Origin of the sequence: Chryseobacterium luquanense (assembly GCF_026460945.1) — a bacterium.
Classification (GTDB): domain Bacteria; phylum Bacteroidota; class Bacteroidia; order Flavobacteriales; family Weeksellaceae; genus Chryseobacterium; species Chryseobacterium luquanense.
Genome location: NZ_JAOVZV010000001.1, coordinates 288357 through 346027, shown reverse-complemented (window position 1 = coordinate 346027; position 57671 = coordinate 288357). Strand labels below are relative to the sequence as shown.

The 57671-nt window shown below is 32.9% G+C and carries 53 protein-coding genes (2 of these 53 cut by a window edge); 31 read left to right on the top strand and 22 right to left on the bottom strand.

The window, feature by feature from the left end; all coding sequences use genetic code 11:
* Positions 1-771, bottom strand: partial view of a methionine--tRNA ligase gene (metG, locus tag OEA66_RS01665; protein ID WP_267279717.1) — the start only. The gene continues 1266 nt to the left of window position 1, outside the view; the window shows 771 of its 2037 coding nt (coding positions 1-771); the start codon lies at positions 769-771; its stop codon lies beyond the left edge, outside the window.
* Between the two features lie 516 nt (positions 772-1287).
* Here metG and OEA66_RS01660 point away from each other — a divergent pair.
* The 15 genes from OEA66_RS01660 to OEA66_RS01590 all read left to right on the top strand — a co-directional run bounded on the left by OEA66_RS01660 (position 1288) and on the right by OEA66_RS01590 (position 18972).
* Entirely contained in the window at positions 1288-3441 is a 2154-nt protein-coding gene (locus tag OEA66_RS01660; RefSeq protein WP_267279716.1) for a glycoside hydrolase family 97 protein, read from the top strand.
* A gap of 11 nt (positions 3442-3452) precedes the next feature.
* A complete protein-coding gene (locus tag OEA66_RS01655; RefSeq protein ID WP_267279715.1) occupies positions 3453-3974 on the top strand; it encodes a nuclear transport factor 2 family protein in 522 nt (173 codons plus the stop codon).
* Between the two features lie 252 nt (positions 3975-4226).
* Positions 4227-4955 (top strand): pirin family protein, encoded by a 729-nt coding sequence (locus OEA66_RS01650; RefSeq protein WP_267279714.1) that lies wholly within the window; start codon positions 4227-4229, stop codon positions 4953-4955.
* 198 nt (positions 4956-5153) lie between these two features.
* A complete protein-coding gene (locus OEA66_RS01645; protein WP_267279713.1) occupies positions 5154-5705 on the top strand; it encodes an NADPH-dependent FMN reductase in 552 nt (183 codons plus the stop codon).
* Between the two features lie 266 nt (positions 5706-5971).
* Positions 5972-6964, top strand: coding sequence for a phosphoribosylformylglycinamidine cyclo-ligase (purM, locus tag OEA66_RS01640; protein ID WP_263001556.1), 993 nt, complete (start codon positions 5972-5974; stop codon positions 6962-6964).
* Positions 6965-7091: 127 nt separating this feature from the next.
* Entirely contained in the window at positions 7092-7655 is a 564-nt protein-coding gene (gene purN / locus OEA66_RS01635) for a phosphoribosylglycinamide formyltransferase (RefSeq protein WP_267279712.1), read from the top strand.
* A 366-nt stretch (positions 7656-8021) separates the two neighbouring features.
* Positions 8022-9536: a bifunctional phosphoribosylaminoimidazolecarboxamide formyltransferase/IMP cyclohydrolase gene (gene purH, locus OEA66_RS01630; protein WP_267279711.1), complete on the top strand. Its 1515-nt coding sequence runs from the start codon at positions 8022-8024 to the stop codon at positions 9534-9536.
* Positions 9537-9621: 85 nt separating this feature from the next.
* On the top strand, positions 9622-10860 hold the full coding sequence (purD, locus tag OEA66_RS01625) for a phosphoribosylamine--glycine ligase (RefSeq protein WP_267279710.1): 1239 nt from the start codon (positions 9622-9624) through the stop codon (positions 10858-10860).
* Positions 10861-11067: 207 nt separating this feature from the next.
* On the top strand, positions 11068-12597 hold the full coding sequence (gene guaA, locus OEA66_RS01620; RefSeq protein WP_267279709.1) for a glutamine-hydrolyzing GMP synthase: 1530 nt from the start codon (positions 11068-11070) through the stop codon (positions 12595-12597).
* A gap of 81 nt (positions 12598-12678) precedes the next feature.
* A complete protein-coding gene (locus tag OEA66_RS01615) occupies positions 12679-13506 on the top strand; it encodes a GLPGLI family protein (protein ID WP_267279708.1) in 828 nt (275 codons plus the stop codon).
* Positions 13507-13628: 122 nt separating this feature from the next.
* The gene (gene pheA, locus OEA66_RS01610) at positions 13629-14465 is read left to right on the top strand and encodes a prephenate dehydratase (RefSeq protein WP_267279707.1); all 837 of its coding nucleotides are present in this window, start codon (positions 13629-13631) and stop codon (positions 14463-14465) included.
* Positions 14466-14531: 66 nt separating this feature from the next.
* Entirely contained in the window at positions 14532-15233 is a 702-nt protein-coding gene (locus OEA66_RS01605) for a hypothetical protein (protein WP_267279706.1), read from the top strand.
* 82 nt (positions 15234-15315) lie between these two features.
* The gene (locus tag OEA66_RS01600) at positions 15316-16959 is read left to right on the top strand and encodes an ABC1 kinase family protein (protein ID WP_267279705.1); all 1644 of its coding nucleotides are present in this window, start codon (positions 15316-15318) and stop codon (positions 16957-16959) included.
* Between the two features lie 11 nt (positions 16960-16970).
* Entirely contained in the window at positions 16971-17486 is a 516-nt protein-coding gene (locus OEA66_RS01595; RefSeq protein ID WP_267279704.1) for a hypothetical protein, read from the top strand.
* A gap of 133 nt (positions 17487-17619) precedes the next feature.
* Positions 17620-18972 carry a DEAD/DEAH box helicase gene (locus tag OEA66_RS01590; protein WP_267279703.1) on the top strand — a complete coding sequence of 451 codons (1353 nt, stop codon included), beginning with the start codon at positions 17620-17622 and terminating at the stop codon, positions 18970-18972.
* Positions 18973-19021: 49 nt separating this feature from the next.
* Here OEA66_RS01590 and OEA66_RS01585 read toward each other — a convergent pair whose 3' ends face one another.
* The 9 genes from OEA66_RS01585 to OEA66_RS01545 all read right to left on the bottom strand — a co-directional run bounded on the left by OEA66_RS01585 (position 19022) and on the right by OEA66_RS01545 (position 25100).
* Positions 19022-19465, bottom strand: a complete 444-nt coding sequence (locus tag OEA66_RS01585; protein WP_267279702.1) for a lipocalin family protein — start codon at positions 19463-19465, stop codon at positions 19022-19024.
* Positions 19466-19533: 68 nt separating this feature from the next.
* A complete protein-coding gene (locus OEA66_RS01580) occupies positions 19534-20493 on the bottom strand; it encodes a tetratricopeptide repeat protein (RefSeq protein WP_267279701.1) in 960 nt (319 codons plus the stop codon).
* An 8-nt stretch (positions 20494-20501) separates the two neighbouring features.
* A complete protein-coding gene (locus tag OEA66_RS01575; RefSeq protein ID WP_267279700.1) occupies positions 20502-21158 on the bottom strand; it encodes a GDSL-type esterase/lipase family protein in 657 nt (218 codons plus the stop codon).
* A 61-nt stretch (positions 21159-21219) separates the two neighbouring features.
* A complete protein-coding gene (locus OEA66_RS01570; protein ID WP_267279699.1) occupies positions 21220-21678 on the bottom strand; it encodes a lipocalin family protein in 459 nt (152 codons plus the stop codon).
* A 180-nt stretch (positions 21679-21858) separates the two neighbouring features.
* Positions 21859-23022: an iron-containing alcohol dehydrogenase gene (locus OEA66_RS01565; protein ID WP_267279698.1), complete on the bottom strand. Its 1164-nt coding sequence runs from the start codon at positions 23020-23022 to the stop codon at positions 21859-21861.
* Between the two features lie 143 nt (positions 23023-23165).
* Complete coding sequence (locus OEA66_RS01560) at positions 23166-23423, bottom strand: hypothetical protein (RefSeq protein WP_267279697.1); 258 nt, start codon at positions 23421-23423, stop codon at positions 23166-23168.
* Between the two features lie 9 nt (positions 23424-23432).
* Positions 23433-23834, bottom strand: coding sequence for a hypothetical protein (locus tag OEA66_RS01555; protein ID WP_267279696.1), 402 nt, complete (start codon positions 23832-23834; stop codon positions 23433-23435).
* 143 nt (positions 23835-23977) lie between these two features.
* Complete coding sequence (locus tag OEA66_RS01550; RefSeq protein WP_267279695.1) at positions 23978-24382, bottom strand: hypothetical protein; 405 nt, start codon at positions 24380-24382, stop codon at positions 23978-23980.
* Between the two features lie 10 nt (positions 24383-24392).
* Positions 24393-25100, bottom strand: a complete 708-nt coding sequence (locus tag OEA66_RS01545; protein ID WP_267279694.1) for a leucine-rich repeat domain-containing protein — start codon at positions 25098-25100, stop codon at positions 24393-24395.
* A gap of 108 nt (positions 25101-25208) precedes the next feature.
* Between OEA66_RS01545 and OEA66_RS01540 the strand changes: the two genes are divergently transcribed.
* Complete coding sequence (locus OEA66_RS01540) at positions 25209-27743, top strand: phosphoenolpyruvate carboxylase (RefSeq protein WP_267279693.1); 2535 nt, start codon at positions 25209-25211, stop codon at positions 27741-27743.
* 103 nt (positions 27744-27846) lie between these two features.
* Positions 27847-28578 (top strand): hypothetical protein, encoded by a 732-nt coding sequence (locus OEA66_RS01535; RefSeq protein ID WP_267279692.1) that lies wholly within the window; start codon positions 27847-27849, stop codon positions 28576-28578.
* Between the two features lie 36 nt (positions 28579-28614).
* Here OEA66_RS01535 and OEA66_RS01530 read toward each other — a convergent pair whose 3' ends face one another.
* Positions 28615-29502, bottom strand: a complete 888-nt coding sequence (locus tag OEA66_RS01530; protein WP_267279691.1) for a mechanosensitive ion channel family protein — start codon at positions 29500-29502, stop codon at positions 28615-28617.
* Between the two features lie 91 nt (positions 29503-29593).
* Here OEA66_RS01530 and OEA66_RS01525 point away from each other — a divergent pair, with 91 nt between their 5' ends.
* Positions 29594-30229, top strand: a complete 636-nt coding sequence (locus OEA66_RS01525; RefSeq protein ID WP_267279690.1) for a peroxiredoxin — start codon at positions 29594-29596, stop codon at positions 30227-30229.
* Positions 30230-30327: 98 nt separating this feature from the next.
* Here OEA66_RS01525 and OEA66_RS01520 read toward each other — a convergent pair whose 3' ends face one another.
* From OEA66_RS01520 to OEA66_RS01510, 3 genes are all read right to left on the bottom strand, one after another.
* Positions 30328-30918, bottom strand: a complete 591-nt coding sequence (locus OEA66_RS01520; protein WP_267279689.1) for a hypothetical protein — start codon at positions 30916-30918, stop codon at positions 30328-30330.
* A gap of 156 nt (positions 30919-31074) precedes the next feature.
* A complete protein-coding gene (locus OEA66_RS01515; protein ID WP_267279688.1) occupies positions 31075-31590 on the bottom strand; it encodes a hypothetical protein in 516 nt (171 codons plus the stop codon).
* Positions 31591-31688: 98 nt separating this feature from the next.
* Entirely contained in the window at positions 31689-33947 is a 2259-nt protein-coding gene (locus OEA66_RS01510; protein ID WP_267279687.1) for a TonB-dependent siderophore receptor, read from the bottom strand.
* Positions 33948-34100: 153 nt separating this feature from the next.
* On the opposite strand from OEA66_RS01510, the gene OEA66_RS01505 reads away from it, so the two are divergent.
* Both OEA66_RS01505 and OEA66_RS01500 read left to right on the top strand, forming a co-directional pair.
* Complete coding sequence (locus OEA66_RS01505) at positions 34101-35159, top strand: Gfo/Idh/MocA family oxidoreductase (protein WP_267279686.1); 1059 nt, start codon at positions 34101-34103, stop codon at positions 35157-35159.
* Between the two features lie 51 nt (positions 35160-35210).
* Positions 35211-35369, top strand: a complete 159-nt coding sequence (locus tag OEA66_RS01500) for a hypothetical protein (protein WP_267265783.1) — start codon at positions 35211-35213, stop codon at positions 35367-35369.
* 58 nt (positions 35370-35427) lie between these two features.
* On the opposite strand, the gene OEA66_RS01495 is transcribed toward OEA66_RS01500, so the two are convergent.
* Complete coding sequence (locus OEA66_RS01495) at positions 35428-37326, bottom strand: ABC-F family ATP-binding cassette domain-containing protein (protein WP_267279685.1); 1899 nt, start codon at positions 37324-37326, stop codon at positions 35428-35430.
* A 115-nt stretch (positions 37327-37441) separates the two neighbouring features.
* On the opposite strand from OEA66_RS01495, the gene OEA66_RS01490 reads away from it, so the two are divergent.
* The 3 genes from OEA66_RS01490 to OEA66_RS01480 all read left to right on the top strand — a co-directional run bounded on the left by OEA66_RS01490 (position 37442) and on the right by OEA66_RS01480 (position 40904).
* Positions 37442-37960: a DUF1761 domain-containing protein gene (locus OEA66_RS01490; RefSeq protein WP_311136905.1), complete on the top strand. Its 519-nt coding sequence runs from the start codon at positions 37442-37444 to the stop codon at positions 37958-37960.
* A 42-nt stretch (positions 37961-38002) separates the two neighbouring features.
* Positions 38003-39133, top strand: a complete 1131-nt coding sequence (locus tag OEA66_RS01485) for an 8-amino-7-oxononanoate synthase (RefSeq protein WP_267279684.1) — start codon at positions 38003-38005, stop codon at positions 39131-39133.
* Positions 39134-39257: 124 nt separating this feature from the next.
* Positions 39258-40904 carry an alpha/beta fold hydrolase gene (locus tag OEA66_RS01480; protein ID WP_267279683.1) on the top strand — a complete coding sequence of 549 codons (1647 nt, stop codon included), beginning with the start codon at positions 39258-39260 and terminating at the stop codon, positions 40902-40904.
* 4 nt (positions 40905-40908) lie between these two features.
* Here OEA66_RS01480 and OEA66_RS01475 read toward each other — a convergent pair whose 3' ends face one another.
* Complete coding sequence (locus OEA66_RS01475) at positions 40909-42510, bottom strand: S8/S53 family peptidase (RefSeq protein ID WP_267279682.1); 1602 nt, start codon at positions 42508-42510, stop codon at positions 40909-40911.
* Positions 42511-42670: 160 nt separating this feature from the next.
* Between OEA66_RS01475 and OEA66_RS01470 the strand changes: the two genes are divergently transcribed.
* Genes OEA66_RS01470 through OEA66_RS01455 form a run of 4 tightly spaced genes read left to right on the top strand, consistent with a single transcriptional unit; the run spans position 42671 to position 45741 of the window.
* Positions 42671-43795, top strand: coding sequence for a DegT/DnrJ/EryC1/StrS family aminotransferase (locus OEA66_RS01470; RefSeq protein ID WP_267279681.1), 1125 nt, complete (start codon positions 42671-42673; stop codon positions 43793-43795).
* A gap of 5 nt (positions 43796-43800) precedes the next feature.
* Positions 43801-44238 carry a hypothetical protein gene (locus tag OEA66_RS01465; protein ID WP_267279680.1) on the top strand — a complete coding sequence of 146 codons (438 nt, stop codon included), beginning with the start codon at positions 43801-43803 and terminating at the stop codon, positions 44236-44238.
* A 21-nt stretch (positions 44239-44259) separates the two neighbouring features.
* On the top strand, positions 44260-45282 hold the full coding sequence (gene galE, locus OEA66_RS01460; RefSeq protein ID WP_267279679.1) for a UDP-glucose 4-epimerase GalE: 1023 nt from the start codon (positions 44260-44262) through the stop codon (positions 45280-45282).
* 18 nt (positions 45283-45300) lie between these two features.
* Positions 45301-45741 (top strand): adenylyltransferase/cytidyltransferase family protein, encoded by a 441-nt coding sequence (locus tag OEA66_RS01455; RefSeq protein WP_267279678.1) that lies wholly within the window; start codon positions 45301-45303, stop codon positions 45739-45741.
* A gap of 52 nt (positions 45742-45793) precedes the next feature.
* Here OEA66_RS01455 and OEA66_RS01450 read toward each other — a convergent pair whose 3' ends face one another.
* The 5 genes from OEA66_RS01450 to pnuC all read right to left on the bottom strand — a co-directional run bounded on the left by OEA66_RS01450 (position 45794) and on the right by pnuC (position 51641).
* Positions 45794-48304: a TonB-dependent receptor domain-containing protein gene (locus OEA66_RS01450; RefSeq protein WP_267279677.1), complete on the bottom strand. Its 2511-nt coding sequence runs from the start codon at positions 48302-48304 to the stop codon at positions 45794-45796.
* A 169-nt stretch (positions 48305-48473) separates the two neighbouring features.
* On the bottom strand, positions 48474-49499 hold the full coding sequence (gene mltG, locus OEA66_RS01445) for an endolytic transglycosylase MltG (RefSeq protein ID WP_267279676.1): 1026 nt from the start codon (positions 49497-49499) through the stop codon (positions 48474-48476).
* Between the two features lie 31 nt (positions 49500-49530).
* Positions 49531-50301: a diaminopimelate epimerase gene (dapF, locus tag OEA66_RS01440; protein ID WP_267279675.1), complete on the bottom strand. Its 771-nt coding sequence runs from the start codon at positions 50299-50301 to the stop codon at positions 49531-49533.
* Between the two features lie 99 nt (positions 50302-50400).
* Positions 50401-50967: a hypothetical protein gene (locus OEA66_RS01435; RefSeq protein WP_267279674.1), complete on the bottom strand. Its 567-nt coding sequence runs from the start codon at positions 50965-50967 to the stop codon at positions 50401-50403.
* Positions 50964-51641 carry a nicotinamide riboside transporter PnuC gene (gene pnuC, locus OEA66_RS01430; protein ID WP_267279673.1) on the bottom strand — a complete coding sequence of 226 codons (678 nt, stop codon included), beginning with the start codon at positions 51639-51641 and terminating at the stop codon, positions 50964-50966. Before pnuC ends, OEA66_RS01435 begins: the two co-directional genes overlap by 4 nt.
* A gap of 165 nt (positions 51642-51806) precedes the next feature.
* Here pnuC and OEA66_RS01425 point away from each other — a divergent pair, with 165 nt between their 5' ends.
* The 4 genes from OEA66_RS01425 to hemN all read left to right on the top strand — a co-directional run bounded on the left by OEA66_RS01425 (position 51807) and on the right by hemN (position 56985).
* On the top strand, positions 51807-53450 hold the full coding sequence (locus OEA66_RS01425) for an APC family permease (RefSeq protein WP_311136904.1): 1644 nt from the start codon (positions 51807-51809) through the stop codon (positions 53448-53450).
* 50 nt (positions 53451-53500) lie between these two features.
* On the top strand, positions 53501-54541 hold the full coding sequence (locus tag OEA66_RS01420; RefSeq protein WP_267279672.1) for a WD40/YVTN/BNR-like repeat-containing protein: 1041 nt from the start codon (positions 53501-53503) through the stop codon (positions 54539-54541).
* A 78-nt stretch (positions 54542-54619) separates the two neighbouring features.
* Positions 54620-55531 (top strand): sialate O-acetylesterase, encoded by a 912-nt coding sequence (locus OEA66_RS01415; protein ID WP_267279671.1) that lies wholly within the window; start codon positions 54620-54622, stop codon positions 55529-55531.
* A gap of 95 nt (positions 55532-55626) precedes the next feature.
* The gene (gene hemN, locus OEA66_RS01410) at positions 55627-56985 is read left to right on the top strand and encodes an oxygen-independent coproporphyrinogen III oxidase (RefSeq protein WP_267279670.1); all 1359 of its coding nucleotides are present in this window, start codon (positions 55627-55629) and stop codon (positions 56983-56985) included.
* A gap of 56 nt (positions 56986-57041) precedes the next feature.
* Here hemN and OEA66_RS01405 read toward each other — a convergent pair whose 3' ends face one another.
* Positions 57042-57671, bottom strand: the 3' end of a protein-coding gene (locus tag OEA66_RS01405) for a PQQ-dependent sugar dehydrogenase (RefSeq protein ID WP_267279669.1). 735 nt of this gene lie beyond the right edge of the window; only the last 630 of its 1365 coding nucleotides appear in the window; its start codon lies off the right edge, out of view; its stop codon occupies positions 57042-57044.

Below are 57671 nucleotides of genomic sequence, written 5' to 3'. Positions count from 1 at the left end.
AAACCAAACATACAACACTTTTCCTTCTGCATTTGGAAGAGGTACAGGAACACCCCAGTTCAGATCCCTGGTCATCGCACGAGGTTTTAAACCGTCTGTTAACCAAGATTTTACCTGTCCGTAAACATTGGGTTTCCAGTCATCTTTGTGACCTTCAATAATCCATTCGTTTAAGAAATCCTCATATTCATTTAAGGGTAAATACCAGTTTTTAGTCTCTTTTTTAATAGGAACGTTTCCACTCAACATTGATTTTGGATTGATCAATTCCGAAGGAGAAAGGGTAGAACCACATCTTTCGCACTGATCTCCGTAAGCGTTTTCGTTGCCGCAGTTCGGACAAGTTCCAACAATATAACGGTCAGCTAAGAATTCATTTGCCTGTTCGTCAAAATACTGCTCAGACATTTCTTCTGTGAACTTTTCTTTTTCGTAAAGCACTTTAAAGAAATCCTGACTTGTTTCTCGGTGATTAGCCGATGTCGTTCTTGAATATTCATCAAATGAAATCCCTAAATCTGAAAAAGATTTTTTAATAATTTCGTGATATTTGTCGACGATATCCTGTGGTGTAACTCCTTCTTTTTTAGCTCTTATAGTGATAGGAATTCCGTGCTCATCTGATCCACAGATAAAAGCGACATCTTTTCCCGATCTTCTCTGAAATCTTGCGTAAACATCTGCAGGAATATAAACTCCCGCCAAATGCCCAATATGAACCGGTCCGTTTGCATATGGCAAAGCCGCCGTAATCATCTTTCTGTTTGACATTTATAGTATAGTTTTAAGTCTGCAAAGATAAAGATAATATGCCAAAATTCCCGAATTAGCTTAGTATAATGTATGTAATATATTTTTGATAAGCTTTATTGATAACTAGACTTTTTGTATTTCTTTATTAAACGAAGTGCATAATTTTTTTTTAGAAAAAGACTTTATTTAGCCTTACGATAGCTATCAAGCGCAAAGCAAAAAAAATTAAATAAACTATAGTTTAGTACATCGCAAAAAACTTAAAATGTCTTTTTAACCGCAAAAGAATCAAAAGAAATGATTGAAAAAGAGAAATTCAAAAGTTTTCAAAATGTAAAATTTTCATTTATAATTTGTTTTGCTAGCTTTTGAATAACTTATTTACTCATAAAATCTCTTGATTCTTTTGCGGTGAAAAAATATCATTTAATAAAAAACTATCGAGCAAATTCGATTTAAAAAGAATCTTTATTTGAAATTATGTCAATTGTTGATGCTAATTTTTTATTTTTAAACTTTATAAAATTCAATAAGATGAAAATTACAATTGGCGCAGTTTTACTTACCATGATGTTTGCGGGTGCAAATGCGCAGTCGTTGAAATCTCCGGATGGAAAATTTGAAATGAATTTCCAGCTAAAAAATGGAGTTCCTTTTTACAATTTAAAATATAATGGGGCTGTTGTTGTTGAAGATTCCAGATTAGGATTAAGGCTTTTTAAAGATACTTCGGTGACATTTGCTTCAGAAATTGCAAAAACTGAAGATGCGAAATTTGATTTGAATAATGATTTCATAAAAACTTCTGAGAAAAGAGATTCAAAAAACGAAACCTGGCAACCGGTTTTAGGAGAAAAGAAAAATTATATCAATCATTACAATGAATTGGCGGTTACGCTAAATCAAAATTCGACCGACCGAAGTATTATCGTTAAATTTCGATTGTTTAATGATGGTCTTGGCTTCAGATATGAATTTCCGCAGCAGAAAAATTTGAATTATTTTGTCATCAGAGAAGAAGATACAGAATTTGATTTTCCTACAGACATGAAAGCCTGGTGGATGGTTGCCGATTACGATTCTCAGGAATACAAATATCAGGAAACCAATATCTCTGAAATTCCACAAAAATGGGATAAAGCTTTTGATTCTAATGCGTCACAGAAATTAATTAGAAATGCAGTTCAGTCGCCGTTAATGCTGAAGAAAAACGGAAAAGAACCTTTGTACATCAATATTGCAGAAGCGGCAGTTCTTAATTATGCGGCTTCCCATCTTGAGGTTGATGCTCAGAATTTTAAATTTAAAACTCATCTTACTGCAGACAGACAAGGCGCAAAAGGGTATATTCAGACGCCTTCTGTGACGCCTTGGAGAACGATTATTGTTTCGCCAAAAGCAGAAGAGCTGATGGATTCTAAAATGTTGTTTAACCTGAATGAACCTACAAAATATACCGATACGTCTTATATAAAACCCACAAAATATATGGGAGTTTGGTGGGAAATGATTATTGGAAAATCGCAGTGGGCTTATTCTACAGCAGATAATGTGCATCTTGGAGTAACCGATTTTTCTAAATTAACACCCAACGGAAAACATGGAGCCAATAATACAAAAGTTAAAGAATATATCGATTTTGCTGCAGAAAATGGATTTCAGGGACTTTTAATTGAAGGCTGGAATGTCGGTTGGGAAGACTGGTTCGGTAATTCCAAAGAATTTGTTTTTGATTTTCTGACGCCTTATCCAGATTTTGATATTAAAATGTTAAATGAATATGCTCAATCTAAAGGCTTGAAACTAATCATGCATCATGAAACTTCAGGTTCGGCAACCAATTATGAAAGATGGGCAGATCAGGCTTTTCAAATGATGAATAAATATGGCTATACTTCTGTGAAAACAGGTTATGTGGGCGATATTATTCCGAGAGGAGAGCATCATTATTCGCAGTGGACGATCAATCATTATTATAGAATCGTAGAAAAAGCCAATGACTACAAAATCATGGTCAATTCTCATGAATCGGTTCGTCCGGGAGGAGAAAGTAGAACTTATCCGAATTATATTTCAGCAGAAGCAGCAAGAGGGACAGAATACGAAGCGTTTGCAGGAAACAATCCTGATCATCAAACAATTCTTCCTTTTACAAGATGGATGGGCGGTTCGATGGATTATACACCTGGAATTTTCCAAACCAAATTAGATTATTATTTCCCTGGAGATCAACGTTTTGTGAAAACCACTTTGGCGAAACAGTTGGCGTTGTATGTAACAATGTACATGCCTTTGCAGATGGCTGCAGATCTACCTGAAAACTACAAAAAACACATGGGTGCATTTCAATTCATCAAAGATGTAGCGGCAGATTGGGATGATACGAAAATCCTTTCAGCAGAACCGGGAGATTATGTAATCACGGCAAGAAAAGCGAAAGGAACCGAAAACTGGTTCGTAGGTGGAATTACAGATGAAAACAAAAGGGAATATACCGTAGATTTTTCATTTTTAGATAAAGGAAAAAAGTACGAAGCTACCATTTATGAAGATGGAAAAGATGCAGATTATATCGACAATCCTCAGAGTTATAACATCTACAAAAAACAGATTACAAGCAAATCAAAAATCAATTTTAAAATGGTTCGAAGTGGAGGTTTTGCAGTTTCAATTAACCCTGTGAAATAATATATATATATATGAAAAAAACGACAATAATTTTTACATTAATACTTTATGTATTCGGTTTTACCACATTATCAGCTCAGGCAAAATTTGAAAAAGAAAAAATGTCAATTTCAAAAATGCTTGATGATTTTAATGTAGCAGCAGCAAAAGCAGAATATGAAAAATATTTCAGTTTCTTCGCAGATGAATCTACATTTATCGGAACGGATGCAACTGAAGTTTGGAACAAACAAGAATTTAAAGTTTGGGCAAAACCACATTTCGACAGAAAAAAGACCTGGAATTTTACTTCCTTGAAAAGAAATATCTATTTCAGTAAAGACGGAAAGCTGGCTTGGTTTGATGAATTATTAGATACTCAAATGAAAATCTGCCGTGGCTCAGGAGTTTTAGAAAAAATAAACGGAAGTTGGAAAGTAAAACAATACGTTCTCTCGATGACGATTCCAAATGATGTTGTTGATAAAGTGGTTTCAGAAAAATCTACTTTAGAAGATGTTTTGTTACAGGAATTAAAGTCTTCTAAAAAATAAAATAACATCAAAAATTTAGTAAAATCATCAATAGGAGCGGACTTTAGTCCGCTTTCTCATTTATTAACATAAGAACCATAGCGAAAACTTTAATTAAATCTAAAAGAAATTCAAGTCGAAGAAAATTCCCATTTCACTTACAGTCACTTCTTACCTTACATCAACATTCCCAGATAAATTTTTAACGAATTTTGCTTCGATAAATTTAAACATCATCATTACTTATTAATCATTACTAATTACATATAAATTATGAAAACAGTATATCACAAAGCAGATTCCAGAGGTCACGCAGACCACGGTTGGTTAAATTCTTACCATACTTTCAGTTTTGCAAGCTATCAGAATAGAGAAAGATCAAACTTCGGAGTGTTGAGAGTTTTAAATGACGACACCGTTTCTCAGGGAATGGGTTTTGGAACGCACCCTCACAAAAACATGGAAATCATTTCAATTCCTTTGGAAGGAAACCTGGAGCATAAAGATTCCATGGGAACAACTGCGGTAATCAGAAAAGGTGAAATTCAGGTAATGAGCGCCGGAACAGGTGTGATGCACAGCGAATACAATCAGAATAAAGATGAAGCTGTGAAATTTTTGCAGATCTGGGTTTTCCCAAGAGAAGAAAATGTAGAACCGAGATACGACCAGAAAAGCATTAAAGACGGAGAAAAAATCAATGGTTTCCAGCAGATTTTATCTCCGAACAAAAACGACGACGGCGTTTGGATTCATCAGGATGCCTGGTTTAATTTAGCCAATTTCACCAAAGGGAACGGTAAAAACTACACCATCAATAAAAAAGGAAACGGTGTTTATGCATTTGTTTTAAAAGGCAGCGCAAAAGTAGGCGACAGAATCTTAAACGAAAAAGACGGTTTGGGAATCTGGGACACTCAAAGTTTCAACATTGAAGCGGTAGAAGACACAGAAATTCTTCTGATGGAAGTTCCTATGGATTTACCGGCATATTTAAAATAAAAAGTATTTTTGCACCATCAAAATTTAAAGCTTTTGATAATAAATATTCTAATGTAATTTTCAAAGCAATCAAACCACGAAGTGGTTAAATGTGAATAGCCATGGGTGAAACCCATGGAAAAAAATAACCAAAAATCAACGAACCACGCAGTGGTTCAATAAATATCACACAAACCTTCAATAATATAATTTTAATAAATGAAAATCCTAGCCATCGCAGGAAGCAATTCCGACACATCAATCAACAGACAACTCGTAACCTACACTACCACTTTATTCGAAAGCGCAGAAATCGAAATTGTAGACATGAACGATTTTGAAATGCCAATCTATAAACACCAGAGAGAAGTAGAAAGCGGAGTTCCACAGCAGGCGCTTGATCTTGCTTCAAAAATTGACAGCGCAGATCTGCTTTTGGTTTCACTTTCTGAGCACAACGGAACCTATTCGACAGCCTTCAAAAACGTTTTCGACTGGACATCGAGAATAAAACAGAGAGCAGTATGGAACGAAAAACCAATGTTGCTGATGGCAACGGCTCCGGGTGGAAGAGGTGGTTTAGGCGTTTTGGAGGCTGCTGAAAAGCGTTTCCCTTTACACGGCGGAAATATCGTTGATACTTTTACGTTGCCTTTCTTTAACGATAATTTCGACAAAGAATCTCAAAAAATTTCTAATGAAGAAAAAGACAGTGAGTTACGTGAGAAAGTAAGTAAGATTTCTGCAGTTGAAACAATCTTAGAAAAATAGCATTTGAATATTAACTTAAAATTAATATCTTTGCAAAAAGAAAAAGTAATGAAAATTCAGACCACTTTCAAAGAATGTTTCTCCAAAAAAGGGAATGTTGTGGACTCTGAAATTCTGAGATAATATAACGGCCGATAATCTACCAAGATTGTCGGCTTTTTTGTTTTCGAAATTTGAATTAATATAATAAAAATTAATACGTCCCACTTTAGCATAAACGATTCATTTGTTAGATTGTTAAATTGATACACTGTTACATTAAAAATATGAGCAACACTTACAAATCTGCAGGAGTAGACAAAGAAGAAGGTTACAAAACCGTTGATAAGATCAAAAAAGCGGTGGGCGAAACTCACAATTCCAATGTATTGAACCATTTGGGAAGCTTCGGTGCTTTTTACGAAATCGGAGGGTACAAAAACCCGGTTTTGGTTTCAGGAACTGATGGAGTAGGAACGAAATTGAAAGTTGCTTTAGACTCAAAAAGATATGATTCTATCGGTGTAGACTGTTTCGCAATGTGTGCTAATGACATTCTTTGTCACGGTGCAAAACCATTATTCTTCCTTGATTATTTAGCTTGCGGAAAACTGGATTCTGAAATCGCTGCAGAAATCGTTTTGGGAATGGTAAAAGCTTGTAAAGACAACAACTGCGCATTGATTGGTGGTGAAACTGCCGAAATGCCTGGGATGTATCAGCCGGGAGATTACGATGTAGCAGGATTTTGCGTTGGTATCGTAGAGAAAGACCAGATTATTGACGGATCAAAGATCAAAACTGGAGATAAGATCATTGCTTTACCAAGTTCAGGATTTCACTCAAACGGATTCTCACTGGTAAGAAAGATTTTCCCGAATTTCGAAGAAGAATTTGAAGGAAAACCTTTGTACGAAACACTTTTGGTTCCTACAAGATTATATTATAAAGACATTCACAAGGTGATTGAGGAGGTAGAAGTTTCAGGAATTGCCCACATCACAGGAGGCGGTTTGTACGAAAACATTCCAAGAATCATTGGTGACGGATTATGCGCTACAATCGATGCTTCAAAAATTCAGATTCCAACGGTAATGTTAGAACTTGAAAAAAGAGGAAACATCGCCCGCGAAGAAATGTTCGGAACCTTCAACATGGGTGTCGGAATGATTGTTGTCGTAGATCCTGATCACGCTGAAAAAGTGCTTCACCTTTTAGATGACGCTTACGAGATCGGAGAAATCACGGAAGGTGCTGAAAAAATCGATTTGAAATTTTAGGAGCTATTTCCCGCTGTCCACTGTATCTTTTTTGGGACGGTCTACACTTCGTTCCGTCCGCCCCAAAAAAGGATGCCGTTTCCATCGGGGCTAGGGAAGAATGTATTTTTAGCAATAATAGTTTTTAATGAAAAATATTGTCATTTTAGTTTCAGGTTCCGGAACCAATCTTCAGAGAATTATCGATACCATCGGCAGCGGAGAAATCCAGAATGCAGAAGTATCTTTAGTTGTTGCAGACAGAGAATGTTACGGACTCGAAAGAGCAAAAAACCACAACATAGAAACCGCACTGATCCCGAGAGGGAAAAATTTCAGCAGCGAATTAGGTGAAATCGTCCCGGAAAATACAGATTTAATCGTATTGGCAGGATTTTTATCCATCCTCAAACCTGAGTTCGTGGAAAACTGGGCAGGAAAAATCATCAACATTCACCCGGCCTTACTTCCAAAATATGGCGGAAAAGGAATGTGGGGGCATCATGTTCATAATGCGGTGATCGAAGCTAAAGAAAAAGAAAGCGGAGCAACCGTTCATTTTGTAACCGTAGGAATTGACGAAGGAGAAGCAATCCTCCAGAAATCATTCGAAGTCACAGAAAACGACACTCCCGAAACGTTAGCAGAAAAAGTTCATAAAATTGAATATGAAATTTTCCCTGTAGCTATAAACAAAGTATTAGGCAACTAGCAGCCACCGAATTTGTCATTCCGTAGGAATCTAAGCATAATTGAGATGCTTTCAGCATGACAAACATAATGTAAACAGTTAGTACTAGAGATGTCATGCTGAGCCTGTCGAAGCATTTCAAGATAAAAAAAGACACACTTAGATCAACAAAAATTATTTCAAAATAATCTAAGTAAAAGTAAGACCGGAGGTGAAAGAACCGGTCTACAGTTTGAAATAACTGTAAAAAGTAAAGTTGAAAAGTCCCAACGGGACGGCTTACCAAAAGATAGGGTAAAATCCTGTGATTTGGTGGGTGAAAAAGTAAAATGAAGGAAAAACCGCAATTGAAACTGCGGTTTCGACTTCGAAAAAAATGAAAAATCTATGAGCAAGAGAGTTTTGATCAGTGTTTCTGACAAAAGCGGATTAACTGAATTCGCACAGTTTTTAGAATCTCAAAATTATGAATTGATCTCTACCGGAGGTACATTCAAACATTTGAAAGACGCTGGTTTAAATCCGATTCAAATCGATGAGGTAACCGATTTTCCTGAAATGTTAGACGGAAGAGTGAAAACTTTACACCCGAAAGTTCACGGTGGATTATTGGCTGTCCGTTCAAACGAAGAACACATGAAAACCGTTCAGGAGCACAATATCGGTTTGATCGACATGGTGATTGTGAATTTGTATCCGTTTTTTGAAAATGTAAACAAAGACATTTCATTACACGAAAAAGTAGAATTTATCGACATCGGAGGTCCTTCAATGCTCCGTTCTGCTGCAAAAAATTTCGATTCTGTAACTGTTATTACTGACGTTGAAGATTACGAAAAAGTAAAATCCGAAATGGAGCAAAACGGTGACACTGTTATCGAAACCCGTAAAAGATTAGCCGGAAAAGTATTCAACCTTACTTCAGCTTACGATGCGGCGATCTCAAGAATGCTTTTAGAAGAAGATTACCCGACTTATTTAAGCGCTTCATATAAGAAAGTTTCAGACTTAAGATACGGAGAAAATCCACACCAGACTGCAGCATACTATGTTTCAACTTTTGAAAACGGTGCGATGAAAGATTTCGAACAGCTGGGAGGTAAAGAATTGTCATTCAACAACCTTCGTGATATGGATCTTTGCTGGAAAGTGGTGACAGAATTTAAAGAAGAAATGGCATGTTGTGCCGTAAAACATTCTACACCTTGTGGAGTGGCGATCGGAACTACAGCTTTGGAAACTTATAAAAAGACTTTCGAGTGTGATCCGGTTTCAATCTTTGGTGGAATCGTAGCTGCCAACTTTAAAATTGATGCTGCAACAGCTGAAGAATTAAACAAAACTTTCCTCGAAATCGTAATGGCTCCTAATTTCGATGAAGATGCTCTGGAAATTTTAAGAAAAAAGAAAAATTTAAGAATAATAAAAATCGTCAACCCGGTTTCAGATAAGCAGACCTGGGTAAAAGTGGATGGTGGAATCTTGGTTCAGGATAACGACAGTATTTTCTCAGATGACATTAAAGTAGTTACTGAAACTCAACCAACGGAAGAGCAGAAAAAAGCTTTATTATTCTCTCAGAGAGTGGTAAAATACGTAAAATCAAATGCAATCGTTGTTTCAAACGGAATTCAGGCTTTCGGAATCGGAGGCGGACAGGTGAACAGAATCTGGGCAACTCAACAAGCTATTGAAAGAGCAAAAGAGAAATTCACAGGAGAATTAGTTTTAGCTTCTGATGCATTTTTCCCTTTCCGTGATGTGGTAGATTTTTGCGCTCAGGAAGGCATTACGGCGATTATTCAGCCTGGTGGAAGCGTGAAAGATCAGGAAAGTATTGATGCTGCCAACGAGCACAAAATTCCAATGATGTTCACAGGTGTAAGACATTTCTTTCATTAAAATTGAATTAAAATAGTAATTTGAGATTGTATTTATAGCATTCAAAATTATATATTTGTAAATTAGACTAGATAATAAATAAAGTATGAGAATATTAATCATAGGTGAAGGTGGAAGAGAATCTGCATTAGCAGCAAAACTTCAGAAAGACTCTAGAGTGAGTCATATGTTTTTCGCTAACGGAAACGCAACTACCGATGCAATAGGAAAAAATGTTCATTTATCAGAGATTAAGGAACTTAGAGATTTTGCAATTAAGGAGAAAATAGATCTTACGATTGTAGGTCCTGAAGCTCCACTTGTTGCAGGTTTAAAAGACGAATTTAAGAAACACGATCTTAAAGTTTTCGGTCCGAATCAAAAAGTGGCAAGTCTTGAAGGAAGTAAAGCTTTCTCTAAGAAATTTATGCAGACTTATGATATCAAAACTGCAAAAGCTGTAGTATTTGATTCTTATCCTGAAGCCAAAGAATACGTTCAAAATCAGCAATACCCTCTAGTTGTAAAAGCAAGCGGACTTGCAGGTGGAAAAGGAGTTGTAATTTGCGAAACTTTGGAAGAAGCAGAAGCTACGATTCACGATTTCATGATCAGAAGAATCTATGGTGATGCAGGAATTCGTTTGGTTATTGAGGAGTATCTAGAAGGTTTTGAAGCATCAATTATTGCATTCTCAAATGGTGAAAAAATATTCCCATGTATTGCAGCTAAAGATTACAAAAAAGTAGGAAACGGCGATACAGGTCCAAATACAGGAGGAATGGGTTCTGTAGCTCCAAGTCCGGAATTCACGGAAGTACATTATGTTGATTTTGAAAATAATATCTTAAATCCAACTGTAAAAGGTCTTAAAGCTGAAGGTTTCACTTTCAAAGGAATGATTTTCTTCGGATTGATGATTACTAAAAACGGAACTTACTTATTAGAATACAACATGAGATTCGGTGATCCTGAAACTCAGGTTTTGATGGCATTGATGGAAAACAATCTTTTGGATGTAATCAACGACTGTATGAACGGTAAAGAAATCGAGCTTAAATTTAAAGATGAAAAAGCAGTTTGTCTTGTAATGTGTTCTGGCGGTTACCCGAGAAATATGGAGGTAGGTTTTGAAATCACTGGTGAAGAAAAAGTGAGACACAGTCAGCTTTTATACGCTGGAGCAATCAGAAAAGCAGATAAAGTGGTTTCCAATGGCGGTAGAGTTTTAAATATTGTGGCAACAGGAGCTACTTATGAAGACGCTCGCAAGAAAGTTTACGAAGACGCAAGTCATGTACATTTCGATTACGGCTTCTACAGAGAAGACATCGGAAAGTTTTAATATAATGCCCTGATTTTTCGGGGCTTTTTTTATTAGAAGCTATTTCCCGCTTTCCGCTGTATCTTTTTTATTATTGCGAAGAAATTAAGTCAAAATGTTGAAATTCTCAGCAACCGCAATAATAAAAAAGGATGTCGCTGCAATCGGGGCTATGGTTTCAGATATTTTCGCAAAATCAGTTATCAATCATCATTTATCAATTATAAAATGAACAACGGTATTATCATATTAGATTTCGGATCACAATACAACCAGCTTATCGGAAGAAGAATCCGTGAAATGGGGGTGTACTCCGAAATTTTACCATTCAATACACCTTTAGAAACAATTTTAGAAAAACAGCCAAAAGGAATTATCCTTTCTGGTGGGCCGAGTTCTGTAAACGCAGAAAATGCACATTTAGTTGAAAAAGAATTGTACGAACAGGGAATTCCGGTTTTGGGAATCTGCTACGGAATGCAGCTAACCGCACACCTTTTAGGCGGAAAAGTACACAAAGGTGTAAAAGGCGAGTATGGAAAAGCACATTTAGAAATCGTTAAAGAATCTTCTTTATTAAAAGGAGTAACCGACAATTCTATCGTTTGGATGAGTCACTTCGACGAGGTAGGACAATTGCCTGCAGGTTTTGAATTAAACGCAAAATCAGGGGTAATCGCTTCTATTTCAAATGAAGACAAAAAAATCTACTGCGTACAGTTCCACCCGGAAGTTTCTCACACTGAAGAAGGTGGAAAAATGCTTGAAAATTTTGTGTTCGCCATCTGTAATTCAGAAAAAAACTGGAAACTGACCAACTACATCGACAAAACAGTTGAAGAAATCAAAGAAAGAGTAGGAGATAATAAGGTAATTCTTGGTCTTTCAGGAGGAGTAGATTCTTCTGTTGCTGCAGTTTTGATTCACAAGGCAATCGGAGATCAGCTTCATTGTATCTTTGTAGACACCGGACTTCTCAGAAAAGATGAAGACGTAAAAGTGATGAAAAATTACGGTGAAAGTTTTAATATGAACATCAAATTGGTGGATGCTAAAGAAAGATTCCTTTCAAAATTAGCAGGCGTTGATGATCCTGAAGCCAAAAGAAAAATCATCGGAAACGAATTTATTCATGTTTTTGACGAAGAATCTCATAAAATTGAAGGTGCTAAATTCTTAGCTCAAGGAACCATTTATCCTGATGTAATCGAAAGTCAGTCGGTAAACGGACCTTCAGCAGTAATCAAATCTCACCACAACGTGGGCGGGCTTCCCGAAGAAATGGAATTTGAATTACTTGAGCCATTAAGAGAACTCTTCAAAGACGAAGTAAGAAAAGTAGGTGAAGAATTAGGAATTCCTCATCATTTGGTACACAGACATCCTTTCCCTGGTCCAGGTTTGGGAATCAGAATTTTAGGAGCTGTAGATGCTGAAAAAGTGAAAATCCTTCAAGAGGCTGATGATATTTTTATCGAAGAATTATACAAAAATGATTTGTATGACAAAGTTTCTCAGGCTTTTGTAGTATTACTTCCTGTAAAATCTGTCGGAGTAATGGGTGATGAAAGAACTTACGAATACACTGCGGTTGTTCGTTCTGCAAATACCATCGACTTTATGACGGCAACGTGGAGCAGACTTCCTTACGAATTTTTAGATACTGTTTCCAGCAGAATCATCAACGAAGTAAGAGGAATCAACAGAGTAGCTTACGATATTTCTAGCAAACCACCTGCAACGATTGAGTGGGAATAATTTTGCCTTGAATTTTAAATATAAATCCTGCCTTTTGGCGGGATTTTTTGTATATTTCTAAGATGTATTTATCACGATTATATGAAAAATAAAATTGTTGAACTATTAGTTTTTCTTGCATTTATTAAAACTTATTCTCAGAAAAGATTTGTTTACGAATACAAATTCGTTCCTGATGTTTCAAAAAAAGATTCCGTACTTACAGATTATATGAATTTAGATTCCGATATGAAAAATTCGATTTTTTACAGTTCGTTTAAAAATGCTTCTGATTCTTTAAGACAAGAAATGGCAAGTAATAAATCTATAAAAACAAATTTACCATATTACAATCCTAATCTGATTTATACCATCACAAAAAACTATTCTAAAAATTCTGTTGCCTATCACATCAAAGATAGTGGAGTGAAGTTTAAATTAACCGAAACAAAACCAATTAATTGGAAGATTTTAAAAGAAACGAAAACCATCAATAATTTAAAATGCCAAAAAGCAACAACAGATTTATATGGTAGAAAATGGATTGCATGGTTTAGTCCTGAAATTACCATACAAGATGGTCCGTATAAATTTAATAACCTTCCCGGTTTGATCGTGAAAATTGAAGACACAGAGAAAAATCATTCTTTTGAACTTACCGAAATTAAAAATATCAAAAATTTAAAATTAAGTAATGATTATAAAGATGAGAAAGAAATCACTCACAAACAGCTTAATCAATTATTTGACGACCGTGCTAAAAATATAAATTCAAATATTGGCGAAATGTTGGTTCAAGATAATTCAATTGGTTTTATCATGAAAGATGGAAATGTAATTCAACTTGATAAAAACACAAAAAATATTGAAAAAGAGCTTGAAAATGCTATGAAAAGAACAAATAATCCGATAGAGTTAAAGATAAAATAAAAATTTGAAAACTATCAAAAAATATTCAACCCTGCCTTTTTGTGGGGTTGTTTTTAGTTTTAAAGACGAATAAGTACTGTGATGTGTAGGATAGCTTCCTCAATATTTTCTAAATTTGCTCTATGAAAATAGCCTACCTCGGTCCGCAAGCCAGTTTTACCCAGTTGGCAGCATCTCAGATTTTCCCGGATGAAGAATTGGTTCCTCAGTCGAGTATTTTAGATTGTTTCAACGCGGTGAAAAATAATGAAGTTGACAAAGCCGTTGTTCCCTTAGAAAATTCGATTGAAGGAACAGTTTCAATGACACTCGATTATCTCTATGATTTTGAAGTTTTTATTGAAACTGGATTAGTAATGCCAATTGCTCATCATCTGATGATTCATCCTGATAACGAAACCTTTGAAAAAGTCATTTCTCATCCACAAGCTTTGGCGCAGACTTTTCATTTTAGGTATGACAATTTTAAAGAAATTCTTTCGCAGGATTTCAGTTCTACCGCAGCTTCTGCAAAATTGGTTTCTGAAAATCCACAAGAAAAATGGGCGGCCATTGCGAATAGATATTCTGCAAAACTGTATGGTTTGAAAATCATTCATGAAAATATTCAGGATTTTGAGCAGAATCACACCAAATTTATTGTGATTTCAAAAAATAAGGAAAATTTGCAGCTCGATTTACCAAAAACTTCAGAAAAAACGTCTCTGATTATTACACTTCCCGAAGATCAGGCAGGAAGTCTTCATCAGGTACTTTCAGTTTTTGCTTGGCGAAAAATGAATCTCTCGAAAATTGAAAGCCGAACTTTGAAAACCGGTTTGGGAAATTACTTTTTCTTTATTAATGTAGCCAGCGAGTGGCATAATGTTCTGTCTCAAAACGCCATTGACGAAATTATTTCTTTAGGTTCTAATGTGAAATTTTTAGGACATTATAACGAATATGCTTTTTCTGAGTAATAAGATTTGTTTTGTTCACAATAATTGCTAATTTTTTTTTAATTTACATCATTAAAATTTTCACAAATGATAGATAAATTAAAATCAAAAAACACAGTTACTGATGAATTGAAATACGTTGCCAAACTTCTCAGCCGGGCAACATTAAGTTTCTTGAAAATCAATCTTATTGGACAAATTTCAATTGTTGTATTGTGCATCATTACAATCGTTTTAATCATTGCTCAGACTTTTAATAATGGTGGTGGTCCCGTTCATACAAGCGGACAAGCTGCCGTTTTAGTTCTGTTTTTAGCAAGACCTATCTCTTTCGGTTTGACTGTTTTGACTGTTTTCGGAGCTCCATTTTTGCTTTTTACATTAGGGAATAAATATGTGATGACTCGTACTATCAACAGATTGGTTGCTGATAAAGGTGAACAAATACTTTTCCCGATTATTGACAGAATTTTAAATAAAGTAAAAGTCAATCAGCCTCAATTAATGCAAAGTGGAGTTGATAAAACCAAACTTCAGCTTAAGGTTTTGCAGGAGATCAGAGATTCCAAAGAGAATAAATGGTTCAAAAAAATTATTGCTTTTGGTTTTAAAAAGGTTGAACTTAATGAAATTGATTTCAGAGACGAAAATGTAAGCTTTACTGAGATTGTAAAGAATAAAATTATTGATAAATTGAAAGATATTTCAGAACCAAGCCGGCTGTTTTTCTACCTTATTTTGGGATGGCAGACTTTGATTTTGTTGTTGACAACTTTTAAAGTGATTTAAAATTAACTATCCCTTGCATAAATAAATTATTCTGGTAGGAATACTTTTTGAACGTACTTTGCAATTCAATTTATCCTCAATTATGTTCGACAAGCAACAGCGAAAACTCAAAAGATCTGCAAAACTGATTTCCGTTTTAAGTAAATACGGATTTAAAGATATGATTGCCAGAATGGGCAAAAAACCGGAAGAAAATGCTGTACAGTCTGACGAAATTATTTCAAAAGGTACAGTTTACGAACGTATTCGCCTTGTTTTAGAAGAATTGGGTCCTACTTTTGTAAAACTCGGACAAACATTTAGCAATCGTGAAGATTTGCTTCCGCCAGAGCTTATTCAGGAGCTTCAAAAGCTTCAGGATAGAGTAGAAGTTGTTGAAATGAATGTGGAAGAAATTCTTGAGAATGAATTTAATATTATTCCGACTGAACATTTCTTAGAAATTAATCCTAAACCTTTGGCAACAGCCTCAATTGCCCAAGTTTACAAAGCGATTTTACTGAATGGCGAAGAAGTTATTCTAAAAATTAAAAAACCTGATGTTTTATCGGTTATTGAAGACGATTTATTATTACTGAAAGATATTGTGAAATTAATTTCTACCTATTCGGAAATCGGTTCAAAATTAAATTTAAAACAGGCGATTTCAACTTTTGAAAAGTCTTTGCTGGAAGAAGTTTCTTTGGTTAATGAAAGGAATAATATCAATCAGTTTGCTCTCAATTTTAAAAACAATAAAGAAACTTACGTTCCGAAAGTATATGATGAATTTTCCAATAACAATGTTTTGTGCATGGAATTTATCGACGGAATTAAAGTGACCGACAAAAACGAATTACTAAAAAATAATATCGATCCGGTCGTGATTTCTGAAAGAGGTTTGCAATTATTCGTTTCTCAGATTTTAGATTACGGTTTTTTCCATGCCGATCCACATGCGGGAAATATTTTGGTTAAAAAAGATGGTAAAGTTGTTTTTATTGATTTTGGCGCAGTCGGAAAAATTCAGCCGAATGATAAAGAGATTTTAGAAACATTAATTGTTGCTTTCGTTGCTAAAAATTCACATAAAATCGTCCGTTCATTAAAAAAAATGGCGGTCAGTTATAATATACCTGACGAAAAACGATTTGAAAATGATGTAGATGAAGTTTTAAATTTTGTTCACAGCACTTCTTTGAAAGATATTGATCCGCATATTATTATGAATAAAATGAAGGATGTCTTAAAAGATAATCAGCTCTATATGCCCGACTATTTTTATCTTTTATTTAAAGGAATTGGCTTAATAGAGGGAGTTGGTAGAACTATAAATCCGGATTTAGATATTGTAAAAAGTCTTCATCCATATACTAAAAAAATCTTCACTAAAAAAATCAGTCCGCAAAATCTCATGAAAAAAGGTTTGGACAAAGTGATGACTTTTACCGATAATATTGATGAAATTCCTAAAGAATTCAGATCTGTTCTTCAAAAATTGGACGATAATGAATTTACGATTTCCAGCGAAATTAAAAATATTGAAAAGACCAACCAGTTAATAAAATCGAGTATTGTTAATTTGATTTTAGCCATGATTTTGGGAGCAAATATTATTGCAACAGCAATTGTTTTTGTTTCAGAATCGGGACCACGAATTGGAGAAATGTCTTTGATTGCAGTTTTAGGATTTTTGTTTTCGATTTTATTGGTGATTATTCTTCTGCTGAGAATTACCAGAAAATAATAATATATTTGATGATGATTAAATTATTATTCAGTGCTGTTTTAATGTTTTTTTGTTTACTTCTCAATGCTCAAAAAGAATCTGACGAAGGTCTTTTAGGAGATTTTGATGGTAACGGAACTAAAGAGTATGCGTATATCAAACTTAATGATTGCGGCGATGAATGTGATGGGAAGTGTGAATCAGTAATTTATTTCAGTGATAAAAAATTAAAGTCATTTACTATTTCTCCCGCAAAAAGCGGTACACTCTATAATCTTAAAGATTTAAATAACGATGGAAAAGACGAGATTGGGTTCTATCCCAATTGGTGTACGAGCTGTTGGCATCCTTTCTATGTTTATACTTTTCGTAAAACAGGTTGGGAAGCATTAGTTCAACCTATTTCGACTCATTGTTCGCAATGGGAAAGTGATGAGTTTCCAATTAAAAAAGATCCAAAAAAGAAAGGATATGTATTTGTTTCATCTAGTCAGTTTGTTGATGATGATATTAAAATTATAACTAAGAGTATAAAGATCAAATAATTTCATTCAAAGTGAAACTCTGATTATAAGTAATTTTTACACTTTAGTTTAGAAAAACAAATTAAATTTTTGATAAAAATATTGTTGTTTTTAAACCAAATTAACAATCAAATTAATTACCTATCTTTGCAAAATGGAAAAACTCACTTTTGCAGACTTTGACCTTCCGGTGAAAGTTCTTGATGTTTTAGCAGATTTAAATTTATTTGAGCCCACTCCAATTCAGGAAAAAAGTATCGGCCCGATTCTTTCGGGTCGTGATGTAATGGGAATTGCACAAACAGGAACGGGAAAAACATTGGCCTATTTATTACCGGTTTTAAAGACTTGGAAATATAATAAAAATGGAAATCCTACGGTTGTTGTTTTGGTTCCTACAAGAGAATTGGTCGTTCAGGTAACAGAAATTGTAGAAAAACTGACAGAAAATCTTACTGCAAGAGTAATAGGAATCTATGGTGGAAAAAATATCAATACACAAAAATTATTGTTTAATGATGGTTGTGATATTTTGGTAGGAACTCCTGGAAGAATTATGGATTTGGCGATTGATAATGCAATATCTTTAAAAGAAGTTCAAAAATTAATCATCGATGAATTCGACGAAATGTTGAATCTTGGTTTCAGACCACAACTAACGCATATCTTCGAAATGATGCGTGAAAAAAGACAAAATATTCTTTTCTCGGCAACGATGACTGAAGCGGTTGATGATATGTTAGATGAATATTTTGCTGGTCCTATTGAAATTTCATTGGCAAAATCGGGAACTCCGCTTGAAAAAATTGAGCAGACAGCTTACAAAGTTGAAAATTTTAATACAAAAATCAACTTACTAGAGCATTTATTGAATACGGATGAAGAAATGTCTAAAGTTTTGATATTTGCAAATAATAAAAAACATGCAGATTTACTTTTTACACAATTTAATGAGCTTTTCCCGGATGATTTTGATGTAATTCACTCCAATAAATCTCAAAACTACAGACTGAAAGCAATGAAACGCTTTGAGAATGAAGAAATAAGAGGTTTGATTACTACAGATATTATGGCAAGAGGTCTTGATATTTCAGATATCACCCATGTTGTGAATTTTGAAACTCCTGAAGTTCCGGAACAGTACATTCACAGAATCGGTAGAACGGGTAGAGCAGATAAAGATGGTAAAGCGGTTACTTTTGTGACGAAGAAAGAAGAAGAGTGGGCTTTAGAAATTGAAATGTTAATGGATAAAGAATTAGCTTACATCGATTTCCCTGAAACTGTAAAAATTAATCCTAAGAAAATTGCATCTGAAGAAGATGTAATTTTGATGAAAAATCCGGCTCACGCAAAATTATTTGATGGAGGCGGTGCTTTCCACGAGAAGAAAGACAAAAATAAAAAGGAAAACTGGGGTGGTCCTTCAAAAAGAAAAACTCCAAAGAAATTTGGAGCCAACAGAGCGCAACAGAAGGCAATTTCGAAATCTAAGAGAAAGAAATAACTTCCTATTTAAAGAATAAGAAAAAACCAATTCCTAATGGAATTGGTTTTTATACTTTAACCAATACAAAAATAATTTTATCATCTACACCGTCACCATTTCTGTCGTCATATTCGCTTACAATCTGTAACTCATTGACCGTTCTGCTTACTATTTCAATATTTTCACCTTCAATAACAAGTTTTTTGGCAGCGTGATCATAAGTGTAAGGAACTGTTTCGATACCTGTGCTTACGCAATTGTTGCTTGTATTCATTTCGAATATATTTGAAACTAAAGTATTGTTTGATTTAAAATCAAAAGTACTCGTCAAAAAACATCCTGAATATGCTGTATTTGAAAGTGTTACTCCGTTACTTCCTGAAACTACAATTTCTCTTGAAGGCTGCCATATTCCGACTAGAGAAAACTCGTTGACTGGTTCATCGTCATCTTTTGAACAGGAGTTGAAAACCAATCCTGCAGCGAAGACAAACATTAAAAGTTTTTTCATTTTCATTCTTTTAGATTCACAAGATAATGAATTTTCATTAAATTTCAAAAACTCAATAATTGGGTTGATTATTTAAAATTAATATCGTTCTTTTTTAATATCTCTTTAAATTTATCAAGCTTATTTTGTTCTTTCATTTTATTATAAATTATTCCTAAAATCTTTTCTGCATCGGTTCTGTATGGAGACTTTTGCTGAGTATAAATTTTATAGGCTTTTGATATATAATCTAATCCTTTTTCGTTATTTTCCAAATGAAGAGCATAAATCTGACCTATTCCATAGTAAACTTCAGCATCATTTGGATGAACTTTGTCGAGATCTAAATAGGCATCAATCGCTTTTTGATATTCTTTCTTGTAAATATATGCTATTGCTATATTTTGCAAAGGCATCTTCCCAGTAGGATCTATCGCCACAGATTTTTTATAAGCGTCAATAGCCTTGTCATAATCGCCTATTCTACGGTAACAAATTCCCAAATTATCCCATGCATAAATAAATTTTGGATCTTTCTCTAAAGCCAGTTTATAGTTTTTAATGGCATCATTCCAATCCTCTTTTTTAGAAGAATTAACAGCTCTAGTATAATATTCAACTGCATCTTCATTATCTGAAAATTTATTGTCTTTGGTTTCAGCAGTGTTGATAAGTGTTTTTAAACTTTTACAGTCATTCATCAAAACTCTTTCAATCTTATTGTAGTTTTCCTTGTATTCGTTTGAATCTTTATTAGCATTAATTGTTAAATTAACTTGCTTTTTACCATTAACTTCTTTAGCATCTTTTTGCAATTCATCTAAATTCGAAATCATTAATCCTAATTGAAGAGCAGAAGTTTGTTTATCAATACAATCATGAATATTATTAATTACAGCTAATTTTTCTTTATTTGATGCAGAAATAGAGTCAATGCATTTACATGCATTTTCTGATATTTCTTTAACGAATTTTTTCTCGTCCAATTTTTGTGAAAAAATCATCGAAGAAAGTAAAATAACTGAAAGAGTGGTTATAGTTTTTATCATAAATTTGGTTATTTCATGTAAGGATTCATCACAGAAGTCCACAATCTGTAGCCTTCCGGAGTCATGTGAAGCATATCTTCTACAAACAAATCTTTTCGAATATTTCCGTTTGAATCGTTCATTACTTTTGTGATGTCTATGAAATCCGCATTTTTTTCTTTTTTCATAAACTTAGCAATCTTTTTATTAGCTTCTTTCATTTGTGGCCAAAGATTTTCTCTGCTTGGAGAATATTTTATTGAAATATAATCAACCTGAATATTTGGAAACTTTGCACGAATTTTTTTATAAAAAGTCTTGTATCGATCAATTACTACATCCGCTTTTAGTTTTATATTATCAGCAAAATCATTTTCTCCGCAATAAATGATGATTTGTTTAGGTTGGTATGGACTTAATAAATCTTCCGAAAAATAATTTAAATCTGTTAATCTAGAACCTCCAAAACCTCTGTTAATAACAACTTTTCCCGGAAAGTAATCTGAAACATCTTGCCATTTTGTAAAAGATGAACTTCCTACTAATAAAATAGAATTTTTAGGTGGAGTTGTTTCCTGATCAAGTTTTTTGAAATTTTGAATGTCTTGCCAAAACATCGGCTGTTTTTCCTGAGCAAAAATTAGGGCGAAAGTCAGCAATAGGAATGCTGAAAAAATCTTCTTCATTGTTTCTAAATTTTATGGAAATAAATATAATAAAAAACTCCCGTATATCGGGAGTTTCGTTTTATCTTTTGTAAGTAATGTAGGTTAAATCCGGAATAAGATCTCCGTCTATATCTATGCTATCATGCATTTGCAGGATTTTTAGTTCTGTACTACTCAAAATAACAACTTTATTAGGTCTGTCCATATCGTTGTCATATTTAAAGACAAGAACTTTATCTTCTTCATTATAAGTATATGTACCTTCTGTTTTTTGACTTGTACAAGTAGTTCCAACTCCTGAAAAACCTGTATAAGCAGTATAAAAATCGGTTCTGAACTCTGTAATATTTTTAGTACTGCACCCTGTAGGTGTGTCTGTAGAAATTACAGTTTTATTGTCTTTTCCAGATATGATTTCTGTTTTTACAGTTTTCCATTCACCTTTCAGCATATCCATTTCGTAACCCTGAACATCATCATCTTCACAAGATGTAAGAGCTAATGCAGAAAAGGCAAATAAGAGTAAGTGTTTTTTCATTTTCACAAATTTAAGAATATGCTAAAATATAAATAAATTTGTAATATCTATAATGAAATTCAGCTTTTTTAAACAAATGTTTGTAGAAAAGATAATTTGAGGTAGGAAGAAAGAAGCAAGAAAGAAAAATGCCATAAAAAAACAAATTTATTTCAGCTTCAATGTTCCATCATCACTTTGTTAATAGCTCATCTCTACAATTTTGAAAGCATCTTTTGGGGTCAGATTTTTGTTTTCGCCTAAACCTAACCAATTTCTTTCAGTAAAAGCTTTTTCAATTCTTTCTGCTGTTCCGTTAAAATCTTGAGTATAATCTGAAAGTTTAGTTTGAATATTTAAACTTTGGAAAAACTCTTCCATTTTTACAATTGCCAGTTCGGCTTTTTCTTCAACGCTTCCTTCTGTAATTCCCCAAACTCTTTCAGCATATTGAGCTAATTTTCCTTTTTTGGTTTCGAAATTATAGCGGTAATGCGAAGGTGCAATAACAGCTAAAGTTCTTGCATGATCAATTCCATAATAAGCGGTTAATTCGTGTCCCATTGCATGAACAGCCCAGTCTTTAATCACTCCTTTTTGAATTAACCCATTTAAAGCCATTGTACAACACCACATAAAATTTCCGGCAGCATCGTAATCAAAATCATCAGACATTACTTTTGGAGCGGCATTTTGAAGACTGATTAAAATACTTTCTGCAATTCTTTCCTGAAGATCTGCAGAAGACGGCGCCGTCATATATTGTTCTAAAACATGCGTGTAAGCATCGGCAATTCCGTTTGCAATCTGATTTTTTGGAATTGATTTGATAACTTCCGGGTCTAAAACTGAAAACTGTGGAAATAATCCCGGTCCGCCGGAAGATAATTTTTCATTCGTTTCTCTTCTTGAGATTACATAGCCTGAATTCATTTCAGAACCTGTTGCAGGTAAAGTTAAGATGGTTCCGAAAGGCATTCCTTCACCTTCAAAAGTACGAACTGGTTTTTTCAGGATTTCCCAAGGTTCACCATCATAATTGGCTGCAGCAGAGATAAATTTAACCCCATCAATCACAGAACCGCCACCAACAGCAAGGAGATAAGTGATGTTGTTCTTTTTAATAAAATTTAACGCATCAACTAAAACTTCATATTCCGGATTGGCAGGAACTCCACCAAATTCGTGTAAATCGTGGTCTTTTAAAGCTTCTTTTACTTGGTCGTAAACACCATTATTTTTGATGCTTCCGCCTCCGTAAATCATTAAAACTTTGGCATCTTTGGGAACTTCTTTTGAAATTTTTGCAATTTCACCTTTTCCGAAAAGTATTTTTGTAGGATTTTTAAACTCGAAATTAAGCATTGTTCTAAATTATTTACATCAAATGTAAGAATAGAAATACGAAAACTGAGTTAAGGAAATTTTAAAATCTATATGATTTAATTTTATTTAAACTATTGAAATTTTGCTTTAATTTAAATTATTAAAACTGAACAATAACTTAATTACAAATATTTAGATTTTCTTGATTTTATTTCAGCATTAATTTGACCAATGCTAATTAAAATAGGCATCAAAGACATTAAACTTCCTATCGCAACAGCAATTAAAGCAAAATTTTTGGAAGTAATCGCAAAATAGAAGAGTATGGAACACGCAATTAACATTACAATTCCTAATCCTATTGCTAAACTTTGTACTGTTTTTTTCTTTGATTCGAGTTTTTCTAAACTGAGGTCTGATAATTTATTTGGTTTCATCATTTTTAGTTTTTAATCTAATACAATTCTGTAATATCCCGCTTCTTTTGTTGCATCAGCATTTTGAAAATTAATCTCATCAATCTGATATCCGTCACAATCTGTCGTCACATTAGACGAACGAATGGAAAAGTCAACAAACTGCACAACGGAAGCGATTCTATAATTCTTAGTTCCATTGAATGAGCCTACACGTTGCAAAATCACTTTGTAATCATCAGTTTTTGTTACTTCTACACCGACTCCTGTATCTTCTGTAATTCCAACGGACGTAATCGTTCCGTTTTCCATTAAATTTTCTCCCGCTGCGTTTACAAATTCAAAAACCACTTTTTCGGGAGCAGTGTAACAGTCTTTTTTACAGGAAATTACAAGGATTGAAAAACACAACAACAGCAAGATTTTCTTTATCATCAACATATTTTAGATTTGGTCATCACGAAACTACAAAAAAAATAGGGAATTTCTTAATTAAAATTCCCTTAAAGTTGAAAAAGTTGTAGCTGTAAATTGTTCATTTACTAATGTTTCAGTTATTTGTAACTGTATTTTATAATTTATTGGAAAATTATTTTATAACGACCATTTTCGTCTTTTACATCAATTGCAATTCCTGTAAACGTTAATTTATTAATTTGATAACCATCACAACCCGAATTAAACTCTGAAGATTCAATTGAAAATTCAAATTCTTTAATATTTGAACTGAAAGTATAATTTTTTATACCATTATAAGCGCCAACGTTTTCTAAAAGAATTTTATCATCTGATGTTTTCGTAAGTTGAATTCCTGTCTGATTTTCTTCTTTGATTGAATATTGAGTCAGCGTTCCATTCGTAATAAGATTTTCATCATTAGAATTTACAAATTCAAAAACAATCGGTTGCGGCGGATTATAACAGGTTTCTGCGCAAGCTGTGAAAAGAAAGTTCATTAAAATAAAAAGAAATAAATTTTTCATTTGATAAATATTAATTTTGAATTACAACAGGTCCAGGTCTGTAATTTTTCATTTGATTTTCTGTGCCAACTATCTTTACGTGTTTATCAATATATAAAATATGCATTATCAGTTTTTGATTTTTAGTAATATCAATCTCTTCTATTTTATTATTATTTATTGTAATCTGTTCTAAGTTTGGATTTTTAGATAGGTCAAGTTGCTTTAATTTATTACCGTCAACTGTTAAATATTTTAATTTTTTAAATTGTTTTAAATCAATTGTAGTGAGAAGATTGTCCATCATATTCATTGATTCTATGTTTGGACAATTTTTAATATCCACGGTAGTTAATTTATTTAATCCACAAGCGAATTCAGTAAGATTTGGAAGATTTGAAATTTCTAAACTTTTCAAATTATTTCTGGCACAATAAAGTTTTTTAAGATATTTAAAATTATTTATTTTGATGTTTTCTAATTTATTTGTAGTTAATGAAAGATATTCAAGGTTTTTAAAAAATACGATGTCATTGATATTTTCTAAATTCTCTTTCATTAGATTAAGTTCTTTTAAACTTTCGGCTTCAGGTTTATCTATTTTTCCATTTTTATTTTGGTCAATTTTAGGATATTTGCTTAAAATAATTTTCTCCAGATTTGAATTTTCAAATTTTAATTCCTGAGTATGAGCAATACTGAAAGTAATCAAAAATAAGATGAATAATTTTTTTTTCATTTTCGAATATAATTTAAGATTATAAGTTTAAGAAAAATAATTATTAAATATAGTATTTATCTGTTGTTTAGAAGTTATTATTTTAGAAGAATCCTTTACATTTGTTATATGATACACGACCAGCGCGCAGAAAAATTCAGGCAGATTGTGGAAAATAAGTTCCAAATCTACAATTCATTGTTTATGAGCCTGCCTTATGATAAAATGACCAATATCGGAATGTTGCTTCCTTTTCTTTGTGAAGAAAGTAAAATCGGGTACGATGAGGGAAAAACTCCGGAAGTAATTGTTGAGGAATTTTTTAAAAACCACACCGATTTAGAAACCGAAGAACAGAAATTGGAATTGCTTTTCAAAATCATTCAGTACATTGAAAGACAGGTAGTTTTGTTTGATAGTATTGAAGATGCCGCTTTTCCTGGATTACATTCTGAAAGCGACAGCGGGACAGTTACCAATCTTTATGAAAGATCTTTTCACGATCATAAACTGGAAAAAGTGCGTGAAAAATTGAAAGATTTTACTGTAAAAGTTGTTTTTACGGCACATCCGACGCAATTTTATCCAAGTTCGGTTCAAAGAATTATTCATGATTTGAGAAAAGCGATTACAGATGATTCGATCACAAATATTGATACCCTTTTGCAACAACTAGGAAAAACTCCTTTTGTAAATAAAGAAAAACCAACTCCGATTGATGAAGCATTGAGTATCATTCATTATTTGCGTTATGTTTATTATGATACGATAGGAGAATTATTTACGAAAATCAGAAAAACTTTTGATAACGGGCATTTTAATCTTCACGAAGATATTATTCAGCTTGGTTTTTGGCCGGGTGGAGATCGTGACGGAAATCCATTTGTTACGGCCCCGGTTACTAAAAGAGTTTCAGAAGAACTTCGTACAGCAATTTTAAAATCTTATTATGGAAATTTAAAAGATGTAAGAAGAAGATTGAGTTTCAGAGGAGTTTCTGAAATTTTAACTCAATTAAGCAATGAATTGTACAGCGCTATTTTTAGAAATGAAAAAATTACGACTGAAGATATTTTAACGAGATTAAATGATGTTGAAAAAATATTGGTGAGTCAACATAATTCTTTGTTTTTAGATTTGCTTCAGAATTTCAGAGATCGTGTGAAAATTTTCGGAACTCACTTTGCGACTCTAGATATTCGACAAGACAGCAGAATTCATCAGAAAGTGATTGATGATGTTTTTTCAAAGCTTTTTGGCGATATTGAAGCTGATTATGTTGAGAAATTCAATAAACTGATTGAAATTTCAGAGAAAATAGATACTGAATCTTATGATGAAATTGTTGCCGATACTTTAATCAATGTTGCACAAATCAAAGAAATCCAACAGTCAAACGGACTTCGTGGAATGAATCGCTACATTATTTCAAATTCTGATGCAGTGAAAGATGTGATGAATGTGTATGCATTTTTCAAAATTTCAGGTTATCAGGATGAAGAAATAAATATGGATATTGTTCCGCTTTTTGAAACAATGGAAGGTCTTGCCAACGCTGAAAATGTAATGAATGAATTGTACAAAAATCCTGTTTATCAGAAACATTTAACAAGACGAGGAAATCAACAGACAATTATGCTTGGTTTCTCAGACGGTACAAAAGATGGTGGTTATTTAAAAGCCAACTGGGAAATTTATAAAGCAAAAGAAGTTTTAACCAAACTTTCAGAAGAAAACGGAATTAAAGTAATTTTCTTCGACGGAAGAGGCGGACCTCCTGCAAGAGGTGGAGGGAAAACCCATGATTTTTATGCCTCACAAGGAAAGACAATTGCCAATAATAAGATTGAATTAACAATTCAGGGACAAACCATTACAAGTATTTTTGGAAACAAAGAACAGGCAAAATACAATTTCGAACAACTTTTGACAGCCGGAGTTGAAAATGACGTTTTCAAAAATTCTAAAAAAGACTTAACGGAAAAAGAAAGAGCTTTAATTATTGAATTGGCGGATATTAGTTATAAAAAATATTCAGATTTAAAAGCACATCCGATGTTCGTTCCTTACTTGCAAGAAATGAGTACGTTGGAATATTACGGGAAAACCAATATTGGAAGTCGACCCTCAAAACGCGGAGGAGACAGTGAATTGAAATTTGAAGACTTAAGAGCAATTCCTTTTGTAGGTTCTTGGTCACAGTTGAAACAAAATGTCCCAGGATTTTTCGGATTTGGTTTTGCAATGCAACAGATGAAAGAGCAGGGAAGATTTGATGAAGTTATTGATTTATATAAAGGTTCAGATTTCTTTAAGACATTAGTTTTAAACTCGATGATGAGTATGAACAAGTCTTATTTTCCATTAACGTATTATATTAAAAATAATCCGAAATTCGGAGAGTTCTGGAATGTTTTATTCTCTGAATATAATCTTTCAAAAGATATTATGTTGGAATTGACTGGATTTAAATTGCTTCAACAGGAAGATCCGCTTTCAAGAAAATCGGTGAAAATCCGTGAGAAAATTGTACTTCCGTTATTAAGTATTCAGCAATATGCTTTAATGAAAATTCAGAAAGGAGAAGGGAATAAAGAAGCTTATGAAAAGCTGGTAACACGTTCTTTATTTGGAAATATTAATGCAAGTAGAAATTCAGCTTAAAGAATTTTTAAGTTAAAATAGAATTAAACGTATCAGATTTTCTGGTACGTTTATTTTTTAGGATAAAGAAATTAATTATTATTGTATGATAAATCAAATTACAATGAAAAAAGTAACTTTTTTAGTCATTATTTTACTTAGCTTTCAGCAAAGCTGTAAAAAATCAGAAGAGATACATGAAATTCAGCAACAAAATAAAGTACAAACGAATGATACAATTAAAAATGTTTCAGTTGTTGAAAGCGAAATAGCCAATAGGCCCGAAGATTTTGTGCCAAAAGGATTTAAACTTTTTGAAAAAACAGAAGGTGATCTCAATAATGATGGAATTATTGACTGTGTTTTAATGATCAAAGGAACGGATAAAAGCAAGTTTGTAAATGATGAATATCGTGGAGAATTAGACCGCAATCGAAGAGGTTTGATTATTCTTTTAAAAAAAGGAAATCAATATCATTTGGCTTTGAAAAATGAAACCTGTTTCTCATCAGAAAATGAAGATGGTGGAGTTTATTATGCTCCGGAATTAGACGTATCTGCTGAGAAAGGAAAATTATTTGTGCATTATGCTCATGGAAGATACGGTTCTTGGACTTATACTTTTCAATATAGAGATTCAGATTTTTATTTAATTGGGTATGATTCAAAAGATCATAATGGCCCAACTTTAATTAGCAGCACAAGTATTAATTATCTAACCGGGAAAAAACAATTAAAAGAAAATATTAATTATGAAAACCCTGAAGCAGATGAAGTTTTTAAAGAGACTTGGACAAATTTAGGATCGAAAAAAATGACGAAACTATCAGATGTTAAAGATTTTGATGATTTATAAAAAACAAACCTTCCGCATCTGGAAGGTTTGTCTTTTCTATTCAGGATTTGCATTAGAATTTTCGTTTGGACTGATTTGGTTGACTAAGTTAATGCTTGTTGGTGTTACCAAAGGAATTCCATCTGCATCGAGGCGTTTTTTTATTTTTTCTAAAGCTTCACTTTTAGTGTGGAGCATATTTGAACCCACTGCAATCCAAAATTTTGCCTGAAGATTAAAAATTCCCTGCTTTAAACTGGTGAAATTAACTTCAGCGGTTTCAAGTTTATCGATGTTTTCCAAATTTTTAATGACATCTAAAATTCCCTGTTGTGCTTTACTTATATCTTCATCGGCAGGAATTTCAAAGTCTAAAATAATTCTTCTCTGCGGTGATGCCGTAATATTATAAAACGGAGCGTTAAAGATTACCTGATTTGGTATGTAGGCTTTCTTTCCGTCGTCTGTAATCAGTTTTGTGGTTAAAAAACCAATATCCTGAACAGTTCCTGAATGGTTCCCAATTGTAATATAATCTCCAACTTTAAAAGCTTTATCAATTCCGATCAGCATTCCCGAAAAAATACTTGAAACTAAATCTTTCAAAGCAACCCCTGCAATTACACCGGCAACTCCTAAACTACCAATGAATTTCCACAGGAAACCACTGAATCCCATAATTTCCAATGCGATGAAGCTTCCCATCAACATGATAATGAATCTGAAAATGCCTATAATGGTTATTACTGAGCCTTCTTTTTTTGTATTGGGAAAGACTTTATGCATGATTTTTACGGCAAGCTTACTCAGATATTTACTTGTGAATAAGAAAAACATAAAAACAAGAACTCCCACAACGAGTTTGGGAGTGAGTTTTGCAAATGTAATATACCAGTTTTGCAATACTTTGTAAACGGTATCAATGTAACCTAAGCCATAATCCATAATAAACTTAAAATTTAAAAATATTTTTAAGCAAAAATTTTGCCAGTTGTAAAAAGTCTATTAAATTTGTAGACTAATAAAACAAAATATTATGTCAATCAAACTAGGAGATACCGCACCGAATTTTCAGGCAGATTCATCAGCAGGAAATATTGATTTTTATGAATATTTAGGAAATTCATGGGGGATTTTATTTTCGCATCCTGCAGATTTTACTCCGGTTTGTACAACAGAATTAGGTTTTACTTCAAAACTTCAGTCAGATTTTGAAAAGAAAAATACAAAAGTAATTGCGTTGAGTGTAGATGGAGTAGAGGATCACAAAAAATGGATTGAAGATATTAATGAAACTCAAAATACAGAAGTAAAGTTTCCTATTATCGCTGATAAAGACAAAAAAGTTTCTGAGTTATATGATTTTATTCATCCAAATGCTTCCGCAACTGCGACAGTTCGTTCTTTGCTAATTATTGATCCTGAGAAAAAAGTAAGATTGATTATCACATATCCTGCTTCTACAGGAAGAAATTTTAATGAGATTAACAGAGTTTTAGATTCATTACAATTGGTAGATTCTCACAAAATCGCAACGCCGGTAAATTGGAATGATGGTGATGATGTGATTATTCCACCTGCAATTTCTACAGAAGATGCTAAAAATATTTTCCCAAAAGGTGTTACCGAAATAAAACCGTACTTAAGATATACACCACAACCCAATAAATAGGCTTAGATTTTTTATTTATTATATATAGTTTAGTTTTAATTTGAAAAAGCGGTTCAGAAATTTTCTGAACCGCTTTTGTATCTTGCTTGAAATTTTAGTTATTTCATATCGTTAGCAATTGACTTTGCTTTAGAAGTAGGTAAATAAATACTGAAACCAACATTAAATGTAATGTTTGAGTTCAATCCTTCATTACCAAATCCTGATTGACCTTGATATTTTACTAATCCTTCAACACCAATGTTTGGAGTAATGAAGTAAGAATAACCAGGACCAACTCCGAAGTCTAAACCTGTTGTAGAATTACCATTTTCAACATTAGAACCTCCTACTCCCAAGTTACCTTCGAAGAACCATCTACCATGATTTAGTAAATTGTCAACTCCTTTTTCTCCCGGAGATAAGAAATAACGTCCTAAAGCACCTACACCATAGTCAAATCTTGTTGGGCTACCGTTAGTTACTTTGCTAATTCCCAAGTTTACATATCCACCTACTGCAACGTTATCTGCAATAAAATAAGCAGCTTTTGGCTGTAGTCCGATACTGTAACCTCCACCTGTATTTAAACCGAAATTACTAGACAAAATACTACTACCAACCATCCAGTTTCCTTCTTGAATTTGTGCATTTGCAGATGTAGTCAAACCAGCGATTGCTAATATACTTGTAAAAATTAACTTTTTCATAATTTATAATTTTAATTAATGTTTATTATTTTGATAAAACAGTAAATTCAATAAATGTGCCACATCTTATTATTAAAACCATTTTTTCTCTGTTAACATAAACATAAAAAGGAACTATAAATCTTTAATTAAGCTGATTTTTGTCAAGTTTACGAATTATATAAAAATTAGAACTATTGCCAAAACAATACCTGCAATTGTAAACTTAATACCTCTTTTAAAAGGTTTACTTTTAGGATTAAACATCCAAAAACTTGATATTACAAAAAAGAAAAGGCATATTCCAAAAAATGCATTTAAAGGGGATAAATTATCTGCTGATTTTGATTTGTGAAGTTTTGCCATTTTATCTAAAACCAACGGAAGTTCCATTTTTGAATATTTTGTTTCTCCTGTCGCAGAATTGTATGTTCCTTCTTTGAAATAGCTTACTGTACCTTCTTTTTTGGTAACCTCAAAGTTTTTTAGTTTTAATTCTTTTTCAATTGCTTTATCATCAAGTTCTTTGGCAATTGTTTTTTCATATTTTTTTTCCTGCTTTAGAAAGTCTGTATCTCTGTAGATAAGAAGTATTCCGCTGAGTGCATAGATGACCATAATTCCTGCCATGAAATAGCCCAGATAACGGTGGGTAATTCTCATAAAACTTCTTGTATCCTTAATCTTATCCATATTTATTGATTGTTTTTTTTAATTTCAAAAGTGGAAGCTGCAAAAATGCAACTTCCACTTTGATTATAGAAATTTTTATTATTATAAAATTTTGAATTTTACAGTCTGTAGGTTAATGTGAAATAATAATTTCTTGGGGTAATAGGATTTACAGAGTAATTTTCGTGAACATTGTAATTCTCTACATCAAATAAATTTCCAACTTTTGCCTGAATCATGAATTTTTTCCATTCATAACCTGCAGATAAAGAAACTGTTGTATAGTCTTTAAGTTCGAAAGCTCTGCTTACTCCATTTCTAGCTGCTAAACTGTTTGCTCCAATCTTTGTATCATTCCAACCTGCTAATCTATCACCGATGTAATATGCGGATGCTCCAATTTTTAAGCCTTTAACTCCTTGAGTAAAAGTGTAAAATAAAGATAAATTAGCAGTCGTGGCAGGAGTTCTTACCAATCTCTGATTTTCTACATAACCTACTTTTTCAGGCGTATCCAAATACACTGAATTGTTGTAAGAAATTCCTCCGATAATTGATAAGTTAGCTGTAGGATTTCCAGTGATATCTAATTCTACTCCTCGACTTCTCATTTTTCCTACAAATTCTTTTAGATTTCTAGGATCTGTAGTTGCTATACCTGTTGCAGGATCAATAAATGCCTGATAAAAATCTCTGTAAGAAATCTGATAAAGAGAAAGATTTACAGCAACAGCATTATTCCATAAGTTTTTCTTTGCGCCTACTTCATATTGATCTACCATTGAAGGCTTTAAAGATTGAAGCGATGATGCATCCAATCCGGTATTCGCTACAAAAGAATTGGTATAGGTTGCGAATACAGAAAGATTATCGTTCGGATTGTAGACTAAACCAACTTTTGGAGAAACAGCCTGATCCGATGTAGCAGAGTTATCAACCTCACTTTTTACATCAGTCTTAAACTTAGTATTCAAAGTAGGCATATTTTCGATGTATGACCAACGCAAACCTGCAATAACTTTGAATTCTTTGGTAAGACTAACAAAATCTTGAGCGTAAACTCCAATTCTTCTTGTATTGACACGGGTTTTTTCTAGTCTCTGAGATTCAGGCATACTTCCACCCGCCCAAATTGATGGATTATCTAAATATAAAAGATCTGTCCCACCGTTTGTTCCGTAAAAATAACTCGTGCCGTAATTTTTATTATTAGTTGGATTATAATAGGTATAAGAATCACTTACCCCATAATCTGCATCAGTACCTATTAAAACTTTGTGATTTATACTTCCTGTATTGAATCCTCCGTTTATATTTACCTGTGCCGAAGTATAATTTTGCTCGTTGTAAGTTCTGTTCAATGGTCTGTTCCAAGAAAGTCGGTTAGGATTTGCTGTTGTATACATCCATTGAACTCTTTCGGTAGAAAAATAATCTTTGGTGTAGTTTTGATAAGAAACCGTAGAGTTTAAAGACCATCTATCACTAAACTGATGATTAAAAGTTGCATTTGTAGAAACTTGCTCAACATCCTGATATTGCCAATCTGTTCCTAAAAATACATTTCTTCCCAATCCTGTATTTAAAGTGTAGCTTTTATCTTTGTTTTCAATAGATCCAATTCCGAAATCCGGGGTGAAATTATTTTTAAGATAATCAGCTTCAACAATTAACTGTGATTTAGGGCTTAAGTTGAAAACAAAAGAAGGATTAAAATAATATTTTTCAGATTGTACAATGTCTCTGAAACTTTCAGCGTATTCGTATGCTCCATTTACTCTGAATGCTATATTTTTACTTAATGGTCCGTAAATATCAACCGTAGGTTTGTAAGAATTCCAGCTTCCTGCATTTAAACCGATGCTTCCACCAAAATTAAACTTAGGTTTTTTAGTAATCATATTGATAACACCACCTGCAGCAGTATTTCCATAAAGCATTGCATTTGCTCCTTTTAATACTTCAACTCTTTCCAAACCGCTCACTTCAGGGAAAATACCGCTGTTAATTCTTGATCCGTTTTTAAACATATTATCGTTACCAAGAATAAAACCACGACCACCAAAACTATCCTGAGAATTTCCTCTTGATGATGTTACATACATTCCGTTTACGTTTTGTAAAACATCACTCAGTTGTCTGGACTGTTGCTGCTCGATAATTTCGTGAGTAACGATTGCAACAGGTTGCGGAGTTTCCATAATTGTCAGATTCGACTTTGTAGACATGGAGGTTGCCTTATTGGGATTTCCTGATTTACGTAGATTCACATCTTCAATCGTTGTAATTCTCAATGTATCACTTTCTGTATTTTTAAGCTGAGCGCTAATTGTTGCGGATATTACTAAAAATCCTAAAGTTGTAATTTGTCTTTTCATTGGTTATTTAGAGCTATTTTAAATAATGGCAAATGTAGGGCTCTTATTTAGAATAATTAAAAACAAATTTCTGATCTTTATCATAGTTTATACTGTTCTTAGTCTAAATAATCTTATGCTAAAATTTAAATATCTTTGTCTAAAATAAATCTTATGCAATTGATAAAAGTAGGTCTGTGTGCGTTCGGAATGAGCGGAAAAGTTTTTCATGCTCCGTTTTTGAAAGAGCATCCCGGTTTTTTTATGTCGGCGATTGTTGAACGTTCAAAAGAAGAATCAAAAATTCAATATCCTGATGCCGTTATTTATCATTCGGTGGAAGAAATGATTGAAAGTGCTGATATTGAATTGGTTGTTGTGAATACTCCTGTTCAGACTCATTTTGATTATGTAAAAATGGCTTTAGAAGCAGGAAAAAATGTTATTGTTGAAAAACCTTTTACCGTAAATGTTTCTGAAGCACAGGAATTGGTGAATTTAGCTGAAAGTAAAAATCTTTTTCTTAGTGTTTATCAAAACAGAAGATTCGACCGAGATTATTTGCAGGTTCAAAAAGTTTTGGACGAAGGAAAACTGGGAAATGTAAGAGAAGTGGAAATCCGTTTTGATAGATTCAGAACGGAACCAAGTACAAAAGAGCATAAAGAAAATCCTGAATTAAATGGTTCCGGATCAATTCACGATTTAGGCTCACATTTAATAGATCAGGCAACACAGCTTTTTGGTTATCCCGAAAGACTTTTTGCTGATGTTTTTTCGATGAAAGGAGAGAGTTTTGCCAATGATTATTTTGAAATTCTTCTTTATTATAAGAATGATGTAAGAGTTAGACTAAAATCTTCGGTTTTTACTAAAGAAGATCATTACGCTTATAAAATTCACGGAAGTAAGGGAAGTTTTCTACAGGAAAGAACTGATGATCAGGAGAACGAATTAACAGCCGGAGCAATTCCAACATACGGAAAAGACTGGATGAAACCATTAAAAGATACCGATGGAATTTTAAATTATTTTAATGAAAATTTAGTGTCACAAAGAATCTTAACTTCAACCGAGCCTGGAAATTATATGAATTATTACCAGCAAATCTACGAACATATTGTCTTCGGATATGCTTTACCTTCTCTTGGAGATGAAGTTATTCAAAACATGAAAATTATCGAAGCCGCTCTGGAAAGTTCAAAAAAAGGAAAGGTTTTAGATTTAAATTAAAAAACTTGTAACAAATATTGATTAGCAGACTACTTATTATAAAATTAACTTATGAAAAAAAGAAGTTCAAGTTTTACGGTAATTGGTCTTTTGTTTGTCGTTATTGGAATTAGCTTAGTAGATGACAACAAATTTTTAAGATATGGCTTCCTGTTATTAGGAATGGCATTTCTTTTTTACAGTATTTTTACAATGTTTAAGAAAAGATAATCTTCAATATAAAAAGAGCTGCTCAATTTCTGAACAGCTCTTCATATTTAAATTTATCTTAATCCTGAAGTTCAAGCCACCTCATTTCATGGTTTTCGAGCTTTTCAGAAAGATTTTCCAGTTCTGCAGAAAGTTTTGATATTTTCTCGTAATCTGCCTCATTGTTAAGTTGTTCCAAAATTGCGGCTCTTTTTGCTTCAAACTCAGGAATTTCTTTTTCAATAGTCTCCAGTTCACGTTGTTCTTTGAAAGAAAGTTTCTTTTTTGGAGCTTGAGGTTTTGAAACAGGTGCTTCAACTTTTGCTTCAACTTTTTGCTCAACAACAGGCTTAGGTTTTTTATCTTCCTGCTTCTGATTGTCAGTTTCCAACTTTAGATTTTCTCTGTATTCTGAAAAGTTTCCGATAAAATCTTTTATTTTTCCTTCACCTTCAAACGCCAAGATATGGTCAACAATTCTGTCCATAAAATATCTGTCGTGAGAAACGATAATCAAACTTCCCTGGAAATTTAAAAGGAAATTTTCCAAAACCGTCAAAGTAGGAAGGTCAAGGTCATTCGTAGGCTCATCAAAAATTAAAAAGTTTGGATTTTGATATAAGATGTACATTAAATGCAATCTTCTTTTTTCACCTCCTGAAAGTTTAGAAATTGGAGAATATTGTGTTTGATCATCAAATAAGAATAATCTCAAAAACTGCGATGCTGTAATGGTTCTTCCGTTTGCTAACGGGAAGTTTTCTGAAATATCTTTGATGAAATCAATAACCCTTTCTTCCTCTTTATATTTTAACCCTTTCTGTGAAAAATAACCAAATTTAATGGTTTCTCCCGTTTCAATTTCCCCTGAATCTTTCGGTTCAAATCCCTGAATGATATTTAATAAAGTAGATTTTCCTGCGCCATTTTTACCTACAATTCCTACTTTTTCACCACGTTGAAAAGAATAACTGAAATTTTTTAGTAATAATTTATCTCCGTAACTTTTAGAAATGTCTTTAAGCTCAAGGATTTTATTTCCCAATCTTTTCATCTCAAAATCAAGCTCTAATTTTTCTTTACGAGTATCGGTTTTGGCAACTTTTTCTGTTTCGTAGAAGTCATCTTGTCTCGATTTAGATTTCGTCGTTCTTGCTTTTGGCTGTCTTCGCATCCATTCCAATTCTTTTCTATAAAGATTTTGTGCTTTATCGATGGTAGAATTCATGTTATCCTCACGAATCATCTTGTTTTCAAGATAAGTTGCATAAGCTCCGTTGTGAAAATATAGATTCTGATCTTCCATTTCCCAGATAATTCCACAAACTGCATCAAGGAAATAACGGTCGTGAGTTACTAAAAGAAGGGTGATTTTTGCTTTATTTAAATAGTTTTCAAGCCATTCTACCATTTCCACATCAAGGTGGTTGGTCGGCTCATCCATAATTAATAAAGTATGACGATGTTCAGCTCTGGTTTCCGTTAAAAGTTTTGCCAAAGCAACACGTTTAATTTGTCCACCGGAAAGCATTCCCATTTTGGCAGTCAGATCTGTGATTTTCAACTGAGAAAGAATTTGACTCATTTCATTTTCCAAGTCCCAAGCTTTGTGAATTTCCATTTCAGCTAATGCTGTTTCCATTTCATCCGGGTTTCCTGATAGCAACGCATGATGATATTTTTTTAAAGCCAAAATCGGTGCAGAATCTAAAGTCATCATAAATTCGTCAATCGTGAGGTCAGACTCAAAATCAATTTCCTGATCAAACAAAACTACCTGAATGTCTTTATTAATAACTACAGTTCCGCTGTCTGCGATTTCTTTCCCCATTAAAATTTTAAGAAGAGTAGACTTTCCGCTTCCATTTTTGGCAACGATGGCAATTTTGTCGCCCTCATTAATATTGAAATTGATGTTTTTGAAAAGAGTTTTTATTCCGTAAGACTTTGTAAGATTCTCAGCAGCAACGTAATTCATGAATATCTAAATTTTGTGGTGCAAAAGTACGAAATATTAAAGCTTTAACTGCTTAAATATATGGTGATATCATTTTTTAATGTAGATTTGAAACACTAAACTAATTATAAATACTATGGTGCAAATTAATTTTCTGGCAATACTTTTTGCCGCTTTAGTTCCTTTGGTAATGGGATTTATCTGGTATAATCCTAAGCTTTTCGGGAATGTTTGGATGAGAGAGTCAGGATTGACACAAGAGAAAATGAAAAGCGCAAATATGGGCGTGGTCTTCATTTTGTCAATTATTTTATCAATTTTGATCGGAATGTTTCTTCAGTTTGTAACTATTCATCAGTTTGGAGCAGTAGGAATGATTGGAGGTGACGAAAAATTAGCAAAACCTTCATACATCGCTTTCATGCATGATTACGGAATGGCGTATCGTTCGTTTGGTCACGGAGCATTACATTCTTTTATGACAGGAATTTTCTTTGTTTTTCCTTTAATTGCTATTAACGCAATGTTTGAAAGAAAGTCTTGGAAATACGTGTTCATTAACACCGGATTTTGGACGATTACCATAACAATAATGGGTGGAATTATTTGTGGTTGGTACGCAATGGACGGTTTCAATTGGGTGACTCAAAAATAATTTCACAATATAAATTTTAAGGCTACATTTTTGGCCTTTTTTATGTCTTCTACTTTTCAAATTTTCAGTTCTGTAAAAGAACTTCCAACTGATTGGAATCTCGTGATCGGACAACATAATATTATGTTGTCTGAAGACTACTTTTGTGTTTTGGAAGAATCAAAACCTGAGAATATGAAATGCTTTTTTATCGGATTTTTTTCTGATGAAAATTTAATTGGAGGAGCTTTATTTCAATATCTGAGTTTCATTCAGCATAAAACGTTTCAAAAAGATGAAGTTTTTTGTAGTGTAAGAAATTTTTTAGCCAAAAAATTCACCAAAGATGTAATGATTTTGGGAAATAATATGTTGACCGGACAAAACGGTTTTTACTTTGATATTTCAAAAGTTTCCGCAGAAAAATCAATTTCTTTATTAAATGAAGCTTCAAAAACATTACAGAATAAATTCGGGAAATCTTCTTTGATCATTTTTAAAGATTATCAGAAATCATTTTTAAAGAATTTTGAAGGAGAAAAATTTAAATCTTTTTTTAGATTTTCAGTTCAGCCAAATATGATTTTAAATATAAAACCTGAATGGAAAATTTTTGAAAATTATGCTGATGATTTTTCTAAAAAATACAGAGCAAGACTGAAATCTGCAAAGAAAAAAATCGAAGGTATTCAGAAAACTGAGTTTGATTCAGCTGCTGTAAAAAAGTATCAGAAAGAAATGAACGTTTTATATCAAAATGTTGCGGAAAATGCTCCATTCAATACTTTTTTTCTTTCAGATCATCATTTTGAAAGTATGAAACAAAATCTTCAGGAGAATTTCAAAGTTTTCGGATATTTTTTAAATAAAAAGCTGATTGGTTTTTATACTTTAATTATTAATAATCAGGATATTGATACTTACTTTTTAGGGTATGATAAAGGTATTCAGAAAGAAAAACAAATTTATCTGAATATGCTTTTTGATATGACTGAATTTGGAATTTCCAATCAATTCAAACGTATTATTTTTGGAAGAACAGCTTTAGAAATAAAATCTACAATCGGTGCAGAACCGATTGAGATTTTTGGTTTAATCAGACATAACAATAAAGCCATTAATCCCTTTATTGAAAAGATTTTCACATCACTAAATCCAAAAGTGGAGTGGATTCAAAGGAAACCTTTTAAATAAATTAAGAAATCTGTTCACTTTAATGTGATTTTTAAATAATTTTTAACGAAATCAAGCTTAAATTTAATATGATTTTAAGAGTGAATTGTATTAAGATTTGAGATTTTTGCTTCAAATTATGATCATGAAAAAACTCAATTTTCTAATCCCACTTTTTGTCGCCGGATTTTATCAATCTCAAACCATTTCCGGAACTGTTATTTCCAAAAATGAAAATCATCCTTTGTCTTATGTGAAAATCGGTGTAGAAAAAGAAAATATTGGAACAGTAACTGACGAAAATGGAAATTTTATTATTGATCTTTCAAAAGCGAATACTGCAAATAAGGTCAAAATTGAAGTTGCCGGTTATGAAACTTACACTGAGAATGTTTCTGATTTTATCAAGCAAAATTCACGAAAAATTTATCTGAAAGAAAAAATTAAAAATATTCAGGAAGTTAAATTGAAACCTAAAAAATTAGTTGATAAAAATTGGGGTGTGAATACAAAAACAAAATCTGTGATGTACTCAGTGAATCCGGCGTTTAAAAAAGAAGATTTTTTAGGTGAAACTGCTTTGGAATTTAAGGCAAATAAAAAGTCGAAAATCAAAAATATTAATCTGAATATTGCAAGCATTACCGCAGATCGACCTGTAATTATGCGATATACAATTTACAATGAAAAAAATGGCCTCCCAAATGAAAGCATTCTTGATGAAGAAATTACAGTCGAACTGACGAAAGATAAAATTGTTAACCAAACTTTTACTTTGGATGTCAATGATAAGAATATTTGGATTCAGGGCAAATTTTTTGTCGGAATTCAGTTCTTAAAAGAGTTTGAAGGCAGATTAAATATAAGTGCGGCACTTTTCAGAACGGGTTATTTAAGAAAGTTTTATGGGGACTGGCAAAAAATGAGTATCGCAGCTCCCGCAATCAATATCGATGTAAAAGTTGATAAAAATGCTAAAGATGAAAATAAGCTGAAAGAATTTGATGATCAGGCTTTTGCTTATGATTTTGGTGATGTAAGTAAATATGTTGAAGAAGCAAATAAAGAGATGTATGGAAGAAATAAGGAAACCGGAAAATTTTTGAACCTAAAAGATGCAAACCTTTATTATGAAGTTTATGGTGATGGAGAGCCTCTTTTTCTATTGCATGGAAATTCGGGAAGTATAAAAGATTTTTATCAGCAAATTCCGGTGCTTTCAAAACAATATAAAGTGATTGTGATGGATACAAGAGCGCAAGGAAAAAGTACGGATAAGACTAGAAAAGATTTTAATTATAAGATTTTTGCAGATGATGTAAAAGCTTTGGCAAATCATTTAGGTTTACAAAAAATAAATATTGCAGGTTGGAGTGACGGCGGAAACACAGGATTAGAGTTTGCTTTAAAATATCCTGAAAGTCTGAATAAACTGATTACAATCGGTGCAAATGCTTTTCCTGAAGGTGTTGATGAAAATTTGATCAATAATTTCAGTATTAAATATAAAGTTTCCCAGCTTCAAAACAAATTGGAGAATTTTAATGAGGGCAGATTACTAAAATTAATGTTGAAAGAACCCAAAATCACAGAAAAACAGTTAAATAAAATTCAGAATAAAGTTTTGGTAATTGCAGGAGAAAAAGATGTTATCACAAAAGAACACACCGAATTTATGGCTAAACAAATACCTAATTCCGAATTGAAAATCTATAAAGATGCTACTCACATGATTCCTTTTGAAAATGCAGAACAGCTCAATCTGGATATTTTGGAGTTTATGATGAAATAATCGATTATTCTTTTAAAAATTTTTCATAGTAAACTTTGTCTTTTGTCTGGATTTTTAAATAGTAAGTTCCTTTGGCAAAATCTTCTACTTTGATTGATTTTTGTGCAGATTTTAAAATCAGTCTTCCTAAATTGTCGTAAACTTCAACTGAATTAACTTGTGCTTCAGTCGCAATATTCAGGATGTTTTTTACGGGATTTGGGAAGATGGTTAAATTTTTCTTTTTAACAAGTTCTGAAGTATTTAACGTTGAATTATAGAAATTTCCAAAATTCAAAATTCCGTAACCCATTTGATTTGTGTGCAAAGGAAATAAGGATGCTGTTTGTCTCAGGTTTGTTCTCATCAAATCTCTGTTCATTGCCGGAAAAGCCTGAATTAAACAGGCTACTCCACCTGCAGCAATTGGTGTTGCAATCGAAGTTCCGGAAACCGAAATTGTAGTATTGTCACTTACTGTCGTTGAAAAACTTCCTCTTGTACTTGCATCAGGCTTTATCATTCCTAAAGAATTTGGTCCATACGAAGAAAATCCGGATGAATTTCCTGCAGAATCAACCGAACCAATAGTGAAAACTTTCACATTATCACCTGGAGTTGTGATATAATGCCAAGGAACTTCTCCTGAATTTCCTGCTGCAATTAAAACAAAAATTCCTTTGTTTACAGCGATTTCACTTGCTCTTGCGATAAAAGATTTTGAGCCGTTCATATCGGCGTAAGTGTAACTGTATATTGGGTCGTCAAAATTATTGTACCCTAAAGAAGTAGTAATAATATCAACGCCTTTTCTGTCTGCTTCTTCGGCCGCTTCAATCCAATATAATTCTTCTTCAGGAATTTCTGCGGTTGTGGTTTCACTTCGGTAAAGATAAAAATCCGCATCTGGAGCAGAACCTACAAAAGTATTTGCAATATAACCGCCAATTGCGCCCAAAACTACCGTTCCATGATTGTTTAATGAAGTATTATAAATATCGGTTCCTTTTGAAACAAAATCGTAACCGCCTTTAATTTTACTATTCGTCCATAATCTTGAAAATGCCGAACCAGTATTTACGGTAGGAAATCCGGTGTCTATAACAGCAATTGTTACGCCTGTTCCGGTAAATCCGGCAAGATGGAGTGGTCTTAAATTTATCTGGTCAATTTGCTCTGAACCTGTTCCATAATCAAAAACCGTCATGTTTTTTTGAGCCAATTCAAAATCTGACCATTTATTGGTTTGGCTGGTTTTTAAAACCAACGAAGAATTTTTAGCAAAACTTTCAACCGATTGTACAAAAGGTTGTGCTTTGATGATATTTACCTGAGCCTGATTCACATTTACGGCAACACCATTCAGCCATTTTGAATAATCGGTTATGGTAAATCCTAAATTTTGTAAATTCTGAATATAGGTTTGCTCAATGGGAGCATCCTGGTCGTTTAAAGCAATTCCTAATGCAGTACGTCTATTCAACGACTTTTGGGTAAGTTCAGAAAGCGGATTTGCGTAAAAAGCTGCTTTGTTTGGTTTTCCTGTAAAATAAACGAAAACAAGCTCAGTCTGCGCAAAAGTTGTAGAGTAACCGGCTAAAAAACAAAAGAGTAAAAGTTTTTTCATCTCATAATTTTGTATAAAGATAAAACAAAATCAATAAAATTTTTGATAGCACTTTAAATTCCTTATTTTTACGAAAATATTCGTTTAAGAAATCGCTGAGTTTAAAAAATAAAACGCAATAAATAAAAGCGGTAGAAAAACTTAAAAAAATAAAATTTATATGAAAAAGATACAGATGGTTGACTTGCAAAGTCAGTATTACAAAATAAAAAATGATGTAGACAATGCAGTTTTAAATGTAATGGATTCTGCTGCTTTTATCAACGGACCTGAAGTAAAATCTTTCCAGAACGAAATGGAAACTTATCTTGATGTAAAACACGTAATTCCTTGTGCGAACGGAACTGATGCTTTACAAATCGCCTTAATGGCTTTGGATTTACAGGAAGGTGATGAAATTATTACTGCTGACTTCACTTTTGCGGCAACTGTGGAAGTTATTCATTTATTAAAATTAAAATCTGTATTGGTAGATGTTGATTACGATACTTTTACAATTTCAACAGACGCCATCAAAAAAGCAATTACTCCAAAAACAAAAGCAATCATTCCTGTTCATATTTTCGGACAGTGCGCCAATATGGAGGAGATTTTAAAAATTGCTGAAGAACATAATTTATTTGTTGTTGAAGACAATGCACAGGCAATAGGTTCTCAATATACTTTTTCGAGTGGTGAAGTAAGACACGCCGGAACAATGTCAACAGTTGGAACTACTTCTTTTTTTCCATCTAAAAACTTAGGTTGTTATGGCGATGGTGGAGCAATTTTCACTAACAATGATGAATTAGCTCACCGTTTAAGAGGAATTGTAAATCACGGTATGTATGAAAGATATTATCACGACGAAGTAGGTGTGAACTCAAGACTGGACAGTATTCAAGCCGCTATTTTAAGAAAAAAACTTCCAAATCTTGATTCTTATAATGATGCAAGACGAAAAGCGGCTGATTATTATGATGAAGCTTTTGCCGGAAATGAAAATATTTTAACGCCAAAAAGAGCAGAATATTCCACTCACGTATTTCATCAATATACTTTAAGAATTTTAAACGGAAAACGTAATGATTTACAGAAATTTCTTACTGAAAAGGAAATTCCTGCAATGATTTATTATCCTGTAGCTTTAAGAAAACAAAAAGCATATTATCAGGAAAGTAACGATGCTGATTTTGTGAATACAGATAAGCTTTTAGATCAGGTAATTTCACTTCCGATGCACACAGAATTGGATGAAGAGCAGTTGAAGTATATTACGGATGCTGTTTTGGAGTTTATGGGATAAAAAGAATGAAAAAGAAAGTTTTCAAATACAAATTTGTTTATTGGATAATCCTTTCATTAAACATTATTTTATTCATTTCTTTTTCGATAGGTTTAATTAATAGAATTGAAACGGATAATTTTGATAATTGGATAGATGTATTTTCATTTGTTGCTATTATTATGATATGTATTTTGTCATTCTTTTCTCTTATAATGTTTATAATAAAAAATAAAAATTCAATTATAACTTTTTCAGCAGTGTTGCTTTTAATACTTCTGATTATATCTTTTTTTCTCTTTTATTCAATATTCATTATTAAAGATTTCGGTGAAAATTCTACAGATTTTTATACAGTACCTTTGGTGTATGGGATTATTTTAGGTATTTTATTTACTACTAATTACTTTAAGGTTAGAAAAAACATTAATGAACTTGAAATCGAGGAAATTGGACAAAACTAAAATTAAAAAACGTAAGTAAAAATGGCAATATTAGTCACAGGCGGACTTGGATACATCGGTTCTCACACAGTTGTAGAACTTATCAACAATAATTTTGAAGTTATCATAGTTGATGACTTATCAAATTCAGAAAAGTTTATTTTACACAATATTGAAGAAATTACAGGTAAAAGACCTATTTTCTATCCTTTCGATTTGAAAAGAAAAGAACTTCTTACTCAGGTCTTTGAAGCTCACAATATTGAAGGTTGTATCAATTTTGCAGCTTTCAAGGCAGTAGGTGAAAGTCAGGAAAAACCGGTTGATTATTATGAAAATAATTTATTTTCTTTAATTAATATTCTTCAGGAATTTAAATCAAGAAATATTTCTAACTTTATATTTAGTTCGTCTTGCACTGTTTATGGACAAGCGGATGAAATGCCGATTGACGAAAACACTCCCTTGAAAATGCCGGAAAGTGTTTACGGAAAGACAAAACAAATGGGAGAGGAGATTTTGAAAGATTTTGCTCAGGCATATAAAAGAAAGATAAGTCTTTTGAGATATTTTAATCCTATTGGAGCGCATCCTTCCGCTTTGTTGGGAGAATTGCCAATTGGTGTACCCAATAATTTAGTTCCTTACGTAATGCAGACTGCTGCAGGAATCCGTGAGAAATTGAGTGTTTGGGGGAATGATTATCCTACAGAAGACGGAACAGCAGTTAGAGATTATATTTATGTTGTAGATTTGGCAAAGGCTCATGTTGCTGCTTTGAAAAATTTAATGAATAATAACTCAGAGGATGCTGTTGTAGATATTTTCAATTTAGGAACAGGTAAAGGTTCTTCAGTCTTGGAAGTGGTAAAAGCCTTTGAAGTTGCAAATGAAGTTGCTGTGCCTTATCAAATTTGTGATAGGCGAGAAGGTGATATTACGATTGCTTATGCAAATGCCGATAAAGCGGAACAGAATTTGAATTGGAAATCTGAAACTTCTTTAGAAGAGTCATTAAAAACTGTCTGGGAATGGCAGAAATATTTAGATTCAAGAAAAAATTAAAATATATAAATAAAACACATGAAAAACGAGAGAATAGGAATCACATTTTCTTCATTTGATCTTCTGCATGCAGGGCACATCAAAATGTTGGAAGAAGCAAAAACTGTTTGTGATTACCTGATTGTTGGCTTGCAGATTGATCCTTCACATGATCGTCCGACTAAAAATAAACCTACACAAACCATTGTTGAAAGGTATATTCAGTTGAAAGCTGTAAATGCAGTAGACGAAATTATTCCTTATTATACTGAACAGGATTTAGAGGATATTTTAAAGTCTTTTGTAATTGATGTAAGGATTATCGGTGACGATTATCTTGACAGAGATTTTACAGGGAAGAAATATTGCGAAGAAAAAGGAATTGAGATTTTCTATAACAAAAGAGACCACAGATTTTCTTCAAGCGATTTAAGGAAAAGAATCTACGAAGCCGAAGCTGCTAAAAATTTAGTAAAATAAAAAAATCCCGAAAATTTAATTTTCGGGATTTTTTTTGAATAATATTTTGATATTACATTGGTCCGCCTTGATCGTCTCCTGTAGCATTAGAATTTACATCTTTCTTTCTCTTAGGTTGTTCAATCTTTTCACCTTGTTTAAATCTGTAAGTTAATGATACCGCAAACTGTCTTGGTTGCCATTGCATATAAGATTCTCTGGTAAATTCAGCATTGTTGGTAGTACTTCTCATTGCTCGGGTATTGAAAATATCCTGAATGTTGAATGATAAAGTTCCGTCTCCTTTCCAGATTGTTTTTGATGCACCAAAGTTTAAAGCATACATATCGTTTCTGTCTTGATTAGCTGTTTTTTGAGCTCCTCTGTAGAAACCTTGTAGCTGAAAACTGAATGTTTTATCAACTTTAAAGGTTGAAGTCAATCTTGCTCTTGTAGAAAATCCTTTTCCTTCGAAAGACATTGGTTCTTTTCCTTTAAGTTCAGGGCCACTGTAAATTCCTGTTGAATTATATCCGAATAAATCTACGTTTCCTAAGAATTTCAGCCATTTTGTAGCATCCCAGTTAAAGTTTAAATCTAGACCATAGCTATCGTTGTTTCCTAAGTTTATTGGTTTAGTTTTAAAAATTCCTTCATCAGAATATACCAACATTTTTACATCATCTGTAGAATGCTTATAATAAAGAGTTGGGTTAATTGTAAACTTTCCTTTAGAAATGCTATATCCAAGTTCGTAAGAATCAACATAAGAAGGATTTAAATCAATATTTCCTTCAAAGATATTTTGGTTATCTGTATAACTCGGATTAGGAATCAAAAACCACGATCTTGGTCTGTCAATTCTTCTTGAGTAATTAAGTAAAAACTGATTGTCTTTCGCTATTTCGTAACTTAAGAATACAGTTGGGAAAATATTGTTGTAACTTTTTTTGTTGTCAATATTAGGATCTGTAATTTCTGGATTAAGGTTAGAGTATTTAATATTAACATTAGAATATTCATTTCTTACCCCAACTTGGTATCCTAATTTTCCAATTTTACTTTTAAACTGTACATATCCTGCGTTAAACATTTCCTCATAATTTGCATTATAAGTAAAATTATTTAGATAATGAAAGTCTTCATTGGAAGCATAACGCTCCAAAACATCATTGTCATAATTGTTATTATTGATGTCTAATCTATAACCCGCTTCAATTCTTGAATTTTCACCAATCGGAAGTTCATAATCAGCTTTTCCAACCACAGTTCTATTTCTTGTGTTTTGGCTGATTGAGTTTTGAAGTTCAAAAATATTATTGGTAACCTGATTTACGTCTGTATTGTTGTACGATCTGTTGCTTTGTAAACTTAAAGATAATGAAAGGTTTTGACCTTTATCGTCAAATTTATGATCTAAACCAAAATCTCCCTGAAAAGCTAAATTGTTATTAGACCCTGTATTTATCCTTTCTGTAAACAATCCTGGAGTATTTAAAAAACGATAATCGTACGTAATGTTTCCGATGTTATCACTTTCAAAAGTTCTTACAGTTCCGGAAGCATTTACTGATGTTTTATCAGAAATATCATAAACGATACCTGAAGAAACATTATAATTACTATTTTTATTTTTAGTAATCGATTCCTGATCGGTTTGAGTTCTTCCGCCATTTGCAGCATTGAAGAATGTTGCATTGTTTCTATTTGTATTTTTAGACTCACGATAACCACCGCCACCATTTAAGAACCATGTAAGATTTCCTTTTCTCCAGCTTAAATTGGTATTTAAATTGGTCTGAGGTAAATATCCCAAAGTTCCGATTACACTACCATTGAAACCTGTTTTTTTTGTTTTCTTTAAAATAATATTTAAAATACCCGCAGTTCCGCTGGCTTCAAATTTTGAAGAAGGATTGGTAATCACCTCAATTCTTTCAATCTGATCAGCTGGAATACTTTGTAAAGCATTGGCTCCATCATCAATTCCAAGAAGGGCAGAAGGTTTACCGTTAATTAAGAATCTTACGTTTGAACTACCTCTCATTGAAACTGTTCCGTCTGTATCAACAGAAACTGAAGGTACGTTCGACAAAACATCCTGAAGACTCCCACCTTTACTTACAATATCCTGAGAAGGGTCATAAGTTCTCTTATCCAACTCAACTTTGTAAGGTTTTTGAGCTACTGTAATGGTAACACCTTGAATATCCTGAGTTTTTAGATTGGTACTTGCTGATTCAGCTTCAATAGAAAGTGCACCTATGCTTCCAGGTTTTGTAATTTGTTTATTGAGAACACTTTTTTTATAGTCGATTGCTTCTACTGTAATGTCGTAGTTACCTGGAGTAAGGTCTAATTTGTAGTTTCCTTTTTCGTCAGTAAGTGTCGCATCACTGAAAAGTTTATTTGCTTTATTACTGAATGTTATGGATGCATAAGCTACCGGTTGATTGCTTTTATCAACCACTGTTCCCGAAATTCCTACTTTGTCCTGAGCAAAAGCAAAAGCCGCTGCCGAAAGTACAAAAGTAAGTCCTAAGGTTTTCTTTGTGAAAATACTGATTATTTCCGTTTGATTCATAAGGTATTCTTTAGATGAAAAATTGTAATAAATAGGTTTTAATTTTATGAAATTATTAAAAGCGCTAAAACCACAATTTCACGATTCGTTTATTATTTTTAATAGATAGGTCGCCTTTGAGAGCGATTTGTTAATTATTAATTTGTTAAATTAAAGTTAAATTTATTTATTATTTGATATTTTTTGAATTTAACCAATCCTGATAAGCTTTTGCATTGATTATATGTTGTTCTGCACTGTCTGTAAACTTGTGATAACCAAATTTCGTAGGATCTGCACACATGAAAATATAGTTATTTTGTTCTGGACTTAAAACTGCATCCACCGAATTTTTATCTACCACACAAATTGGTCCCGGAGGAATTCCTGCATTGGCATAAGTATTATATGGCGATGGAGTTTTGAGATGTTTGTAAAAAACCCTTTTGATTGATTCTTTGAAGTTTGTCTGTTTATTTATTGCATAAATTACCGTGGGATCTGACTGTAATTTCATGCCTTTTTTGAAACGGTTTAAATATAATCCTGCAATCGTCTTCATTTCATCTGGTTTTCCTCCAGATTCTTTATAAACGATAGATGCCAAAGCGTAGATTTGTTCTCTTGTTAAACCAGATTGCTGTTCTTTAGTTTTTCTTTCTGAAGTCCAGAATTTATTATATTGATCTTCAAATTTTTTGAAAAATTCCTGCGGAGTAACCGTCCAGAAAAAGTTATACGTATCAATGAAAAAATATTTTTTTAAATCTTCAGCGTTTTTATAACCTTTTTCTGAAGCTATTTTGTCTAAATCATTAACGAATTTTAGAGAATCTAATTCCGTTTTTTTGCTCACTTTCCCCACCATCTGATAAATGTCTCCAAAATCACCAATTCTGAATGAATTTTCGCTTTGATTTCCTGCTTTAATCATATTTACCAAACTCGTGTTGCTCGCACCTTTTGTGAAATGATAACGACCCGGTTTGAAAAATTCATCCATATTCTTATCTTTTGCCACTTCAACAAATGATTCTTTATTGTCGATATAAGGAGCAATGGAATCTAAAATCTGATTAAATTTTGCACTATGCGGAATTAAAACATATCCGTCTTTCGATACGTTATTTCCATAATATTTATTGTAAAATTTTAAACCAAAAAATCCTGCCACGGCAAGAATAAGAAGTACGATAATGAGAATAGCTTTTTTCATTATTACAATAGATTAAAAGTTTTTGTTTTATTTAAATAAGATCAACCTTACCGCTGAAAACCTGTTTAGCAGGACCTTCAAGCCAGATTTCATGGAAAGATTCTCCATTTTTTTCTGCATATACTTTTAGGTTTCCGCCCAACGTTTTAACTTTTACAGAACTTAGATTAGTTTTTTGCAGAAAAGTTAAAGCAGAAGCGGTAACTCCGGTTCCACAACTAAAAGTTTCGTCTTCAACGCCTCGTTCATAGGTTCTTACGAAAATTTCATCGTCAGAAATATTTTCAACAAAGTTTACATTGATCCCTTTTTCCTTATAATTTTCAGAATTTCTGATGCTGTTTCCTTCTGCGAAAACTTTGTAATCAACAATGTCTTCAACATATTTTACATAATGTGGTGAACCGGTATCAAGAACTGAATCGTTTCCGTCATTTAAAATCGTTTCAACATCTCCCATTTTTAACTTTACAATACCGTCTTTAATTTCAGCTTCATGAAGTCCATCAATTGCTGTAAAAACTGTTTTATTATCTTTAAAAATCGAAAGAAAATGTGCGAAAGCTACAGAACAACGTGCTCCGTTTCCACAAAAGCTTTTAGAACCGTCAGAATTGTAATAATCAACTTCAAAATCAACATTTTCTGCTGCATTGATTTTAATTAAACCATCTGCACCAATTCCGAAACGTCGGTCGCACAGTTTTTGAATGTTTTGAATTGATAAATTATTCCACTCTCCGGAACGGTTATCAATCATGACAAAATCGTTTCCTGTACCTTGATATTTATAAAATTCCATACTTTATCTCTCTATTAAATTGACCTGCAAAATTACTTTATTTTGCACAAAAAACGAACAGGTTTTACTGCTCGTTTTGCTATTTAGAATACTTATTTATTATCTGAAACCACCGGAACGATTTTCGTTATTTTGGCGGGGCTGACTGTTGTTTTGTGGCGCTTGCTGCGTTGTATTTCCGCTAGAATTATTATTTCTAAAGCCACTGTTATTATTTCTTGGTGGTTGTTGCGTGTTGGTTTGTGGTGTACTATTTCTGAAACCTCCATTGTTGTTTCTTGGAGAAGTCGTTCTAGGAGTAGTAGATTGAGTATTATTTCTAAAACCTCCGCTGTTATTATTGTTTCTTGGAGCAACGGTTGTATTACTTCTGAAACCGCTAGTTTGTCCCGAAGCACCGCTTCTTTTTTCTACATAAACTTTCGTTCTGTTATTTCCGTAATAATAAGGTGCACCATTATCATAATAGTATCTCATATCATCTCTGTAATAATATCCGTCGTTTGCGTAATATCCACCAGTGCCGTAATATGCTTGAGGAGCATAATAATATCCGTTATCATAATAAGGATCTCCATAAGCTGAATTATTGTCGCTATAAACTGCGCACGATGTTAAGCTTAAACCAATGAAGATTCCTAACGTTATTTTTATTAAATTTTTCATGACTTTACTGTATTTTTTTCTTTAAAACTTTTTTTCCAACTGACATATCCCATGATAGCCATACCTGTAAATACCAAATATTGCACCGAAGTGATTCCAAGACCTTTATAAATAAACATAGGCATACAAATTAAATCTCCGAGAATCCAGAAAATCCAGTTTTCAATGCGTCTTTTTGCCATTAACCACATTCCGACCAAAAATGTTGATGTCGTTGCAACATCCAGCCAATTTGCCCAATCTAAATGATCTAAACCTAGATTTGCACCTTCCATGGAAAACTGATTGTCAATATAAGGTTTGTAATAATAAATGACAGTAACAAGAATGATACTTAAAATGAATAATAAGCCTGAGTAAATCCATTCTTTAGTTGTCGCATAAGTTACATCCACATGAATATGATCTTCAGAATTTTTGTGCCATAAAATCCAGCCATAAACACTCATAATCGTGTAATAAACGTTAATCATACAATCTCCCAACAACCCGAAGTTAAAAAGAATGTATACATAAATTAATGTAGAAATAATTCCTGTAGGATAGAGCCAAATATTTTTTAAAATTGATAAATACACGCTCACAATTCCAAAAACTGCAGCGGTAGCTTCTAAAAGAATTTGTAGATTCGTATAGGTTTCATACGGTTTTATGAAAAGATTATATAAATTCATGGTTTCAAAAATAACTAAAATATGTAGCACTGTAAAATGCATTAAACAAAGTGTAAATCAGTTTTTTATAATTTAAAATTAAAATAAATTGACGAAAACCTATTAATAAATGTTAAGGTCTCTAAAATTTTTATATTTTCGTAAATCTTTAATAAATAAAAAAATATGTCAAAAATTTGGGCGAAAAAGCCAATGAGTGCTTATGAAGCCGACATACAGAAAAGCGAACTAAAACGTGTTTTAGGAAAATGGAGCCTTACTGCTATCGGAATTGGAGCTATTATCGGAGGAGGAATTTTTGTACTTACAGGTACCGGTGCTTATTACAATGCGGGTCCTGCATTGGCATTATCTTTTGTAATTGCTGGTATTGCCTGCGTTTTTGCAGCTTTGTGTTATGCTGAGTTTGCATCTATACTTCCTGTAGAAGGTTCTGCTTATGCATATGCATACGGAACTGTAGGTGAAATTTTTGCATGGATCATCGGTTGGGGTTTAATATTAGAATATGCGATGGGGTCGATGACGGTTGCCGTTTCCTGGTCGGGTTATTTTGGTAAACTCCTTAAAATGTTTGGTCTGCATTTACCCTATTGGATGACTACAGATCCTGGAACTGCCAATAAAGCTTTCGGTGAAGCTACAAAGCAAATTGCAGAGGGAAAACTTCCGGCAGACAAATTACTGGGTTTTCAGGAGACTATCAATAATTTTAATGCTGCACCAGAAATTTTAGATTTTAAACTTTTCTTAAATCTTCCTGCATTACTCATCGTTTTATTTGTAATCTGGATTTTATTAAGAGGTACAAAAGGTGCTGCCAAAGCAAATAACTTCATTGTAATCTTAAAAGTTTCTGCGATTATATTTGTAATTATAGCAGGTTTATTTTTCATTGATACAGCAAACTGGTCACCGTTTATTCCTGAAGCAACAACTATTACAGAAAACGGGGTTACTCACAATGCGTATGGTGTTGCCGGAATTGTAGCCGGAGCTTCTGCTATTTTCTTTGCTTATGTGGGTTTTGATGCGGTTTCTACACAAGCAGGTGAGGCGATTAATCCTAAAAAAGATGTGCCTTTTGCGATTATCACTTCGTTGGTAATTTGTACAATTTTGTATATTTTGGTTTCACTTGTTCTTACGGGAATGATGCATTATACAGATTTTAATCCTTTGGGTAAATATCCGGATGCGATTAAAGCTCCTGTTGCGTATGCATTTGATATTGCTGGTCAAGCTTGGGCAGGTTATATTATTACCGTTGCAGCTACTGTAGGTTTAATTTCTGTATTGATGGTAATGATTATGGGGCAGTCTAGAATTTTCTTAGGAATGTCTAAAGATGGTCTTATTCCTGCTACATTTTCAAAAGTAAATCCTGTATCAGGAGTTCCTAGAAAAAACCTAATGATTTTAGGGGCAGTTATTGCAATTGTAGCATCATTAACACCAATTAATGAATTGGCACACATGACAAGTTTCGGGACATTATTTGCCTTTACAATGGTGTGTGTTGCGGTTTGGGTTTTAAGAGTAAAAGAACCAAATTTAGTTAGAAGTTTCAGAGTTCCTGCATTGCCTGTAATTGCTTGTTTAGGAATTGCAATTAACGTATATCTAATTTTCAATCTAAGTATTGAAGCTCAGAAATATTCTTTTGGTTGGTTGATTATTGGATTTATTATTTACTTCCTTTACAGTAAGAGAAATTCAAAATTACAAAATGGTGCCTACGGAGAAACATTCAAGGCTGAACAAAAACCTTTAGAAGACATCGATATCAATATTGACAATAAAGAATAAATTTAAATTCCGCTTTACGCGGAATTTTTTTTTGATTAAATTTGAATGATATGAAAAAAATATTTCCTGCATTATTTATATTCTTCGGAACATTTCTCTTTTCCCAGAATGTGAGTTTTGAAACTATTTTAAATGATAAAATAAGCATCAGAGCAATTGAATTATATGATAATAAAGTCTGGTACACCGGAACTGATTCTAAATTTGGTTTTGTAGATTTAAAAAATCCGAAAAACCAAAAACAGATTAAATTGGCTGAAAAGAAGTTGCAGTTTCGAACATTAGCACAAAATAAAGACGCTTTTTATGCTATTAATATTGAAAGTCCGGCTCATTTTTTTAGAATAGATAAAAAAGACCATTCAGTTCTAGATATCTATACAGATACTTTGAAAACTGCATTTTACGATGCATTAATTTTTGTAAATGACGAGCATGGGGTTACGTTCAGTGATCCTGCAAAAGATTTGAATCTGAAATTATCTTTTATAATGCCAAAATTAAATTCTGTTTTAGATTTCAATATACTGACCAAAAGAGAAGGGTTTAACAGCATAAAACTTAATCAAGGTGAAGCTGCTTTTGCAGCGAGTAACACGAATATTGCCCATCACGGTACTAATATCTGGATTGCAACAGGAGGTAAAAGTTCGAGAATTATTAAGATAGATTACACTACTTTAAAATCAAACATCTATAAAACCCCTTTTGTTCAAGGAGAATCTTCCCAAGGAATTTATTCAATAGATTTTTACAATGAAAAATTCGGGATTGCTGTTGGAGGAGATTACACGAAACAGGAAGCGAATATCAACAATATCGCAACAACGAATGACGGAGGGAAAACCTGGCAAATTCAGGCCTCCGGAAAAAATGCAGGTTATATGACTTGCGTGAAAATAAAACCCAATTCTAAAGGAAAAGAAATGATTGCAGTCGGCGATCAACATATTAGTTATTCGTCAGATTTTGGGAAAACCTGGAAAAAAATTTCAGATGAAAAAGGTTTTTATGTCTGTAAATGGATTGATAAAAGTACAGTGGTTTTTGCCGGAAAAGATAAAATTTCTTTAATTAAATTAAAATTTTAAATTCTTGACATAGACTTTATCTTTTTGAATTAAACATAATTAAGTATTCTTCAAATTACCTTTGACTAAAATTTTTACATGAAAAATTTAAAAATATTTTTTCTTTTACTGGTTCCCACATTATTCTATACTCAAAAAATAAGAGTTTTTATTTTAGCTGGACAATCAAATATGAATGGTTTCGGCTATAATAAAGACCTTCAGAATGATTCAAAAACGTTTAAAGATGTTTATATTTTTCAGGGAAATTCTGTTCCAGATGGAGATAAGAATGGAGGAATTGGAAAATGGGATGTTCTGAAGCCCGGAAACGGAACCGGTTTTAAAACCGATGGAAAAACAAATGCACTTTCAGATCGTTTTGGATTGGAAATGACTTTTGCCAAAAGAATGAAAGAACTTTTCCCAAATGATAAAATAGCGCTGATAAAATATGCCAGAGAAGGAACTTCAATTGATAGTTTAGCTGCAGCAAATTTTGGTTGTTGGGATTCTAATTTCAGTGGAAAAAATGGTTTAAATCAGTATGATAACTTCCTTAAAACCGTTAAAAATGCTTTTATCGAAAAAGATATCGACAAAAACGGAAAAGCTGACGAATTGGTAATGTCGGGAATTCTTTGGATGCAGGGTGAGGGTGATGCAAGTTACAATGAAGAAATTGCAAACAATTATTATGATCATTTAAAAATATTAATGAATCAAATGCGTGCTTCTGTTTTAACGGATGATTTGCCTGTTGTAATCGGAAAGATTTCAGATTCAGGGAAGAATGAAAAAGGAAAAGTCTGGCCAATGGGAGAGTTGGTGCAATACGCTCAGGAAAAATTTGTGAGAAATGATAAGAACGCAGCAATTATTCGTTCTACTCAAAAATATAATTATGGAAATGATCCATGGCATTATGACAGTGCAGGTTATATCGATTTGGGAAAACAATTTGCGGATGAAGTATTTAGACTCATTATAAATTTTGAAAAGAAAGACTAATATATTTCATAATCTCTAATTCAGAAGTTATGGTTAATTTTGCAGAATGAAATTCTTTTAGAATTCCATTTGACTTAGAAAATTTAAAGTATCCAATGAACTCGTTAATCGATAAATATAATATTCCCGGTCCGCGCTACACTTCGTATCCTACCGTTCCTTATTGGGACGAGTCTACTTTTTCTCCGGAAAAATGGAAATCGAGTGTCATTAAATCTTTTAATGAAAGCAATTCTGCAGAAGGAATTTCAATATATATTCACCTTCCGTTTTGTGAGGCTTTATGTACGTTTTGTGCATGTCATAAACGTATTACAAAACAGCACAGCGTAGAAATTCCTTATCTGGAAAGTGTTCTGAAAGAATGGATGCTTTACCTTAGATTATTTAGTGAAAAGCCTAAATTAAAGGAATTACACTTAGGAGGTGGAACTCCTACATTTTTTTCTCCGCAAAATTTAAAAACTTTACTTCAGGGAATTTTTGATACAGTTGAAATTGCCGATCATCCTGAATTTTCTTTTGAAGGACATCCTAATAATACAACAAGAGAACATCTTCAGACTTTGTTTGACCTTGGTTTCAGAAGAGCAAGTTTTGGGGTTCAGGATTACGATCCAAAAGTTCAGAAAGCAATTAATAGAATTCAGCCTTTTGAAAAAGTAAAAGAGGTGACTGAGCTTGCAAGAGAAATTGGTTATACAGGAATCAGTCATGATTTGGTTTTCGGACTTCCGCACCAACATTGGGATGCAATGGAATATACCATCAGAAAAACTTTGGAATTAAAACCAGACCGACTGGCTTTTTATTCTTATGCTCACGTTCCGTGGGTAAAAGGAGTGGGGCAGCGTGGTTTTGATGAAAATGATTTGCCAAGTGGAGAAGAAAAACGTCGTTTGTATGAAGACGGTAAAAAATTATTGCAAGATTTAGGTTACATCGAGGTTGGAATGGACCATTTTTCACTGGAACACGATGATTTATATCAATCTCTGATTCATAAAAAGCTTCATAGAAATTTTATGGGTTATACTTCGAGCAATACGCAGTTGATGGTCGGTTTGGGAATGTCATCAATTTCAGATTCATGGTATGCTTTTGCACAAAATGTAAAAACAGTTGAAGAATATCAGAAAATTGTTGAGACAGGCGAAATTCCTGTGGTAAAAGGTCATATTCTCAATGAAGAAGATTTATCAATAAGAAGACATATTTTAAATTTAATGTGTCAGTTGGAAACAACCTTTGAAAATAAATTTGCAATTCCTGAAATTGAAAATGCTTTTGAAATGTTGAAAGAAATGGAGCGTGATGAATTGGTTGAAATTAATCATAACCAAATCAAAATTACCGAAAAAGGTAGAGCTTTCACAAGAAACGTAGCCATGGTTTTTGATCTTAGAATGCTTAGAAACAAACCAGAAACCAGAATTTTCTCAATGACAATATAAAGAAAAGCGATTCAGTTTTGAATCGCTTTTCTTTACCTAAAGCCTAAAGCACAAAATTATTTAATAATTATTTTCTGGCTGTAAGATTTCAAATCTCCCGATTTAATATTAATATAATAAACTCCCGGAGTAATTCCTGTAATGTTGATGCTGTTTTCACTGTCAAATTTAGTTTCATCTAAAACTTTCCTGCCTTCAGTACTGATGATTTCGGCTGTACTTTGACTATCTCTTAAACCTTCTACGAAAATTCTTTCATGAGCAGGATTTGGGTAAATTCTGATTTCATTAAACAAATGATTATCCTGAACTTCCAAATTGGTTGTTGTAATTTTAAATATTTTACCATTGCTAACTGATGCGACGTAAAGATTTTTTAAATTATCTTCTCCAAAACTTGAAAAGTTGTTCCCAGCAAATGCTGTACTCCATGTAATTGCATTATTAGATTCCATTACTCCGATTTGTCTTGAGCAATAATCTGCGAAAAAATATTTCCCCTGCAAACTCGGATATTGTGTTCCTCTGTAAACATAACCTCCCGTAATTGAGCATTTTCCGCCAGAATGATCGTAAACTGCTACAGGAAAAGTCATCGTCGTTGAAGCTGCGCAACCTGAGGTATTGTAAGTGTTATTTCCCTCATAACATCTCCATCCGTAATTGATTCCGGCTTGAGTGATCGG

What these genes read in the sequence shown, in the direction of transcription:
- OEA66_RS01660 (WP_267279716.1), top strand. Translation starts at nt 1,288, where the DNA reads ATGAAAATTACAATTGGCGCAGTTTTACTTACCATGATGTTTGCGGGT.
- OEA66_RS01655 (WP_267279715.1), top strand. Translation starts at nt 3,453, where the DNA reads ATGAAAAAAACGACAATAATTTTTACATTAATACTTTATGTATTCGGT.
- OEA66_RS01650 (WP_267279714.1), top strand. Translation starts at nt 4,227, where the DNA reads ATGAAAACAGTATATCACAAAGCAGATTCCAGAGGTCACGCAGACCAC.
- OEA66_RS01645 (WP_267279713.1), top strand. Translation starts at nt 5,154, where the DNA reads ATGAAAATCCTAGCCATCGCAGGAAGCAATTCCGACACATCAATCAAC.
- purM (WP_263001556.1), top strand. Translation starts at nt 5,972, where the DNA reads ATGAGCAACACTTACAAATCTGCAGGAGTAGACAAAGAAGAAGGTTAC.
- purN (WP_267279712.1), top strand. Translation starts at nt 7,092, where the DNA reads ATGAAAAATATTGTCATTTTAGTTTCAGGTTCCGGAACCAATCTTCAG.
- purH (WP_267279711.1), top strand. Translation starts at nt 8,022, where the DNA reads ATGAGCAAGAGAGTTTTGATCAGTGTTTCTGACAAAAGCGGATTAACT.
- purD (WP_267279710.1), top strand. Translation starts at nt 9,622, where the DNA reads ATGAGAATATTAATCATAGGTGAAGGTGGAAGAGAATCTGCATTAGCA.
- guaA (WP_267279709.1), top strand. Translation starts at nt 11,068, where the DNA reads ATGAACAACGGTATTATCATATTAGATTTCGGATCACAATACAACCAG.
- OEA66_RS01615 (WP_267279708.1), top strand. Translation starts at nt 12,679, where the DNA reads ATGAAAAATAAAATTGTTGAACTATTAGTTTTTCTTGCATTTATTAAA.
- pheA (WP_267279707.1), top strand. Translation starts at nt 13,629, where the DNA reads ATGAAAATAGCCTACCTCGGTCCGCAAGCCAGTTTTACCCAGTTGGCA.
- OEA66_RS01605 (WP_267279706.1), top strand. Translation starts at nt 14,532, where the DNA reads ATGATAGATAAATTAAAATCAAAAAACACAGTTACTGATGAATTGAAA.
- OEA66_RS01600 (WP_267279705.1), top strand. Translation starts at nt 15,316, where the DNA reads ATGTTCGACAAGCAACAGCGAAAACTCAAAAGATCTGCAAAACTGATT.
- OEA66_RS01595 (WP_267279704.1), top strand. Translation starts at nt 16,971, where the DNA reads ATGATGATTAAATTATTATTCAGTGCTGTTTTAATGTTTTTTTGTTTA.
- OEA66_RS01590 (WP_267279703.1), top strand. Translation starts at nt 17,620, where the DNA reads ATGGAAAAACTCACTTTTGCAGACTTTGACCTTCCGGTGAAAGTTCTT.
- OEA66_RS01585 (WP_267279702.1), bottom strand. Translation starts at nt 19,465, where the DNA reads ATGAAAAAACTTTTAATGTTTGTCTTCGCTGCAGGATTGGTTTTCAAC.
- OEA66_RS01580 (WP_267279701.1), bottom strand. Translation starts at nt 20,493, where the DNA reads ATGATAAAAACTATAACCACTCTTTCAGTTATTTTACTTTCTTCGATG.
- OEA66_RS01575 (WP_267279700.1), bottom strand. Translation starts at nt 21,158, where the DNA reads ATGAAGAAGATTTTTTCAGCATTCCTATTGCTGACTTTCGCCCTAATT.
- OEA66_RS01570 (WP_267279699.1), bottom strand. Translation starts at nt 21,678, where the DNA reads ATGAAAAAACACTTACTCTTATTTGCCTTTTCTGCATTAGCTCTTACA.
- OEA66_RS01565 (WP_267279698.1), bottom strand. Translation starts at nt 23,022, where the DNA reads ATGCTTAATTTCGAGTTTAAAAATCCTACAAAAATACTTTTCGGAAAA.
- OEA66_RS01560 (WP_267279697.1), bottom strand. Translation starts at nt 23,423, where the DNA reads ATGATGAAACCAAATAAATTATCAGACCTCAGTTTAGAAAAACTCGAA.
- OEA66_RS01555 (WP_267279696.1), bottom strand. Translation starts at nt 23,834, where the DNA reads ATGATAAAGAAAATCTTGCTGTTGTTGTGTTTTTCAATCCTTGTAATT.
- OEA66_RS01550 (WP_267279695.1), bottom strand. Translation starts at nt 24,382, where the DNA reads ATGAAAAATTTATTTCTTTTTATTTTAATGAACTTTCTTTTCACAGCT.
- OEA66_RS01545 (WP_267279694.1), bottom strand. Translation starts at nt 25,100, where the DNA reads ATGAAAAAAAAATTATTCATCTTATTTTTGATTACTTTCAGTATTGCT.
- OEA66_RS01540 (WP_267279693.1), top strand. Translation starts at nt 25,209, where the DNA reads ATGATACACGACCAGCGCGCAGAAAAATTCAGGCAGATTGTGGAAAAT.
- OEA66_RS01535 (WP_267279692.1), top strand. Translation starts at nt 27,847, where the DNA reads ATGAAAAAAGTAACTTTTTTAGTCATTATTTTACTTAGCTTTCAGCAA.
- OEA66_RS01530 (WP_267279691.1), bottom strand. Translation starts at nt 29,502, where the DNA reads ATGGATTATGGCTTAGGTTACATTGATACCGTTTACAAAGTATTGCAA.
- OEA66_RS01525 (WP_267279690.1), top strand. Translation starts at nt 29,594, where the DNA reads ATGTCAATCAAACTAGGAGATACCGCACCGAATTTTCAGGCAGATTCA.
- OEA66_RS01520 (WP_267279689.1), bottom strand. Translation starts at nt 30,918, where the DNA reads ATGAAAAAGTTAATTTTTACAAGTATATTAGCAATCGCTGGTTTGACT.
- OEA66_RS01515 (WP_267279688.1), bottom strand. Translation starts at nt 31,590, where the DNA reads ATGGATAAGATTAAGGATACAAGAAGTTTTATGAGAATTACCCACCGT.
- OEA66_RS01510 (WP_267279687.1), bottom strand. Translation starts at nt 33,947, where the DNA reads ATGAAAAGACAAATTACAACTTTAGGATTTTTAGTAATATCCGCAACA.
- OEA66_RS01505 (WP_267279686.1), top strand. Translation starts at nt 34,101, where the DNA reads ATGCAATTGATAAAAGTAGGTCTGTGTGCGTTCGGAATGAGCGGAAAA.
- OEA66_RS01500 (WP_267265783.1), top strand. Translation starts at nt 35,211, where the DNA reads ATGAAAAAAAGAAGTTCAAGTTTTACGGTAATTGGTCTTTTGTTTGTC.
- OEA66_RS01495 (WP_267279685.1), bottom strand. Translation starts at nt 37,326, where the DNA reads ATGAATTACGTTGCTGCTGAGAATCTTACAAAGTCTTACGGAATAAAA.
- OEA66_RS01490 (WP_311136905.1), top strand. Translation starts at nt 37,442, where the DNA reads ATGGTGCAAATTAATTTTCTGGCAATACTTTTTGCCGCTTTAGTTCCT.
- OEA66_RS01485 (WP_267279684.1), top strand. Translation starts at nt 38,003, where the DNA reads ATGTCTTCTACTTTTCAAATTTTCAGTTCTGTAAAAGAACTTCCAACT.
- OEA66_RS01480 (WP_267279683.1), top strand. Translation starts at nt 39,258, where the DNA reads ATGAAAAAACTCAATTTTCTAATCCCACTTTTTGTCGCCGGATTTTAT.
- OEA66_RS01475 (WP_267279682.1), bottom strand. Translation starts at nt 42,510, where the DNA reads ATGAAAAAACTTTTACTCTTTTGTTTTTTAGCCGGTTACTCTACAACT.
- OEA66_RS01470 (WP_267279681.1), top strand. Translation starts at nt 42,671, where the DNA reads ATGAAAAAGATACAGATGGTTGACTTGCAAAGTCAGTATTACAAAATA.
- OEA66_RS01465 (WP_267279680.1), top strand. Translation starts at nt 43,801, where the DNA reads ATGAAAAAGAAAGTTTTCAAATACAAATTTGTTTATTGGATAATCCTT.
- galE (WP_267279679.1), top strand. Translation starts at nt 44,260, where the DNA reads ATGGCAATATTAGTCACAGGCGGACTTGGATACATCGGTTCTCACACA.
- OEA66_RS01455 (WP_267279678.1), top strand. Translation starts at nt 45,301, where the DNA reads ATGAAAAACGAGAGAATAGGAATCACATTTTCTTCATTTGATCTTCTG.
- OEA66_RS01450 (WP_267279677.1), bottom strand. Translation starts at nt 48,304, where the DNA reads ATGAATCAAACGGAAATAATCAGTATTTTCACAAAGAAAACCTTAGGA.
- mltG (WP_267279676.1), bottom strand. Translation starts at nt 49,499, where the DNA reads ATGAAAAAAGCTATTCTCATTATCGTACTTCTTATTCTTGCCGTGGCA.
- dapF (WP_267279675.1), bottom strand. Translation starts at nt 50,301, where the DNA reads ATGGAATTTTATAAATATCAAGGTACAGGAAACGATTTTGTCATGATT.
- OEA66_RS01435 (WP_267279674.1), bottom strand. Translation starts at nt 50,967, where the DNA reads ATGAAAAATTTAATAAAAATAACGTTAGGAATCTTCATTGGTTTAAGC.
- pnuC (WP_267279673.1), bottom strand. Translation starts at nt 51,641, where the DNA reads ATGAATTTATATAATCTTTTCATAAAACCGTATGAAACCTATACGAAT.
- OEA66_RS01425 (WP_311136904.1), top strand. Translation starts at nt 51,807, where the DNA reads ATGTCAAAAATTTGGGCGAAAAAGCCAATGAGTGCTTATGAAGCCGAC.
- OEA66_RS01420 (WP_267279672.1), top strand. Translation starts at nt 53,501, where the DNA reads ATGAAAAAAATATTTCCTGCATTATTTATATTCTTCGGAACATTTCTC.
- OEA66_RS01415 (WP_267279671.1), top strand. Translation starts at nt 54,620, where the DNA reads ATGAAAAATTTAAAAATATTTTTTCTTTTACTGGTTCCCACATTATTC.
- hemN (WP_267279670.1), top strand. Translation starts at nt 55,627, where the DNA reads ATGAACTCGTTAATCGATAAATATAATATTCCCGGTCCGCGCTACACT.